Source organism: Streptomyces sp. HD (assembly GCF_028369295.1).
Taxonomy (GTDB): domain Bacteria; phylum Actinomycetota; class Actinomycetes; order Streptomycetales; family Streptomycetaceae; genus Streptomyces.
This window is the reverse complement of record NZ_JAQMYP010000013.1, coordinates 56958-114026: the sequence shown is the minus strand read 5'-3', so window position 1 is coordinate 114026 and position 57069 is coordinate 56958. Positions and strand designations below refer to the sequence as shown.

Here is a 57069-nt window from a genome sequence, read left to right as displayed (position 1 = left end):
ACATCAGCCCGTATTCAAAGAATGCGGACCACGATCCGCCGGCCACCCGGCAGATATCGATCGAGGCCGCCCCGGTCTGACGGGTGATCCACCCACCCGAATACAGCTCGAAGAGCGCATCCGACATACGCCGGGCCACCGCCGAACCGTTCTTGGGGACGCCGAAGGAGACAATCTTCTGACTCTCCCTCACCCGCTGCCACTCGTCGCCCTGCACAGCGAGGACCCTGTCGTTGCGGAAGGCTCCCCGGCGCTGGACCGCTTTGTAGAGGACGCCCGTCCTGGGAAGATAGACGGCGCCTGCCAGTGACTTGAGGTTCGCCGCATCGACCAGTGAAACCGAAATGGCGAAGTCATCGGTGCCGGCAACGGCGTTGAGGGTGCCGTCGATCGGGTCTACGATCCAGCAGTGACCGGAGCGCCCGAAATAGTCCTCGGGGCGCTCCTCCGACATGATCGGAACATCCGCGATTGATGTGAGAGCTCTACGGAGGAGCTCATCGGTCCGCTGGTCCAGGTCGGTCTGCACGTTGGGGCCGGCACGGGTGACTTTCACCGGTTCCAGTGCGGCACTCCGGAAGCGGTGCAACGCCCTGCCAAGTTCAGCGTCGATCCATGACAGATCCATGTGGCACCACTCATTCAGACTCGGCGAAGATTACGGCAGACCCAGCAGGATCTGAATCCAGCTCCTGGAGAAGCTGCTCGTTTACCCATTTGTACGTCAGTCGAATTCCGTGTTCCAGCGAAGTGGTCGCCCGCCAGCCTAACTCGCCAAGAGCACGCTCCGTGTCAGGAACTCGCGAATGAACACCGGATGGCGCGGTCACGTCGAAGGAAAGGTCTATCTGAATTCCCGCGACGGATCCCACGAGGAGTGCGAGATCCTCGACGGAAACCAACTCCAGACTGGCGAGGTTTACCGGCGCGTCATATTCCGAGCGAGCCAGGGACAGCAGGCCCGAGACGCAGTCGTCGATGTAGAGGAAGCTCCTGGTCTGAGTTCCGTCCCCATTGACGCAGATGCCGGTGCGCCCCTGTAAGGAGGCGAGCGCGACCTTGCGGCAGAGCGCGGCAGGAGCCTTCTCCCTGCCGTCGTTCCATGCCCCGTACGGGCCATAGACGTTGAACAGACGCGCCACCCTGATGTTCGGGATCAGCCCGGCCGCATAGCTGCACAGGTGCTCCGAGAAGAGCTTCTCCCACCCGTATCCGCCTTCCGGATCCACGGGCTGCACACGACTCTCCACCAGCGGTTCCGCGTCCGGGCCCTGAAGGGATCTGGGGTAGATACAGGCCGAGGACGCGAAGACGAACGTCGACACATGCGCATAGGTCGCCGCACGCAACAAATTGACGGTCATCGCGGCCGAGGACGCGCAGCTGAAATCGTGTCGGCTTATGTAGTCTATGCCGCCCATGTCGGAAGCGAGATGGAAGACCATGTCCACATCCCGCATCAGAAGGCGGCACAACTCCGGATCGCGGAGATCACCGATGCGATTGTCGGCGTCCCATGACTGCCACCACTTTTCCTGTCGCTTGATGTCGACGCACCTGACCTCATGCCCAAGATCCAGGAGCGCTTTCGTCAAATAACCCCCGATGAAACCACCGGCGCCGGTGACAAGAACGCGACTGACCACTGGCTCCCCCCTTCGGCCAGAAACAGGACTCGACTCCTGCCGATCAAGGTTGTTGAGACCAATGACCACAAGCAGAAGTCGCGCTACCGTTTCCTCTTCCCCGGTCGGCATCCATATACGCCCGCGAACACGCCATGCTGCCGTCCCGGACCGCTCTGCCGAGGCCCTTCAGCAACTACAAGACCGACTGTCGGCGGAACAACGCCGTCCACAGAAAGCTTTCCCCGAACCACGGTGAATCGGTCGGTTCATCCTGCATACGCCGGAGTTCGATCTCCGTCAGGTCCGAGAAGATCCGGCGCAGGGACTCGGGGGTGTAGGCGAGTCCGCCGTGCAGACGGGCGGAGCCGTAGAACTCGGCGTCGGAGAGCTCCGACCCCATGCCCCCGGCCACGAAGCAGGCGAGGGCGAAGTGGCCGTCGGGGGCCAGGGATCGGTCGAGCAGGGACAGATAGCTGATGCGGCGGTGTGGGGGCAGGTGGTGGAAGCAGCCCGAGTCGTAGATCAGGTCGTAGGGGCCGGCGAGTTCGGTACCGGCGAGCCTGAAGGCGTCACCGCAGCGGAAGTTGACCGTCACGCCCGCCTTGCGGGCCCGCTCCCCGGCCCAGGCCATGGCGGACGGCGACAGGTCCACCGCGTCCACCTCGAAGCCCCGCTCGGCGAGGTACAGGGCGTTGCGGCCGGGGCCGCAGCCCAGGTCGAGGGCTCGGCCGCCGGTGACGAGACCGCGGTCCAGGTAGGAGACCAGGTTCTCGTCGGGCTTGTCCGCGAAGAACGGCACGGGCTTGGAGCGGTCGGTGTAGAACTCGTCCCACCAGTCGGCGGCGCCGGTTGTCCAGCGGTCCGCCTCCTGCCCGAACATGCCGTCCAGGAGCCGCAGTACATCGTCCACCGAGCGAATGTGCCGGTCCATCCGGTCCCCCTTTCCGGTGCGGCGATCGTATGCCGGAGCTGCCTGAACGCCCAGGTCAGCGAGGGCAGGAGGGGCCCGGACAGACGCCGTCGACGGCCGTGTGCGGAGTGGGGGCGATGGACTTGGAGGCAGCCACCACAGGGGTGGGCGAAATCCCGGGAGCGCCTGCCCCACGGCCGTCAGAGCGGCGTTCTCCGCGACGCCGACCGGGTTTTGTTCACCTGCCCTCTACTTCGTCACCTCCGCCGACTTGTACTCCGTCCCCTCCGGCGCCAGGCACACGAACCAGTTCGTCGGCGATCCATCCGCCGGGCGGATCACCTGCTCGTCGGTGTTGATGTCGTATCCCTTGGGCACCCTGCGAACCTCGGTCGCCGTGCCGTCCGCCCAGGTGCAGCTGACACGCTGGGCGGACGTGGCGACCTGACCGATGACCAGGCGGTGAGGGGCGACGACATTCGGGTCCAGGGGGAGCGAGGCATGCTCGATGTCCTTGTCCGACAGAGTGTCCCCCTCGGCGAACGTGCCCAGCATCGTCACCGACTGCTCATGGTCCCCAACGTTGCGCCACACGAAGAACGAGCTCTTGCCGACCAGATCGGAGGACTGCTTCGTGTCCGCGGGCCGCTCACCATACGAGTAGTGACCCATCGCCGCCCATTGGCCCGCCGCCTCCGCCTCGTCGCGCGGCGCCGGCCACACGTCGATGACGACGGCCCACTCCTTGCCGTGGTCCACTCCGGTCGCCAGGGTGGTCCGCTGGGCTGTGTAAAGGTCTCGCTGCTCCTCCGTCGGCGACTGTGTGGCCGCCGGTGGCGTCGGCCGTCCGTCCCTTCCCTGCAGCCCGGCCACCGCAAGGCCACCGGTCGCCCCGGCCAGCACCAGAGCTGTCGCCGCGGTCACCGCCCACCGCCGTGCTCTGCGCCGCCGTCCGCCGCGCATCACCGCCTGGTAGGGGGCTATGCCGATCTCGACCTCGTCCGCGGCGTCGGCCAGCAGGAGGGCGATGTCCGTGTTGGTCATGTCGTGGCTGGTCATGCCGTGGTTCGTCTCCCGGTCCGCGCTCATCGACTCCGCCCTCCCTGCGTCACCATCTCGGCCAGTCCCGGTATGGCGCGGAGTTTCGCGATCCCCTTGGCCGCGTTGCTCTTCACCGCGCCGACGGAACAGCCCATCGCCTCCGCCGTCTGTGTCTCGGTCAGGTCCTCCCAGTACCGCAGGACCACCGCCTCCCGCTGCCGTGGCGGCAGTTGGGCCAGCGCCGGCAGCAGGGCGCCCCGGTCCTCGGCCTGGGCGATGCGGTCGCCGGTGTCCGGTACCTCGCGCAGCAGGCCGGAGTCGTCCTTCGGTGCGAGGAACTCCCTGAGCCGTTTTCGGTGTTTACGTGCGTGCGCGTTGATCATCACGCGCCGGACATAGGCCTCCGGGTCATCGGCCGAACCGACTCTGCGCCAGGCCACATAGACCTGTTCGAGCGTCGACTGGACCAGATCCTCCGCGGCGTGCTGCTCCCCCGTGAGGAGAAATGCCGTCCGCATCAGCCGCGGCCAGCGGCCGATGACAAAGCTCTGGAACTCCGAGTCCCGAGCCGCCTTGCGATCCCCCATGGGCACCTCCTTGATATTCAAAGGAGTCCATGGACCGCCCGGACCGTTGCCTCAAGCGCAGAGGTTTCTTCCGCCTCAGGCCGCGGAGCCCTTCCTCGGCAGCCACACCAGCATCAGCGCCGCCCCCACCAGCAGCACCACCGCCGACGTACGGAACACCAGCGCGTACCCCTCGGTCAGTGCCTGCGGCGTCTCCGCCGCCAACCCCGGCTTCCCGCTCCCCGCCGACCGCGCCGCCGCGATCGTGGACATCACCGCGAGCCCCAGCGAACCGCCCATCGTGCGGGAGGTGTTGACCAGCCCCGACACCAGCCCGGCCTCGCCCGGCCGCGCCCCGGACGTCGCCAGCGCCGCGAGCGGCGTGATGCCCAGGCCCGCGCCCAGCATCATCAGGACGCCCGGCACCATGATCGAGGTCACGTACCCGCCCGCCACGCTCAGCGTCGACTGCCAGCCGAAGCCGACGGCCGCGACGAGCGTGCCCAGCACGGCCACGTTGCGTGCGCCGACCGCCCGCATCAGCCGCGGCGCCAGCTTGGAGCCCACGATCACCGACAGCGAGCTCGGCACCAGGGCCAGGCCGGCCTCCAGTGGGGTGTAGTGCAGGACGTTCTGGGCGTACAGCGTCATGAAGAACCACATGCAGAACATCGCCGAGCCGGACAGGAACATCGCCACGTTCGCCGACGACACCGCCCGCAGCCGGAGCAGTCCGAGCGGCATCAGCGGAGCCGCCGTACGCGACTCGACGACGAGGAAGACGCCGATCAGAGCGAGACCGGAGAGCAGTGGTACGACCGTGGCGGCCGCCGCCCAGCCGGACGCCTCCGTCTGCGAGATGCCGTACGCCAGCGTGCCGAGGCCGGCGGTCACCAGCACCGCGCCCGGCAGGTCCAGTCGCCGCCCGTCGCGGTTCCGGCTCTCCGCCAGCCAGCGCACCGCACCGGCCAGCACCAGCACCCCCACCGGCACGTTGATCAGCAGCACCCAGCGCCACGACAGCACGTCCACCAGCGCTCCGCCGACGAGCCCGCCGGCCGCACCGCCGCCCGCGCCGACGGCGGTCCACGTCGCTATGGCCCGGGCCCGCGCGGCCCCCTCCGGCACCGCCGCCGTCACGATCGTCAGCGTCGACGGTGCCAGCACCGCCGCGCCCAGCCCCTGCACGGCCCGCGCCACCAACAGCTGCCAGTCCTGCTGGGCCAGCCCGCCGGCCAGCGAGGCCAGCGTGAACAGGCCGAGCCCCACGAGGAACATCCGCTTACGGCCGTACAGGTCCCCGGCCCGTCCGCCGAGCAGCATGAACCCCGCGAAGGCGATCGCGTACGCGTTCACCACCCACTGCAGACCCTGCGCGCTCAGCCCCAGATCGGCCCGCATCGACGGCAGCGCCACGTTCACGACGGACACGTCGAGGACGACCAGGAACTGCCCGGCGCAGGCGAGCGCCACCACCAGCCAGGCGGGAGGCGCGGCAGGGCGGGAGGTGTGGGTGGGGGCAGGGGTGCCGGCGGCTTCGAGCATGGGTGTCATGCTCTCAACGACCGGACACTCCTGGCATCAGGATTTCGGCCTAGGCCCACGCCCCGCCCTGCGGGCCCGGAGTCCTAGACCCGCCTCCCAGGAGCCGGAGTCCTGGACCCGTCCCCCAAGAGAAGGTCAAGAGATCAAGAAAAGGTCAAGAAATCGTTAGCTGGCCAAAGCATCGGAATAGTTGCCCAGGCACACCGGGTTGTCCACCCACATGACACAAACGACGAACGACCAGCCCACCGGCAGAGCGACCGGCGCCCTCGTCCCGGTCCTCGCCTTCGCGGGCATCGTTGTCGCGGTGATGCAGACCCTGCTCGTCCCGGTCATCAAGGACCTGCCGCAGCTGCTGAGCACCGCGCCCAGCAACGCCACCTGGGTCCTGACCTCCACCCTGCTCTCGGGCGCCGTCGCCACGCCGATCATGGGCCGTCTCGGCGACCTGTACGGCAAGCGGCGCATGCTGATATCCAGCCTGGCCGTCATGGTGATCGGCGCACTGGTCAGCGCGGTCACCAGCGACCTGATCCCCATGATCGTCGGCCGTACCCTCCAGGGCTTCGCGATGGGCGCGATCCCCCTCGGCATCGGCCTGATGCGCGACATGCTGCCCCGCGAGAAGCTCGGCTCGGCCATGGCCCTGATGAGCTCCTCGATCGGCGTCGGCGGCGGCCTCGCGCTGCCCGCCGCGGCCCTGGTCGCCCAGAACGCCGACTGGCATGCCCTCTACTACGGCGCCGCCGGCCTCGGTGTCCTCTCCATCGCCCTCACCCTCCTCGTCGTACCGGAGTCCAAGGTCCGCGCGGAAGGCTCCTTCGACGTCCTCGGCGCACTCGGCCTCTCCGCCGGCCTCGTCCTCTTCCTCCTCCCCATCACCAAGGGCAGCGACTGGGGCTGGACGTCGGCCACCACGCTCGGCCTGTTCGCCGGCTCGCTGATCGTCCTCCTCCTCTGGGGCGTCTACGAGCTGCGCACCCAGGCCCCCCTCGTCGACCTGCGCACCACAGCCCGCCCGGCAGTCCTCTTCACGAACCTCGCGTCGATCATGGTCGGGGTCTCGTTCTACGTCGTCTCCCTCGTCCTCCCCCAGCTGCTCCAGCTGCCGAAGGCGACCGGCTACGGCCTCGGCCAGTCGATGGTCGTCGCGGGCCTGCTCGTGGCGCCCCTGGGTCTGACGATGATGTTCACGGCCCCCGTCTACGCCCGCCTCTCCGCGAAGTACGGCCCCAAGGTCACCCTGATCCTCGGCATGCTGATCATCGCGATCGGCTACGGCGCAGGCCTCGGCCTGATGAGCGCCCCCTGGCAGAGCCTGGTCATCGCGGTCGTCCTGGGCGCCGGCATCGGCCTGGCCTACTCCTCCCTCCCCGCGCTGATCGTCGGCGCGGTCCCGGCCTCGGAGACGGGCGCCGCGAACGGCCTCAACACGCTGATGCGTTCCATCGGTACGTCCGTGTCGAGCGCCGTCATCGGCATGGTGCTGGCCAACACGGCGAACACCGTGAACGGCGTCGAGATCCCGACCATGCACGGCTTCCGCCTCTCCTTCCTGATCGCGACCGCCGCGGTGGCCGTCGGCCTCCTGCTGGCCCTCTTCCTCCCGAAGCAGCGCCCGGCCGCCCACCCGCAGCTGCGCGCCAGCAGCGAGGAGGACGCCAACCTGGAGCGCGCCGAGGAGGCCCTGCGCGGTTTCCGCGGCCGGGTCCTGGACGCCGGAGGCACCCCGGTGCCCCGCGCCAAGGTCACCCTGATCGACCGGCGGGGCCGCCAGGCCGGGGCGACCCTGTCCGCCCACGACGGCAGCTACGCCCTCACCGTCCCCGCCCAGGGCTCCTACGTCCTGGCCGCCCGCGCCGACGGCCACGCCCCGCTCGCCTCGTCGGCGACGCATGCGGGGGACGAGAGCGCGGTCGACCTGGACCTGTCGTTGCCGGCGGAGACCGTCACCGCCTGAGGTCCTGCTCACGTCACGCCCCCCGTCGTCCGTACGCCGGGGGGCGTGGTGCACCATGGGCGCCCACACGGTCGTACGCAGCACCCATCACCCACGGCCGATGACGTCCGTACAACCGGAAGGACCCCCATGGCCCCGGCCCCCAAGCCCGAGATCCTGGCCGCGTTCGAGGCGGCGAAGGGCTTCATGCCCGTGGGCGAGGGGCTCGCGCTGTACGCGGCGGCCGTCGAGGCGGGCCGCCTCGGCCTTCCCCTCCTTGAGGTCGGCACCTACTGCGGCCGCTCCACGATCCTGCTCGCCGACGCCGCCCGCGAGGCCGGGGTGACGGCCCTCACGGTCGACCACCACCGCGGCAGCGAGGAGCAGCAGCCGGGGTGGGACTACCACGACCCCGAGACGGTCGACCCCGAGATCGGCCTGATGGACACGCTGCCGACGTTCCGCCGCACGCTGCACCGGGCGGGCCTGGAAGACCACGTGATCGCCCTGGTCGGCCGCTCCCCGCAGGTCGCGAAGGTCTGGGGCACCCCCCTCGGCCTGGTCTTCATCGACGGCGGCCACACCGACGAACATGCGAACGCCGACTACGAGGGCTGGGCCCCGCATGTCGCCGAGGGCGGACTGCTCGTCATCCACGACGTGTTCCCGGACCCGAAGGACGAGTTCACCGGGCAGGCCCCGTATCGCATCTACCTCCGGGCGCTGGAGTCCGGGGCGTTCACGGAGATGTCGGTGACGGAGTCGCTGCGGGTGCTGAGGCGGACCGGGGCGGGGATCTGATCCGCGGCGCCCGATCTGCACGGCCCGATCTGCACGGCCTCATCCGCGGGGCCCGAACTGAGCAGCCTGATCCGCGGGTCTGACCTGCGCGTCTGATCTGCGAGTCTGATCTCCCGCGCGGCTCGGCCGAGGCTTCCCGCGAAGGCCATGGTCGCCCCGTATGGTGGCAGGCGTGTCGTACGTAGGTCCGGACTTCGATCCTCCCCAGCCCCGCCGCCGTCGAGGCCGCGCCCTGACCGTGGCGGCCGCAGCGCTCGTGCCGGGGGCACTGCTGGGATGGGTGATGTACGAGGCGATGGGTGACTCCGCCGACCCGGACGGGTCGGGCAACGCGGCCGTACGACCGTCGGACACGGCACCGACGATCTCCGCGACGAGCGACGACAAGCCGCCGGGCCCGACCCCCACCGACGACCCGACGGCCGACTCCACCTCCGCCCCCTCAGCCCCCGCCGCCTCCGGTTCCCTCAAGGGCAAGGTCGTCGTCATCGACCCGGGCCACAACCCGAACAACTTCCAGCACACGACCGAAATCAACCGCAAGGTGAACATCGGGACGAACTGGAAGGAGTGCGATACGACGGGCACGTCCACCAACGACGGCTACACCGAGGCGAAGTTCACACTGGACGTCGCCCACCGGTTGCGCACGCTGCTCCAGGAGCAGGGCGCCACCGTGAAGTTCACCCAGGACGGCGACCGTTCCTGGGGCCCCTGCGTCGACGAACGGGCCGAGATCGGCAACAAGGCCCACGCCGACGCCGTCGTCTCCATCCACGCGGACGGCGCGAGCGCCGGCCAACGCGGCTTCCACGTCATCCTCCCCGGCAAGGTGGACGAGGGCGCCGCCAACACCGGCCCCATCGTCGCCCCTTCCCGCGACCTCGGCGAGCGCATCGCCGGCTCCTTCGTCCGCGTCACGGGCAGCGCCCCCTCCAACTACGTCGGCGCCGGCACCGGACTCGTCACGCGTAAGGACCTCGGCGGTCTCAATCTGTCAACGGTTCCCAAGGTGTTCATCGAGTGCGGCAACATGCGCGATAGCAAGGACGCGGCACAGCTCACCAACGGCGCGTGGCGACAGAAGGCGGCGCGGGGGATCTCTGATGGAATCGTGAGTTTCCTGCGCGGGTAGTGATCGCCGGGCTGATCCCGGCGGACACCCTCGTCGGTCGGACGATAAGGTCGTCCATACGATGAGGGGCCACCCCTGCGCTTCACACCGGGGCCTGACGGCGACATGGTGACAGCGACGCCTCCAGCGATGCCGATGACGAGACGACTGACGAAGGACCTGAAGTGAATATCCGCTCCCTCACTAGAGGCGACGGCGTGGTGATCGGAGCAGCGGTTTTGCTGTTCATCGCGTCTTTCCTCGACATCTACTCCGTCGATGGGGCCCCTGACAGCGCTGAACTCCCCAACTCCTGGGAGAGCGGACCGGTCCTGATGGGGGTCGTCCTCGCGGGCATCATCGGCGCCGCCCTCATCGTCGTCTCCCGCGGCCTACCGCAGGTACCCAAGGTGGCCGGCCTCGACCTCGGCCAGTTCGGCACTGCATTCGCGGTCTTCGCAGCCTGGGCCGCCCTCGGGAACATCTTCGACCCGCTCGGCGGCACGAACAACGTCGGCAGCTCCGGCTCGGACAATGGCGTCAGCGCGGGCACCGGCCTGATCCTCGCTCTTATCGCCACCCTGGTGATGGCCGCAGCCGCCATCGCTACCTCCCTCGTCCCCGCCCTCCAGGCCGCCCTCCTCCCGGCCCCCCGCCCCGCCGCTCCCCAGCCCTACGGCGGGCAGCCGCAGGGCGGTTACGGCTACCCGGGTGCGCAGCAGCCGCAGCCGCCGTACGGTGGGCAGCCGCAGCCCGGGCAGCCCTTCGGGGGTGGGCAGCCACAGGCGCCCCAGGCTCCGCAGGCTCCGGCCGCTGACTTCTCGCCGTTCTGGTTCGCCGTGCCCGTGGCGCGTCCGCTGTTCGCGGAGGACGGCTCGCCGACCCCGATCGCCGAACTCGCGCCGGGCACCTGGTACCTGGCCGTCGAGCAGCGCGGCCCGGCCCTCGTCGCGCAGACCCAGGACGGCCGTCGTGGCGTGCTCCAGGACACCTCGGGTATCCAGCGCGGCTGAGCATCGAAAGCCGTAGGACAGCGGCCCCTCACCCTTCCCGGTGAGGGGCCGCTGTCGTACAGTCGCAGCCCCTAAACCCCTATCTGACGTACCGTCAGGAGGCAGGTATGCGGCTCGGGCTCGCACTCGGCTACTGGGGGCGCGGCCCCTCTCCGGACCACGTACAGCTCGCCCAGGAAGCCGAGCGGCTCGGCTACGAATCCGTCTGGACCGCCGAGTCCTGGGGTTCCGACGCCTTCACCCCGCTCACCTGGATCGCCGCGCAGACGTCGAGGATCAAGCTGGGTACGGCCGTTGCGCAGATGGCCGCCCGTTCGCCCACCACCACGGCCATGCACGCCCTCACCCTCGACCACCTTTCCGGCGGCCGGATGATGCTGGGGCTCGGGTTGTCGGGGCCGCAGGTGGTGGAGGGGTGGTACGGGCGGCCGTTCCCGAAGTCGCCGCTCACCGCGACGCGGGAGTACGTCGACGTCGTACGGCAAGTCCTCAAGCGTCAAGCCCCCGTTGAACTCGACGGACGCTTCCACTCCCACCCGTACCGCGGCCCGGACGCCACCGGTATCGGCAAGGCCCTCAAGCCCATCACCCACCCCCTCCGCCCCGACCTCCCCGTCCTCCTCGGCGCCGAGGGTCCCAAGAACGTCGCCCAGACCATCCGGATCGCCGACGGCTGGCTGCCGCTGTACTGGTCGCCGAGCAGGCCGGAGGGGGTGTACGGGGAGGCGGTGGCCGATCTGCCGGAAGGGTTCGTCGTCGCCCCCATGGCTCAGGTGCGGGTTTGTGACGACATCGCCGAAGGGCTGCTTCCCGTCAAGGTCATGCTCGGCTTCTACATCGGCGGCATGGGTCACGCGGCCCGCAACTTCCACGCCGATCTCATGGGGCGGATGGGGTACGAGGAGGAAGCCCGGCGGATTCAGCGGCTCTTCCTGGACGGGCACAAGGAGGAGGCCGTCCTCGCCGTCCCGGACGCATTCGCCGACGAGATCTCTCTCGTCGGTCCGCGTGAACGGATCGCCGAGCGGCTGGAGTTGTGGCGGAAGGGGCCGGTGACCGATCTGCTCGCCCTCTCGCCCGACCGCCACACCCTGCGTGTGCTCGCCGAGCTCAACTCATAGCCCAGCGCGCCGGGTTTCATTCAGGGTTCAAGGGCTACCCGGAGGGCATGTCCCCTCGATATCGCAACGGTGCCAACCAGGCCGGCACGGTCATCGCGATCGTCGCCGACGTCATGGCCTTCATCCTGGGCCTGTGGATCCTGATGTACCTACTGGACGCCAACCGCGCGAACGACCTGGTCCAGTTCATCCATGACGCGGCGCGGTGGCTGGCGGGTTGGTCGCACGACCTGTTCACCTTCGATGCGGAGTGGGCGAGGGTCGTGGCGGGCTACGGCCTGGCGGCAGTCGTCTACCTGTTCGTGGGCCACGCCATAGCCAATCGAGTACACCGGCACTGAAGCGCCCCGACTGGGGCGCGGGGCTGTATCGACTTGCGGCTCCGTCGCATGGGCGCGACCAGCCACAGACGACCCGCGCCCACCATCCGGCAGAAACCGAACGCTCAGGCGCAGCAGTCCGGGTCCAGTCCCATCGGCAACCGGTCCCCGCCGAACACCGCGCACGTCGCCTCGTGCCCGCCCAGCGCGGCGACGGCCAGCAACAGCGACCCCGCCGTCCAGGTCGTCAGCTCGCGCGGCCAGATGGCGTCGTCGTCGAAGACGTACCCGGTCCAGTACAGCCCGCTCTCCGCGTCCCGCAGATGCTGGATGGACTGGAGGATCTCCAGCGCCCGGTCCGACTCCCCCATCGCCCACAGGGCGAGCGCGAGTTCGGCCGATTCACCGCCCGTCACCCAGGGGTTGGGTACGACACACCGCACTCCGAGCCCGGGAACGACGAACCGCTCCCAGCTCTCCTCCATCCGGGACTTGGCCTCGGCGCCCGTCAACGCCCCGCCCAGCACCGGGTAGTACCAGTCCATCGAGTAGCGGTCCTTGTCCAGGAACCGCTCGGGGTGGCGGCGGATCGCATGGCGTAGCGCACCCGCGGCCAACTCCCAGTCCGGCTGGGCCTCTTCCCGCTGTTCGGCGATGGCCAGAGCGCAGCGCAGCGCGTGGTGGATCGAGGAGGAACCGGTCAGCAGGGCGTCCCGAGTCGCCGTGCCGTCCTCGTCGCGCCGCCAGCCGATCTGCCCGCCGGGCTGCTGGAGCCGGAGGACGAACTCGATCGCGGAGTAGACGGAGGGCCACATGCGATCGAGGAACGTGTCGTCGCCGGTGGAGAGGTAGTGGTGCCAGACGCCTACGGCGATGTAGGCGACGAAGTTGGTCTCGCGCCCGGTGTCGGTGACGTCGTCGAAGGCGCCGTCCTGGTAGCCGGCGTACCAGGAGCCGTCGTCGTTCTGGTGTGTGGCCAGCCAGTCGTACGCCCGCTCGGCCGCGGCGTGCTCACCGGCGGCGTCCAGGGCCATCGCCGCCTCGACGTGGTCCCACGGGTCGAGGTGGTGCCCGCGGAACCACGGGATCGCCCCGTCCTCCCGCTGTACGGCGAGGATCCCCGCCACGGTCGCGGCGGCCTGCTCGGCGGTGAGGACCCCGGGCAGGACGAGGTGTTCTGTCCGGGGGGTGGTCACTTGGCGGCCACCTCGGAGGTCTCGGACAGCCGCGGCAGGTGCGGCTTGGTCGCGTACGCCACGAAGCTCTTGCCGATCAGCGGGTTGAGCGCCTGTTCGGCGACCCGGGTGGCCAGCGGTTTCTTCATGATGTCCCAGACGAGCAGCTTGTGGTACGCGCGCACCGGCAGCGCCTTGTCGTTGTCCACGCCGAACGCGCACTTCAGCCACCAGTAGGGGGAGTGCAACGCGTGGGCGTGGTGGGTGCCGTACGGCTTCAGCCCGGCTTCCCTGATCTTCCCGAGCAACTCGTCCGCCTTGTAGATGCGGATGTGGCCGCCCTCGACCTCGTGGTACGCGTCGGACAGCGCCCAGCACACCTTCTCGGGGCCGTAGCGCGGGACGGTGATGGCGATCCGGCCGCCGGGCTTCAGCACCCGGACCATCTCGGCGAGTACGCCCTTGTCGTCCGGGATGTGCTCCATCACCTCGGAGATGATGACGACGTCGAAGGACTCGTCGGGGAAGGGGAGGGCCAGGGCGTCGCCCTCCATGGCGGTGGCCGTGGCTCCCTCCGGCGCCTCGCCCGCCTCCTTCATCGCCGCGAACCACTTCGCGACCTCGCGGATCTCCTCGCCGTTCTGGTCCAGCGCCACGACCTGGGCGCCGCGCCGGTAACACTCGAAGGCGTGCCGGCCGGCACCGCAGCCGAGGTCCAGGACGCGGTCGCCTGCGGCGAGCGGGAACCGGGAGAAGTCGACGGTCAGCACGTGGCCCTGCTTTCGGGGTTGGATGCGGCGAGTTCCTTGGCGGCGAAGGTCTGGGGGGCCGCGGGGCGGTCCGGTCTCGGGCTCGCGGCGGAGCGGGCCTGCTCGGTGCCCGCCATGGGGGTCCCCCCGCGCGAGCCGGTTCGAGCGTGGGAGAGGGCGATGGCCTCGCGGTACCGGGCCACCGTGCCCTCGGCGGCGCGCGCCCAGGTGAAGTGCCGTAGCACCCGTTCACGTCCGGCGGTGCCGAGCCGTTCGCGCAGCTCCGGGTCGGCCAGCAGTCGGTTCAGCCCGGCGGCCAGTGCCCCCGCGTCGCCCGGCGGTACCGCCAGACATGTCTCGCCGTCCCGTCCGGCGACCTCGGGGATCGCCCCGCCCGTCGTGGCGACCAGCGGCGTCCCGGTCGCCATGGCCTCGGCGGCCGGCAGGGAGAAGCCCTCGTACAGCGACGGCACGCACGCGACCTGCGCCGAGCGCACCAGGTCGACGAGCTCGGCGTCGGAGATGCCCTTGACGAACTCGACGGCGCCTTCGAGGCCGTACCGTTCCATGGCCTGCGCGACCGGGCCCTCCTCGGGCCTCTTGCCGACGACCACGAGGTGGGCGTCGGGGTGCTCGGCGCGGACCTTGGCGAGTGCCTCGACCAGGAACACCAGGCCCTTCAGCGGGACGTCGGCGCTGGAGGTGGTCACGATCCGGCCCGGTATCCGGCGTACCGAGGGATCCGGCGAGAACAGGTCGGTGTCCGCGCCGATGTGCACCACGTGGATACGGTCCTGCCGTACGCCGAGATGGTCGACGATCTCCTCGCGGGACGTGCCCGACACGGTGAGGACCGACGGCAGGCGGCGTGCCACCCGCTTCTGCATGCGGGTGAAGGCGTACCAGCGGCGCACGGACAGCCGCCGGCGCCGGCCCTCCGCCGCGTCCAGCTCCAGTTGGCGGTCGACGGTGATGGGGTGGTGGATGGTGGTGACGAGGGGCGCGCCGACGTCGCCCAACAGGCCGTATCCCAGCGTCTGGTTGTCGTGCACGACGTCGAACTCGCCGCGCCGGGCACGCAGATGGCGGCGGGCGCGGAGCGAGAACGTCAGCGGTTCGGGGAAGCCGCCGGTCCACATGGTCGCGACTTCCAGCGCGTCGATCCAGTCGCGGTACTCGTCGCGCCCCGGGGTGCGGAAGGGGTCCGGCTGGCGGTACAGGTCGAGGCTGGGGAGCTCGGTGAGGGTGAGGCGGTCGGCGTAGTCGGCGCCCTCGTCGAGGACGGGGTACGGCTGGGAGCCGATGACCTCTACGCGGTGACCGAGGCGGGCGAGCTCGCGGGAGAGGTGCCGTACGTAGACGCCCTGGCCGCCGCAGAACGGGTTCCCTTTATAGGTGAGAAGCGCGATGTCGAGCGGTCGCTCGCCGTCGGCGGCAGGGTCCTCCGAGGGCCCGGCCTCCCTGGCCTCAGCGGTCACTCTGGGCCCCCTTCTCCCTGCATTGTCCCGCGAGATTACGCGGGGAGGCTAATCTAGAACAAGTTTCAGACTTGATCGTTCAAGAGGCTCTGAATCTACCGGCAGGTAGTGCCGCTGTGAGCGATGGATCAGGTGATTCACGCCACGGCCGCCGCCCTGGCATGCTCTGTCCGGTCACCCACCCTCACCGACTGTCACGGAACGGGACCCATGCCTGCGGAAGCCAGTAGCGCGAGCCCCTCCTCCCCGCCCCTCACCGAGCGGCAGGAGGCCCGGCGGCGGCGGATTCTGCACGCCAGCGCGCAGCTCGCCAGCCGGGGAGGTTTCGACGCCGTACAGATGCGGGAGGTCGCGGAGTCCTCACAGGTGGCCCTGGGCACCCTCTACCGCTACTTTCCGTCCAAGATCCATCTGCTGGTCGCGACGATGCAGGACCAGCTGGAGCACATGCACGGCACCCTGCGGAAGAAGCCGCCGCAGGGGGAGACGGCGGCCGAGCGGGTCGCGGAGACCCTGATGCGCGCCTTCCGCGCCCTGCAGCGCGAGCCGCATCTCGCGGACGCCATGGTCCGCGCCCTGACCTTCGCCGACCGCAGCGTCTCCCCCGAGGTCGACCAGGTCTCCCGCCAGACCACGGTGATCATCCTGGACGCGATGGGCCTGGAGAATCCGACGCCCGAGCAGCTCTCCGCCGTCCGCGTCATCGAGCACACCTGGCACTCGGCCCTGATCACCTGGCTCTCCGGCCGCGCCTCGATCGCCCAGGTCAAGATCGACATCGAGACGGTGTGCCGCTTGATCGACCTGACGAGTCCGGAGGGACACAGCTGAGGCCGAAGGACACAGCTGAGACCGAGGGGCACAGCTGAGACCGAGGGGCACAGCTGAGACCTACGAGACGGGTTCCCTTCGCCGGTATGGTCCGGATCAGGTTCCGGGGGTCGCCGTCCGGCCCGACTGCTGCCTTCCGGCCTCTCAGCCCGGACCGTCGATGTCGGCCCCAGCGGAAGCCGTCTGCTTCTCGCCAAAGTCGGCTACTCCGGTTCGGACTCCCTCACTCGTCCCGTAGGCCGATTTCCAGAATAGAACACCCAACCGGAAATGAACCCTCTGAAAAGGGATTTTTCTGGCGTTATTCCTCCGGCGGAAAGACCGGCTCCCCACCCTCCAGCATCGTGATCACGATCGCCTCCACCGGGCAGCTCTCCGCCGCCGCGAGGATCCGTTCGTTCGCATCGGTCTCCGGGGCGGCCGGATGGGACTGGCGGCCGGTGTCGAGGCGGAAGCCGTCGGGGGCGTGGTGGACGCATTGGGCCGAGCCGATGCACACCGACCGGTCGACCTCGACATGCCAGCGGTCGCCCATCCCCTACGCCTCCCAGCCCGCCGGGAGGTGGATCATCTTGTGCTCCAGGTACTCGCCGTAGCCCTCGGGGCCGAACTCCCGCCCCAGCCCCGAGTTCTTGTAGCCGCCGAACGGGCCCAGCATGTCGAGGCTGAAGGTGTTCACCGAGTAGGTGCCGGTACGGACCTGGCGCGCGACCTCGATGCCGTGCGCGGTGTCGGCCGTCCAGACACTGCCGCTCAGGCCGTAGTCGGAGTCGTTGGCGATCTTCACGGCCTCGGACTCGTCGCCGTAGGGGAGCAGGCAGATCACCGGGCCGAAGATCTCCTCGCGGGCGATCCGCATGGAGTTGTCGACATCCCCGAAGAGGGTCGGCTCGACGTACCAGCCCTTGTCCAGCCCCGCCGGGCGCCCGCCGCCGGTGAGGATCTTCGCGCCCTCCTCCTGGCCGATCCGGATGTAGTCGAGGTTCCTGCGCTGCTGCCGCTGCGCCACCAGCGGGCCCACCTGGGTCGCCGGGTCCAGCGGGTCGCCGACCACCAGCGCGCCGGCCGCCGCGGCGAAGGCCTCGGCGAACTCGTCGTAGCGGGAGCGCGGGAGCAGGATGCGGGTCTGGGCCACGCACGCCTGGCCGTTGTTCATCCAGGCCGCCGGAACGACACCGGCGACGGTCGCCTCGACATCCGCGTCCGGCAGGACGACGGCCGCCGACTTGCCGCCCAACTCCAGTGTGACGCGGGTGAGATTGCGGGCGGCGACCTCCATGACGCGCTTGCCGGCGGCCACCGAGCCGGTGAAGGAGACCTTGTCGACGGACGGGTGCCCGACGAGATACTCGCTCACCTCGCGGTCCGCCGGGAGGATGGACAGCACGCCCTCCGGCAGCCCGGCGTCCTTGGCGATCTCGGCCAGGAGGTAGGCGTCCAGCGGTGACTCGGGCGACGGCTTGAGCACCACCGTGCAGCCGGTGAGCAGCGCGGGCGCGAGCTTGGCGGCGGCGACGAACTGCGGGACGTTCCAGGGGACGACGGCCGCCACGACGCCGACCGGTTCGCGCCGGACGAGGATCCTGCCGAGGACGCCGTCGCGTGTCTCCTCGTAGGTGAAGTTGCGCGCGACCGTGATCGCCGCGTCCCACACCATCATCGCGCCGAGGGCCTGGGCGAGGACGCTCCAGGAGTACGGGGAGCCGTTCTCGGAGGAGATCACGCGGGCGATCTCCTCGTGCCGTACGGCGATGCCGTCCTTGATGCGGGTGACGATCTCGATGCGCTCGTCGAGGCTCATCCGCGGCCAGGGGCCCTCGTCGAACGCCTTGCGCGCCACCGCGACCGCGCGGTCGACGTCGGCCGGCGAGGCGTGCGGGACACGTCCGATGGCCTCTTCCGTATGCGGCGAGATCACCTCGATGACGCCCTTGCCCAGGGGGTCGGTCAACTCCCCGCCGATGAACAGCTGTCCGTGTTCCACGAGCTCGGTCATGGCCGACTGCCTCCCCGGAGCCTGACTCTGACGATCCATCAGATACACGGAACTGATACCAGTTCCACCCGGAGGAGTCCACGGAGCGCACACACCTCGGCCCTACGCTGATCAAGTCGGGGAGGGGAACACGGAGATGACAGCACGCAAGCGCCACTGGGCGGCGTTCGCCTCGGCGATGACGGTGGCCGTCTGCGGCACCGTATGGCTGGGGGCGTCCTGGGACGACGTGCGGCGCGGCAACGGAGTGTCCGTGGACCGGGAGACGAAGAGCCCGGAGGAGATCAGGAAGTACTGGACCCCCGAGCGCATCAGACAGGCCGAGCCCATGGAGATGCCGGCCTGGGACCCCTGCGAGCACTTTCCTTCCCAACTGTCGCCCGACTGCTGGTAGATGACTCGGGCTCCCATCGGAACCCGTTCTAGTTATAGTGAACCGGTCGGCCGGAACGTGTCGCGGCGATTGGGGAGCCCATGACGCAGGTGTACGACCACGGCGGCGGCGTCCGCTCCCTCCAGGTCCCCATCCCTGACAACCCGCTCGGCCACACCCTCGTGTACGTCGTCGACACCGACCGGGGCCCGGTGCTCGTCGACACCGGCTGGGACGACCCGGCGTCCTGGGACACCCTCGCCGAAGGGCTCGCGGCCTGCGGCACCGCGCCCGCCGAGATCCACGGCGTGGTCATCACCCACCACCACCCCGACCACCACGGCCTGTCCGGCAAGGTGCGCGAGGCCTCCGGCGCCTGGATCGCGATGCACGCGGCGGACGCGGCGATCGTACGGCGCACCCGGACGACGCGGCCCGAGCGCTGGTTCTCCTACATGGCGGCCAAGCTCACGGCGGCCGGCGCCCCGGACGCACATGTGGCTCCGCTGCGCACCGCCCGCCGGCCGAGCACGCTCCCCGGCTTCTCCCCCGCCGCGCCCGACCGTGAGATCGTCCCCGGCGAACTCCTCGACCTCCCCGGCCGCCGCATGCGCGCGATCTGGACCCCGGGTCACACGCCCGGCCATGTCTGCCTGCACCTGGAGGAGGACCATCCGGCCCGGCTCCCGGGCCACGGCCGCCTGTTCTCCGGCGACCACCTGCTCCCCGGGATCACCCCGCACATCGGCCTGTACGAGGACCCCGACGACACGACCGTCACCGACCCCCTGGGCGACTACCTGGCCTCCCTCGAACGTGTCGCCCTCCTGTCCCCCGCCGAGATCCTCCCGGCCCACCAGCACACATTCACCGACGCACCCGCCCGGGTACGGCAGTTGCTGGACCACCACGAGTCCCGCCTCACCGACCTGCGGACCCTCCTCGGCGAGCCCCTCACCCCCTGGCAACTCGCCGAGCGCATGGAGTGGAACCGCCCCTGGGACCAGATCCCGTACCCCTCAAGGAACATCGCGATCGCGGAGGCGGAGGCGCATCTGCGGCGCCTGGTGAAGCTGGGGAGGGCGGAGGCGGTGGCGGGGAGCGAGCCGGTGACGTACGTGGCGGTTTGAGGAGGCAACAAGGTGGGGGGCATGCCTTGCCCTGCTCCCATGAACTGCGGGTGATGATCCCGTAGTTGCTGTACTCGCCGATGCAGATCCGCCACCAGCAGCCGTGTGCCGTCGGCGATCTCCAGGTCCACGTCGCGTGTGGTGCCCTCACCGTTGGGGTTCCAGTAGGTCTTCGAGGACGGGGTGACCGCAGGCCGCCACACCTCCGCGTGCTGGCCGGCAAGACCCTGGCCAAGAGGCCTGTCGCGGCCCGGGCCGGTCGATACGCTGGAGGGCGGCCGTGAACCGGGGGCAGGGCTGGGGGGGCGGGGGCATGGATCCACGGATGCAGCTGTCGTTGGACGGGTACGTCTGCGAGCGCGAGCTCGGCCGGGGCGGGCAGGGTGTGGTGTGGCTCGCCCGGGACCGGACGGGGCGGCAGGTCGTGGTGAAGCTGCTGCTGCCGGGCAAGGAGTACGACAAGGTCGCGCTCGCCCGGGTGCGCCGGGAGTTCGGCGCGGCGAGCCGGGTCGGCGAGCTGGCCACGGCGCGGGTCCTCGACGCCGACCTGTCCGGACGACATCCCTACATCGTCAGCGAGTTCGTCCCGGGTCCCACGATCCACCAGCATGTTGCGGCGGGCGGCCCACTGCCCTCCGGGCGGCTCCAGTCCGTGGCGCTGGCCGTCGCGCACGCTCTGGCACAGGTCCACCGGGTGGGTGTCGTGCACCGGGACATCAAACCGTCCAACATCCTGCTCTCCCCGGACGGACCGCGGATCATCGACTTCGGGATCGCCCGTGACGACCGGTTGCTGGAGTCGGCGCTCACCACACCGGGCAGTGTGCTCGGCTCGCCCGCCTACATGTCGCCCGAGCAGATCCAGTCGCTCCGGGTCACCAGTGCCTCCGACGTGTTCTCCCTGGGTGGCACGCTGTACTACGCCGCCACGGGGCGGCATCCCTTCGGCGGGGAGAGCGATTACGAAGTGCTCGTCGCCGTGTGCGAGCGCGACGCGGATCTCACGGCGGTGCCGGAGCCGGTCCGTTCGGTCATCGCCGACTGTCTGCGCAAGGACCCGGCGGAACGCCCCACCGCCGCCCAGCTCGTCACCCGGCTCGCGGAGGCGACGCAGGGAAGAGAGGACGCGGGGACGGAGACGGGTACGCCGCAGCCACAGGATCCGCCATCGCCACCACCCGGGCGCCTGAGCGGCGGCCCCGGCCTGAGCGCCAGGCAGCTGAGTCTGTGGGGGTTCGCTGCCGGCAGTGCCGCGGTGGCCGTGCTGCTGGCCATCGTGCTGAGCACCACCTCCGGGGGATCGCCGGCGCAGAGCGGCCCGCAGACCCATGGCTCGGCTTCGGTGAGATCCCAACCCCGCTCGTACACCGACGACTTGACCGACTCGGGCGACTGGTCGCACAAGGACCCGGCCCTGGGGAGGATCACGCACAAGGGCGGGACCATGCTGGTGGATCCCAGGACCCAGCTGGAGGTGTGGCCGCAGGCGCCCTTCGAGCCGTCCTCGTTCGCGGTACGGCTGGACACCCAGACGGCCTGGTACGGGGGCGACGGCGGGGTCGGGTTGTGGTGCAACGGCTCCGGGGACTACGGGAAGGGATCGCGTTGGGCCACCTATCTGACCACGGACCAGGAGGCCCTGATCGTGCGCGAGTTCCGGTTCGAGGGAACCTTCCAGCATGACCGGGTCGTCGAGGTCGACCTCGCGGACGTCGGCCTGAAGGTGGCGAGTCAGCAGCAGGTCGGCATGTCGATGACCTGTTCCTCGGCCGGCGACGGCCGGATCAAGGTGGAGCTCGCCGTCGACGGCACCCGGGTCGCCTCGTACACCGGAAACGCCTTTGCCGAGCGGGGCTGCGGTGTGGCCGCCTTCCACTACAGCGCGACCGCTGCACAGGGCACTGCCTTCCACGCGGGTTTCGAGCGCTTCACCGCATCCGAGCCGTCGGCACGCTGACCGAGCGAGCCGCTCGCCCGGCCGGAGCCGGGCGGCGCCAGGGTGCACCGAAGGTTCCCGCCCGCACAGGCGGCCCTCAGCGTCCGGGTTACGGGCGGGTAGAGTGTCGGCGTCGTCATCACACCCGTACAGGGGGAAGCCGGTGCAAATCCGGCACTGACCCTCCCCCAGTGCCTTAAAGGCCTGGGAGGTACCCCCACCCGTGAACCGGGCCCGCCCCGCGGACCCGTGAGCCGGATCGCCCTGTGCGGATTCGTGACCGGCTCACGTACCCCGGCAGTCGGCCGGAGTGCGGCACCGTCGAGGTATACGGAGCCGAGCCGCCCGGGGGTCCTCCCTGTGCTGCCCCGGTTCCCCTTAGGGAAGGGCACCCGCCGATCATGTACGTCCGCCGCAGCGCCGCGGTCCTGGCCGCCGTCACCGTGATCGGCGTCGCGACCCCGGTCGCCCAGGCCGCCACCGCGTCCCCGTCCGCCTCGCTCCCGGCCGGGCTGTACGGCACCACCGACCCGACGTACGACGGTGTCTGGCGCCAGTCGCTCGCCCTGCTCGCCCAGGACACGGTCGGCGTCAAGCCCGCCGCCGCGGCCGTTGACTGGCTGACCGGGCAGCAGTGCGCCAACGGCGCGTTCGCCCCCTTCCGGGCCGACACCGGCAAGGGCTGCGACGCCAAGACAGCCGTCGACACCAACAGCACCGCCGCCGCGGTCCAGGCCCTCGCCGCCCTCGGCGGCCAGGACGCCGCCACCGGCAAGGCGGTCACCTGGCTGAAGTCCGTGCAGAACAAGGACGGCGGCTGGGGCTACTTCCCCGGCGGCCCCAGCGACGCCAACTCCACGTCCTTGGTGGCCGGCGCGCTCACCGCCACGGGCGCCAAGCCGGCGGACGTGGTGAAGGGCGGTAAGTCGCCGTACGACGCCCTGCTGACCTTCGCCCTGCCGTGCGACGCAGCCGGTGGCGGCGCCTTCGCCTTCCAGCCGGACAAGAAGGGCAAGCTCGCGGCCAACGCGGACGCGACGGCCGCCGCCGTGGTCGCCGCGCTCGGCAAGACCCTCACCGGAGCCGCCCCGAAGCCCACCGGCTCCGCCCTCACCTGCAAGGACGCCACCGACCCCGAGCAGGCCGCGCAGAACGGCGCCGCCTACCTCGTCAAGGCCCTGGCGAAGGACGACCACCTCTTGTCGACCATGCCCGGCGCCAAGGACCAGCCCGACTACGGCAACACCGCGGACGCCGTCCTCGCCCTGTCCACGGCCGGCCACGGCGAGAAGGCGGCCGACGCCATGCGCTGGCTCGGCTCCCACTACCAGGAGTGGGCGAAGCAGGCGGGCCCCGCCGCCTACGCCCAGCTGATCCTCGCCGCCGACGGGACCGGCTTCGACGTACGCGACTTCGACGGCACCGGCGACGACCTCGTCAAGCGCCTCAACGCCACCGGCCCGGCCCCCGAGTCCGTCCCCGCCGTCAAGTCGCCCACCGCGAGCGACGAACAGAAGAAGGCCGACGCGGACGACGACAACGGCGTCGGCGTCTGGTGGATCGTCGGCGTCTGCCTGGTCGCGGGCATCGGCGTCGGCTTCCTGCTGAGCGGCCGCAACAAGGGCCGTCGCAAGTGATCCGGCGCGCGCTCGCCACGCTCCTGGCCGCGCTGGTCCTCCTGACCGGCGCGGCCCAGGCCGCCCAGGCGACCGGCTACCGCTACTGGTCCTTCTGGGACCGCGACGGCGACACCTGGGCCTACGCCACCCAGGGCCCCTCCACCGCCCGCCCCTCCGACGGCGACGTCCAGGGCTTCCGGTTCGCGGTGAGCGAGGACTCCAAGGACGCGGCACAGCCGAGGGGCGCCGCCGTGTTCGAGGTGATCTGCGCGCGCACTGCGGCCCAGGACGGCAGGAAGCGGGTGGCGCTGGTCATCGACTTCGGTACGGCGGCGGACGCCCCGTCGGGCGAGACGCCCCCGGCCCGCCGTACGGTATGCGCCCGCGTGGGCGAGGACGCGACCGCGGCAGAGGCCCTCGCCGCGGTGGCCGAGCCCCTGCGCTACGACACCAACGCCCTGCTCTGCGCGATCGCCGACTACCCGGAGAAGGGATGCGGCGAGCAGGTGTCGGGAGCGAGGAAACCGACGGCCGCGGAAGAGTCGACGACCACAGAGGACCAGAACGCCGACTCGGACGACGGCGGCCCTTCGCTGGGCCTGGTGGCCGGAATCGCCGTGGTGACGGTTCTGGGCGCGGCAGGGCTCTGGCAGGCGCGGCGGCGCAGGGATGGCTAGGGGGCTTCTGATGGATCTCCGTGGGAGAAGGAGCGGCGTTCGGTGCGTGCTCTCGGTGTGCCGGGCGGAAGTCCTCGTAGCGGAGCTACCAGGGCTTTCGTCCGGTGCGGCGAGCGGGCGTGCCGGGCGTCGCGACGCCGCGGAGGTCCATCAGAAGCCCCCTGGGGCCTGTCCCGGCCGGGCACACATGCGTACCCGCGATGTGCACCCGGGCGCCTGGTGGCTCTGGTCCCTCGCCCTCGGTACCGCGGCCACCCGCACCACCAACCCGCTCGTCCTGGCCCTGCTCATAGCGACGTCGGCCTATGTGGTGGTGACCTGCCGCCCGCAAGCGCCCTGGGCCCGCTCCTACACCGCCTTCGTCAAGCTCGCCCTGGCCGTCCTCCTCGTCCGCCTCCTCTTCGCGGTGGTCCTGGGCTCCCCCCTCCCCGGCACCCATGTGATCGTCACCCTCCCCGAAGTCCCCCTCCCCGACTGGGCGCAGGGCATCCGCCTCGGCGGCAGGGTCACCGCCGAGACCCTGGTCCACGCCCTCTACGACGGCCTGCGACTCGCCACCCTCCTCATCTGTGTGGGCGCCGCGAACTCGCTCGCCAACCCGGCCCGCCTCCTCAAGTCCCTCCCCGGCGCCCTGTACGAGATGGGCGTCGCGGTGGTCGTCGCCCTCACCTACGCCCCCAGCCTCATCGCCGACGTCCAGCGCCTGCGCGCCGCCCGCCGGCTGCGCGGCCGCCCCGACCGCGGCATCCGCGGCCTCCTGCACGTGGGACTCCCGGTCCTGGAGGGCGCGTTGGAGCGCTCGGTCGCCCTCGCCGCCGCGATGGACGCCCGCGGCTACGGCCGTACCGCCGACGTCCCGCCCCGAGTCCGCCGTACGACCACCGCGCTCACCCTCGGCGGCCTGCTCGGCGTCTGCGCCGGAACGTACGGTCTCCTCACCGCCGAAGGCGGCACCTACGGCCTCCCGGTCCTCCTCGCCGGACTCGCCGCCGCCCTGGCGGGTCTGCGCCTGGGCGGGCGCCGCACCCTGCGCACCCGGTACCGCCCGGACCGCTGGGACGCCCGCGCCTGGCTGATCGCCGGTTCCGGTGCCGCGGCCGCCGCCCTCCTGGCCCTCGCCGCGACCCGCGACCCGGCGGCCCTGCACCCCGGCGTGGTCCCCCTCGTCGCCCCCACCCTCCCCCTGTGGCCCGCGGCAGCCGTCCTCCTCGGCCTGCTCCCGGCCTTCGTCAGCCCCGCACCCCGCCGTCCCGCCGCCCCCAAGGAGCCGTCGTGATCCGCTTCGAGAACGTCTCCGTGACGTACGACGGCGCCACCGAACCCACCGTCCAGGGCGTCGACTTCGAGGTCCCGGAAGGCGAACTGGTGCTGCTGGTCGGCCCGTCGGGGGTCGGCAAGTCGACCGTCCTCGGCGCGGTCAGCGGCCTGGTCCCGCACTTCACCGGCGGCACCCTGCGCGGCCGCGTCACGGTCGCCGGCCGGGACACCCGCACCCACAAGCCGCGCGAACTCGCCGACGTGGTGGGCACGGTGGGCCAGGACCCCCTCTCCCACTTCGTCACGGACACCGTCGAGGACGAACTCGCCTACGGCATGGAGTCCCTGGGCCTCGCCCCCGACGTCATGCGCCGCCGCGTCGAGGAGACCCTCGACCTGCTCGGCCTCACCGACCTCCGCGACCGCCCCATCTCCACCCTCTCCGGCGGCCAGCAGCAACGCGTCGCGATCGGCTCGGTCCTCACCCCCCACCCCAGGGTGCTGGTCCTGGACGAACCGACCTCGGCCCTGGACCCGGCCGCCGCGGAAGAGGTCCTAGCAGTCCTCCAACGCCTGGTCCACGACCTGGGCACGACGGTCCTGATGGCCGAACACCGCCTGGAACGGGTCATCCACTACGCCGACCAGCTCGTCCTGCTGCCCTCCCCCGGCGAAGCACCCGTCCTCGGCACCCCGGCGGAGGTGATGGCCGTGTCCCCGGTGTACCCGCCGGTCGTAGCCCTTGGCCGCCTGGCCGGCTGGTCCCCTCTGCCCCTGACGATCCGAGACGCGCGACGCAAGGCAGCAGACCTACGGCACCGACTTGAGGCACGGGACGAAATCGCCCCAAAGAGGCGCGGGGAACTGCGCGACCAGCCACAACAAACCCGCAGCCGCCAACACTCCACACCCCCCACCCCATTGGGCGAACGAACCACTCACCGCCGATGGTTCAAACGCAGGCGCACCCCCACCACCCCCACCACCCCCCACGCAGCCGAAGTACGAGCCCTGGCCGTGACCCGCGACCACGTCCAGGCCCTCCGCCACATCGACCTGACCGTCGCCCACGGCGAAACCATCGCCGTCATGGGCCGCAACGGCGCGGGAAAATCCACCCTCCTGAACACGCTGGTCGGCCTCACCAAACCCTCCGCGGGCTCGGTCACCCTCGGCGGAGCCGTCGGCCTGGTCCCCCAGGAACCCCGCGACCTCCTCTACGCGGACACCGTCGCCGCCGAGTGCACGACCGCCGACGCCGACGCGAACGCAGCGCCCGGCACCTGCCGCACCCTCGTCTCCGAGCTGCTCCCGGACATCCCCGACGACACCCACCCACGCGACCTCTCCGAGGGCCAGCGGCTGACGCTCGCGCTGGCGGTCGTCCTGACCGCCCGCCCCGCGCTGCTCCTCCTCGACGAACCGACCCGAGGACTCGACTACGCCGCGAAGGCCCGCCTGGTCGCACTGCTGCGCACCCTCGCGGCCGAGGGCCACTCCATCGTCCTGGCCACGCACGACGTGGAGCTGGCCGCCGAGCTCGCCCACCGGGTCGTACTCCTCGCCGACGGCGAGGTGATCGCGGACGGCCCGGCGGCGGACGTGGTGGTCGCCTCCCCCTCCTTCGCCCCGCAGGTGGCCAAGATCCTGGCCCCGCAGAAGTGGCTCACCGTCGCCGAGGTGCGGGAGGCCCTCACATGACCGACCGCCCCACCCCCCACACCCACTCCACTCCCCCGTCCCACTCCACTCCCCCGTCCCGCCCTGTCCCCCAGGCCAGGGCCGTCCGCCTGGGACCCCGCTCGGTCGCCACCCTTCTCCTGGTCAGCGCGGTCGGTGTGGCGGCGATCGGCTGGCCCTTCCTCGCTCCGCCCGCCGCGCAGGTCAGCGCCCATGCCCAGGACGCCCCGTGGCTGTTCACCTGCCTGCTGCTCCTGCTGGTCGCCGTCGTCTCCGCGACGATCGCCGAGTCCGGACTCGGCCCGAAGGCGGTGGCGATGCTGGGCGTGCTGGCGGCGACCGGTGCCGCGCTGCGCCCGCTGGGCGCCGGGACGGCCGGGATCGAGCCGATGTTCTTCCTGATGGTGCTCAGCGGCCGGGTCCTCGGCCCCGGCTTCGGGTTCGTGCTCGGCTCGGTGACGATGTTCGCGTCCGCCCTGCTCACCGGTGGGGTGGGCCCATGGATGCCGTTCCAGATGCTGTCGATGGGCTGGTTCACGATGGGCGCCGGGCTGCTGCCGGGTCCGGACCGGCTGCGCGGCCGGGGTGAGCTGCTGCTGCTGGCCGGCTACGGCTTCCTCGCCGCGTTCGCGTACGGCACGGTGATGAACATGCAGGGCTGGCCGTACCTGCTCGCGGACGGCTCGAACATCGCCCCCGACCCCGACGCCGGGCCCCTGGCCAATCTCGCCCGCTTCGTCGCGTACTGCCTGGCCACCTCGCTCGGCTGGGACCTCGGCAGGGCCGTCGTCACCGCGATCCTCACGCTCACCCTCGGCCCGGCGATCCTCAGGGCGCTGCGCCGGGCCACCCGCCGGGCGGCCTTCGAGAGCCCGGTCACATTCGACGCACCCGCACCGTGAAGCTCCGCGCGCGGACCGTTACGCACCCGGTGAAGCACCCCACATGAGCCAGATCACCTACTACCCACCCTAGTCGGACAAATCAGACGCCATGTGCACGCCAAAATGGCCTCTGACCTGCACATTGAGAGCCACGTCACACAAACGACCTTCCCCCTACTTACGACCACAACTAGCAAAAGGGCTCATTGCGGACACCTTCCCGGGCTGCTTCTCTGGATGACGTCGCACGGCGCCGACGTGCCCCACAGGGCCGCGGCGCCGATGCATGCCCCCGCCTCGCATCGCGTGGTTCCGGCATGCCTGCGGCGCCCTGTCCCCGAAGAAAGGCTCCCCGTGTCCGTGGTTTCCACCTTCCGCCGTCTCTCCGCCCCGAAGAAGGCCCTCGCCGGTGCCGCCCTGGCCGCCGCCACCGCCGGCACCCTGTTCGCCGCCGCCCCCGCGCAGGCCGCGACCTCGACCTCCTCGGCGCAGGCGATCGCGAAGAAGATGATCTCGGACTCGGCCCAGTACCAGTGCTTCTCGAACATCGTCGACCACGAGAGCGACTGGAACGTCAACGCCACCAATTCCTCGTCCGGCGCCTACGGCCTCGTCCAGGCCCTGCCCGGCAACAAGATGGCCTCCGCCGGCTCCGACTGGAAGACCAACCCGGCCACCCAGATCAAGTGGGGCGTGGACTACATGAAGGACCGCTACGGCAGCCCGTGCGGCGCCTGGAACTTCTGGCAGTCGAACGGCTGGTACTGAGCCGACCCCGCCAGACAGGACTGAAGGCGGCGGCCCCCGATCCCCGGGGCCGCCGCCTTCGTGCGTACCGCCTGCGGGTGCGCACACCGACGTCCCGGGGGAGGCAGGAACGGGGCGTAGGGATAGGGGTGCTCCTGCCTCCCTCGGAACGGACCGATGCCGGCCGCGGGCGCCGGCCTGCGGCGTGCGGCATGCTTCAGTCTGCGGCGACCCGGAGCTCCTTCACCCCGTTGATCCACGCCGAGCGCAGGCGGCGCGGGTCACCGGCCAGTCGAAGGCCGGGCATCGCGTCGGCGACGGCGTTGAAGAGGAGGGCGATCTCCAGCACCGCCAGGGACTTGCCCAGGCAGTAGTGGGGGCCTCCGCCGCCGAAGCCGAGATGCGGGTTGGGGTCGCGGGTGATGTCGAAGGCGTCCGGGTTCTCGAAGACCTCGGGATCGTGGTTCGCCGAGGCATAGAAGATGCCTACCCGTTCTCCCTTGTTTATGCGCTTCCCGCCCAATTCCGTGTCCTGTGTGGCGGTTCGCTGGAAGGAGACCACCGGGGTCGCCCAGCGGACGATCTCCTCGGCGGCCGTCTCGGGGCGCTCCCTCTTGTACAGCTCCCACTGCTCGGGGTGGGTGAGGAAGGCGTGCATGCCGTGGGTGATGGCGTTGCGGGTCGTCTCGTTGCCCGCGACCGCCAGCATCAGCACGAAGAACCCGAACTCGTCGGAGCGCAGACTGCCTTCGTCCTCGGCCACCACCAGTGTGCTGACGATGTCCTTCGCCGGGCACTCCTTCCGGTCGGCGGCCATGTTCATGGCGTACGCGATGAGTTCGGTGGCCGACTCCTGGCCGACCTCCTCGGTGATGGCGTACTCGGGATCGTCGTACGCGATCATCTTGTTGGACCAGTCGAAGATCTTGGCCCGGTCGCCCTGCGGGATGCCGATGAGCTCGGCGATGGCCTGGAGGGGCAGTTCGCAGGCGACCTCGGTGACGAAGTCGAAGGGGCCCGAGCGGTCCCGGGCGTTCGCGGCGATCGTCAGGGCCCGCGTCCGCAGGCGCTCCTCCAGGGCGCGGATGGCGCGCGGGGTGAACACGCGCTGGACGATCTGGCGGACCCGGGTGTGCTCGGGCGGGTCCATGTTGAGCAGGATCAGCCGCTGGGCGTCTATCGCGTCGCGCTCTATGTGTTCGTTGAAGCGGATGATCGCGGTGTTGAGGGAGGACGAGAACAACTCCGGGTGCGTCGACACGTACTTGACGTCCGCGTGCCGGGTCACCGCCCAGTAGCCCTCGTCCTGGAACCCGGCCACGTTGCCCGACTGCGGGATCCAGCGGACCGGTTCGGCGCGGCGCAGCTCGGCGAACTCCGGGAGGGGTACGCGGTGGTGCAGCACATCGGGATCGGTGAAGTCGAACCCGTCGGGAAGCGCTGGACAGGGCATGGACAGCTCCTGACGGTCCATCAGCAAGGGTCATCGTGACGGTAGTAACGGGTTCTACAACTGGCAATAGCCGTGAGCGTCCCAGTTCCGCGCACACCCCTTGCAGTGATTGAACCTTCGTCAGCACACTGCAACACAGAACTAGAACGCGTACTAGTTCCGCCTAGGGGGTGTTTTGAAAGTCCCGTGCGGTGCCCGCGCCCGCCGCGGGTGCTGTGCGGGACTTTCAAAACACCCCCTAGTTCAGCAGAGCCCTCGGAGAGGATCCGCACCCATGGCTGCCGAACCCGTGATCGTCGAAGCCGTACGCACCCCCATCGGCAAGCGCGGCGGCGCGCTCGCCAACCTCCATCCCGCCTATCTCCTGGGCGAGACCTACCGCGAACTCCTGGGCCGCACCGGCATCCCCGCCGACTGTGTGGAGCAGATCGTCGGCGGCACGGTGACCCACGCCGGCGAGCAGTCCATGAACCCCGCGCGCACGGCCTGGCTCACCATGGGCCTGCCGTACGAGACGGCGGCGACCACCGTCGACTGTCAGTGCGGCTCCTCGCAGCAGGCCTCACACATGGCGGCCAACATGATCGCGGCGGGCGTCATCGACGTCGGGATCAGCTGCGGCGTCGAGGCGATGTCCCGGGTGCCGCTGGGCTCGGGCTCCAAGCACGGGCCCGGCAAACCCTTCCCCGACGAGTGGAACGTCGATCTGCCCAACCAGTTCGAGGCGGCGGAACGGATCGCCCGCCACCGCGGGCTGACACGGGAGAACGTCGACTCCCTCGGCCTGCTCTCACAGGAGCGGGCCGCCGCCGCCTGGGCCGAGGAACGGTTCAAGAAGGAGACGTTCGCCGTCCAGGTCCCGACGACCGAGGACGAGCAGCGCGCCGGGCAGGGCATGTGGCGCCTGGTCGACAAGGACGAGGGCCTGCGCGACACGTCCATGGAGGCACTGGCGGGCCTGAAGTCCATCATGCCGACGGCCGTCCACACGGCGGGCAACTCGTCACAGATCAGCGACGGCGCGGCGGCCGTCATGTGGGCGTCGAAACGGATGGCGCGGGCGCTGAAGCTGCGGCCGAGGGCGCGGATCGTGGCCCAGGCGCTGGTGGGCGCCGACCCCCACTTCCACCTCGACGGCCCGATCGACGCGACGAAGGCGGTGCTGGGCAAGGCCGGGATGTCGTTGAAGGACATCGACCTCGTGGAGATCAACGAGGCGTTCGCGTCCGTGGTGCTGAGCTGGGCGCAGGTCTTCGAGCAGGACCTGGAGAAGGTGAACGTGAACGGCGGCGCGATCGCACTCGGGCATCCGGTGGGGGCCACCGGGGCCCGGCTGATCACGACCGCGCTGCATGAACTGGAGCGCGCGGACAAGGAGTTCGCGCTGGTGACGATGTGCGCGGGGGGCGGGCTGGCCACCGGCACGATCATTCAGCGGCTGTAGCCCATCGCACGAACGTCGTGAAGGCGGTGGGCCCGAAGGCGAGGATCGGGCCCGCCGAGTTCTTGGAGTCGCGTACGGCGACGGTGACGGGAGCCTCGGCGATCTCCACGCAGTCACCGCTCTGGTCACCGCTGTAGCTGGACTTACGCCACCGGCTCCCCGCCGGAATCCCGGCGCTCTCCATAACGCTCCTCCATCACACGCCGGATCAACTCCGCCGAGTCCTTGAGGGAGAGAGCAGCGGCCTGGAGATGATCGTATCGGAGCGCGCAGTCCTTGACAGTGTCCGGGTTGGCGGTGGGATGCCCGCTGCCGTACCCCTCGGTGTAGACGATCGTCGGATCGCCGGGGACGCGGTAGAGGTTGAACGGGCCTTGCAGCCCCGCGTGCGCTCCGGCCGTGAACGGCAGCACCTGTACGTTGATCCTCGGATTGCGCTCGAAGGACAACAGGCGTTCCAGCTGTCCGCGCATCGTCTCCCGACCGCCGATCTCCTGGTGCAGCGCCGCCTCGCCCAGGATCATCCAGAAGACCGGCGGTTCGTCCTTGTCGAAGATGCGCTGACGGGCGAGCCGCACCTCGGTGCGGTCGTCGAGGTCGGTGTCGTCCAGCACACCGAGCACGGCACGCGCGTACTCCCTGGTCTGCAGGAGTCCGTGCACCATGTGCGTCTGGAAGGTGCAGATCTCGGTCGCCCGCGACTCCAGCTCCGCCACCTGCTGGAACCAGGCCGGAAGTTGACTGCGCATCACCAGCACATACAACCGGGCCAGCAGGCCGTCCGTCTCCAGCGCCATATCCGCCCGCTCGCTGAACGGGAGTGTCGGCAGCTTCCGGGCCGTCTCGATCTGCCCGACCAGCGAGCCGGTGCAGTACACGATCCCCCCGAGCTGCTTCTGGGTCAGCCCGGCGGCCTCGCGGTAGCGGCGCAGCTCGAAGCCGAAGTAGTCCAGTGGCGAGGCGCCCGGATCGAGGGTGTTGATCTGGGTCACGCAGGGGCCCCTCTCTTGCAACTCGGCCCGCCCGGGGACCTGTTGTGTCGGATCGGTGGCCCAGAGTAGTTGTGCGAGATCATCCTCGTACCGCGAACGAATGCATTCGGCCGCCCACCTGCCCGGCGGCTTCCCTCAACTCCCCTCTGTACCATCGCAGTTGTCTCATGATTCGGCGACGGGGAGGTCGGAGACGATGCTGACGGAAGCACTCACGGCGGTGGCGGCGGGCGGCGGCATGGCCGTCGTGCAGGCAGCCGGAACGGATGTCTGGGCATGGTTCCGGACCCGGGGCGCACGGCTCATCGGACGGGGTGACACGGAACGCGAGGGCGAGGCGCTCGACCTCCTGGACCGTACGGCCGCCGCTCTCGCCGACGCCGACGACAGCGAGCGGGAGAACGTACGGGCCCGGCACGCGAGCCTGTGGCAGGGGGAGTTCGCCTCGCTGCTGCAATCCCTCGGGGACGAGGAGCGCGAGCGGGTTGTCGCCGAACTCCGGGCGCTGACGCGGGAGTTCGGCGGCCAGGACAGCTCCGTCGGCGGCGGAGTGCTGTCCGGCGGCACCTTCAACGGCCCGGTCAACGTCCAGACGGGCGACCACAACCACCAGCAGGTCCACTTCGGGTCCGCGGGATGACACACCGCGGATCCGACGACTCCGGCCGGGTGCCCGGCGGCACGTTCAACGGCCCGGTCAGCCTCCAGATCGGCGACGGCAACACCATGGAGGTCCACCACCACGTCGCGGCGAAGTCACCGCTCGACGCGACGGCCGACGAACTGGCCAGGGTGGTCGGCGACCAGTGGCAGGAGGAGGCCGGATTCCGGCGGCTGCTGCAGCCCGCCCCGCTTCCGGTGCGCTGGCGGGTGACCGAACGCAAGGTGGCGGGCCGGCTCGTCGGTGCGACCGCCGAAGGGGCACGCGCCCGGTTCGCCCCCCTGCCCGGCCTCCGGGCCACCGGCCGCGAGGCCCTTCACCAGGGCGGCGGACTGGCCGAGTTGCACGAGGTGTACGGCGGACTGGCCTCGGGCCGTCTGCTCCTGGTGGGCGGGCCGGCCGCGGGCAAGACCGCCGCCGCCGTGCTGCTGCTCCTGGACGCGCTCACCTACCGCGCACGCGCCGCCCCCGAGAACCGGGCCGACATCCCCGTACCGGTGCTGCTGCCGCTGGACGGCTGGGATCCCGCGCAGGAGTCGGCGGTCGAGTGGGCGGCGGGCCGCCTCTGCCGCGAGTACACCCTGTTCCGCGGCAGCGGTGGACGGGAGCTTGCTCGCCGACTGCTGAAGTCGGACCGCATCGCGCTCCTGCTGGACGGGCTGGACGAGGTCACCGGCAAACTGCGGGCCGCCATGGTGAGCGCACTGGAGTCGGCACCCTTCCGGCTGGTGCTGGTCTCCCGGGCCAGGGAGGCCGTACTCACGGCGAAGAAGGCCCGGCTGGCCGGTGCGGTCGCCCTCGAACTGCAGCCCGTCGATCCACGGGAGGCCGCCGAGTACCTGCTCACGCCGCTGCCCGAGCCGACTCCGCCCGCCTGGCGGGCGCTCACCGACCGCGCGGTGGAGGATCCGGACAGCGCGGTGGCACGTGCCCTGTCCAGCCCGCTGGCGATCGCTCTGCTGCGGGACAGCTACCCCGAGGACGGCCCCGTCGACGAGCTGCTCGACGACACCCGTTTCCCCGACGCCCACGCCATCGAGAACCACCTGCTGGACCACGCCGTCGCCGCCGCCTACACTCCCCGGTCCGGACAGCCCCGCCCGCGCCACTCTCCCGAGAGCGCCGAGCGGACCCTGCGCCACCTGGCCGCCAGGCTCACCCGAGAAGGCACCCGTGATCTGCGCTGGTGGTCCATCCCCACCTGGACGGACCGCCGCCCCAGGGCGGTACTGATCGGTGCGCTGGTCGCCCTCGTCTACGGAGCCGTCGGCACCTTTCTGATCCTGCGGGTGATGAGTACCACGTGGGCGTTTCTGCTGGTGCCGCTCGGAGGACTGGCCGGAGGATTCGTGGCCGGCCAGCGGCACTGGTCACTGACCGACGAGCAGTCGCTCCCGAGCGCCGGGTGGCGGGACCTCTTTCCGCCCAGGGCCCTCGGGATCAGCGTCGGGACCTGGCTGTTCGCGGCCAACGTGCTCTGGCTGGGCTCGCACGTCGGCTCGGCGGGTTCGTTGCCCGCCTGGCTGTGCTACCTCACCACTCTGCCGCTCGGGTTCTCCACCATGCTGGCGAGCGGCCGCGGGTCCGGCCTCCTGGTCAGCACGTACCTGGGTTTCGGCTCGGGGCCGGGCAACGACGACCTGCGGGAGAAGCTGAGCCCCCCGCCCGTGGCGGACACACGGTCCGTCGGCCCACGGGACGTCTGGCGGCACCACGCGGTGCTGAGGCTGCTTCTCGGTCTGCTGGTGGGGCTCGCGGTCGCGCTGCTCGTCACGCCGGTGCTGGCGTGGGAGTACGGCGTACTGAACGGCCTCCTGGTCGGTGGCACCGCGGGACTCTGGTGCGCGCTCGTCGCCGGCCCCGCCGGCAACCTGGCCGTCGCCACCGCCCTGAGCGCCGTACAGCTCTCCGCCCGGCAGGGCACTCCCGTACGTCTGGTCTCCTTCCTGGAGGACGCCCGCCGCCGCAATCTGCTGCGCGCGACCGGCCCGGTGTACCAGTTCCGCCACGCCCGCCTGCAGGAACGCCTTTCGCGACCTCGATGAACGGTTCCGTTCGATTCCTCGTCTTCGCAGGTGTCCCGACCGCCGTAGGTGCTCGACGTACTCGAACGGAATCCGCTTCCCGTGGCCTCTGCCGAGCTCACCACCACACGCCCGGAACAGATCCGGCACCCGGCCGGCTCGCGGCGGCCGCGGCTGCACGCGCTCTGGTCCCGCCACCGGGTGCCCCTGCTCGCCACCTTGCCCCTGTTGCCGCTGTACGGGGTGTGGTGGGCGTTCCTGGCCACCGGCGGCGGCGATCTCGCAGCCCAGTACGCATGGGCCGGATTCGCGGCGCGGCACGGTGAGTCGGCGTACAACCTCTTCTGGTACGGCGGTATGCACACCGCCAACTACAGCCTGATATCCCCGTATCTGATGGCCGCGCTCGGCGTCCGCGCCGTGACCGTCGTCTCCGGTCTGGCCGCCTCCTGGCTGGCGGCCGTACTGATGGGACGGGCGGGACTGCGAAGACCCCTCGGCCCGGCCCTGCTGGCGTCCTTCGCCCTGTGGTGCAACGTGGCCTCCGGCCGCACCACCTTCGCGCTCGGCGTCGCCTTCGGACTCGCCGCGTGTCTGATGCTCACCCGGGAGAGTCGGGTCGTCCTCGCCGCCGCCTACGCCGCCCTCGCGACCATGGCCAGCCCGGTGGCAGGGCTGTTCGTGGCGGTCGTGGGGGCCGCCTTCCTCCTCACCCGCGATCTCCCCCGCGCCCTCGCCCTGCTCCTCCCGCCCGCGCTCACCGTCGGCGCGACCACGCTCCTCTTCCCCTTCAAGGGCGAGCAGCCGATGTTCGCCGACCGGATCTGGCAGCCGGCCCTCCTCGGCCTCGCCGTCACCGTCCTCGCCCCCCGCACCTGGCGCGTCGCCCGCTGGAGCGGTGTCGTCTACGCGGCCGGGACCGTCCTGACGTACCTCGTCCCCTCCCCCGTCGGCACGAACGTCGAGCGCTTCGCCGAGCTGTTCGCCCCCGCCGCCCTCCTCGCCGTCCTGCTGGCCCAGCCACGCCTCACCAGGTTCCGCCGAGCCCTGCTCATAGCCACGCTCGTCCTCTCCGTCGGCTGGGTCGGCAAGAAGACCGTCAGCGACCTGCGTGTCTCCACGACCGTGCCCGCCTGGGCCGCCGAGCCCCACGGAGTGATCCGCGCCCTGGACCGGCTCGGCGCCGACCGCACCCGCGTCGAGGTCGTCCCGGCCCGCAACCACCGCGAGGCCAGCGCGCTCGCCCCGCATGTCAACATGGCCCGCGGCTGGAACCGGCAGCTCGACGTGGAGCGGGCCCGGCTGTTCTACGACGGGTCGCTCTCCCCCGCCGTCTACCGGGCGTGGCTGGACCGCTGGGCCGTCGGGTTCGTGGTCCTGCCGTCGGCCAAGCCCGACGGGCCCGCCAAGGACGAGGCCCGGCTCATACGCGAGGACCGGCCCGACTGGCTGGAGCCCGTGTGGCAGGACACGCACTGGCAGGTCTTCCGGGTGCGGGACGCCGTACCGCTGGTGTCGGCGCCCGCGAGCGTCGTGTCGGCGTCCGGCGCCGACGTCGTCGTACGCATGCCCCGGGCCGGGACCGCCACCGTGCGCGTCGCCCACTCGCCGTGGCTGCACGTGGACGGCGGCGCCTGTCTCGCCCCGCAGGGCGAGTTCACCCGGCTCACCGTCGCCGCCCCCGGCGAGTACCGGATCAGCTCGGAGTTCGGTCCTTCATCGGGGCTGGGGAGTCGCTGCTGACCGCGTCCTTCTCCGCCTGCGCCGTGACGGCCTTCGCGCGCGGGCCCTGGAGCAGGTACGTCATCCCGAAACCGGCGGCCACGACCATCGCCCCGCCCACCGCGTCCAGCACCCAGTGATTGCCGGTGACGACGATCGCGGCGACCGTGAGGAGGGGGTGCAGCAGGCCCAGGGCCTTCATCCACCACCTCGGGGCGAGGATCAGAATCACCAGACCGCACCACAGGGACCAGCCGAAGTGCAGGGACGGCATCGCCGCGTACTGGTTGGTGAGTTCGGTGAGGGTGCCGTAGTCGGGCTTGGTGAAGTCCTGCCGGCCGTGGACCGTGTCGATGAACCCCAGGCCCGGCATCAGGCGGGGCGGGGCGAGCGGATACAGCCAGAAGCCGACCAGGGCGAACACCGTCGCGAAACCGATCGCGGAGCGGGTCCAGCGGTAGTCGACCGGACGGCGCCAGTACAGGACGGCGAGAATCGTGAGCGGGACGCCGAAGTGGAACGACTCGTAGTAGAAGTCGAAGAAGTTCCGCAGCCAGTCGACCTGCACGACGGCGTGGTTGGCCCAGTGCTCGACGTCGATGTGCAGGGCGCGTTCGATGGAGTGGATCTGCGCGCCGTGCTGCTCGGCGGTGACCCGGCCGGCCGAGTTGGAACCGCCGGCCGCGGCGAGGCGGATCTGGGCGTAGGCGTAGTAGGTGACCCGGATCAGCAGCAGCTCGAAGAGCAGGTTGGGGCGGCTGATCACCCGGCGCAGGAACGGCACCAGCGGGATGTGCCGGAACCGGGCCGGGACCCGGTCCGCGTACCGGGTCGGGACGGGCGTCTGCCAGTACGGCGAGGTGCGGGACAGGAACGGGACGACGGCCGCGGTGGCGAGCGCGGCGAGCAGGACGAGATCGGCGCGCAGGGGATGGAGGAGCGCCTTGTCCGGCACCATCATCTTCGCCGGCAGGGTCATGACCAGGACGACGGCGATCGGCCAGACGTACCGGTCGGAGGCCCGTTTGCCGACCTGGCCGACGACCGCGAGCAGCACCCACAGCAGCTGGTGCTGCCAGGCGGTCGGGGAGACGACGATCGCCGCGCAGCCGGTGATCGCGACGGCGAGGAGGAGCTGCCCGTCGTGGGCGTAGCGCACCGCGCGGCGCAGCGCGAGGACGGCGACGGCGGCGCCGAGGACCAGGAAGAGGCCGATCTCCAGCGGGCCGGTCAGCCCGAGCCGCAGCAGGGCGCCGTGCAGGGACTGGTTGGCGAGGTCGTCGGCGCGCCCGCCGAGGCCGACGCCGGCCATGTGGTGCACCCAGTAGGTGTACGAGTCGTTCGGCATCGCCGCCCAGGCGAGCACCGTGGACCCGGCGAAGGTGGCCCCCGTGGCGAGCGCGGCCCGGCGGCGGCCGGTGAACCACAGCAGCGGGGCGAACAGCAGCAGCGTCGGCTGGAGGGCGGCCGCGAGCCCGATGAGGACACCGCTGGCCCGCTCCCCGCGCACGGCGAAGCAGCCGAGCAGGACCAGCAGCACCGGCATGATGCTGGTCTGGCCGAGGTAGAGGGTGTTGCGCACCGGCAGCGACAGCATCAGCAGGCTGATCGCGACGGGCGCGGTCAGGGGGTGCTGTGCGAGTCCAGTGCGGTGCCCTCGGTGTTCGGTGCGTGCCCTCGGCGTGCCGGACGAAGGCCCTCGTAGCGGAGCTACTTGGGCCTTCGGCCGGTGCGGCGAGGGTGCGTGCCGGGCGCCGCGGGTGCTGTGCTGGACTCGCACAGCACCCCCCAGCAGCGAGGCGCGCCGGCTGACCGGCTGGGGCAGGGCGCGGGCGGCGACCAGGCCGAGGGCGACGACGAGCAGCAGGGTGCCGAAGGTCCAGCCCCAGCCGAGGGCCTGCTCGGCGGCGCGGGTCAGCGGCTTGAGGACGAGTCCGCCGAACGGGGTACCGGTGAACTGCGTCGAGTCGTACAGCGATCCCTTCACATGCAGGACACCGGCCGGGCCGACCCAGGTCTCCAGATCCGTCAGCCGCTCCCCGCGCGGGGTACCGAGAACGACGGCCACCTGCCGTACGGCGAGGATCGCTACGACCATCCACAGGCCGAGCCGGGTCACCCGCAGGCGTGCCTGGACCGCGCCGACGGCGGTGGCTCCACCGAGCGCCTCCGCCGATCGCCCACCGTGCTCCGCTTTCGCCACGCCTCGTCGGCCTCCCGCCCCGCCTCGACCCGCTCGTCACCGGCGCCAGGAATCCTGTCGAACCCTCTGCGCCCGAACCGCCCGTCGGACAGACGCAGGCAACCCCCGATTCACCTGTCGTCCGCTCTCCTTTTGTCCGGATGACGATAGTCCGGGACCGGTCCGCTCGCCTCCGGGGGGGTGGCCGCCAGGGGGCCGCCGTCTGCCTCGAAGGCCGGCACGGGGGGGGCGGGATCGATCACATCCCGGAACGCGGCCCCCGGAACCGGATCATCCGCCGTACCGTCTGAAGCCCTGGCGTCGGCACGGGTTGAGGGGGCTCGCGGGAATGGAGGGGCTGCGCGCGATGGCGGATTTACTGCGGAAGGGACGGAGGGATCGGGGGAGACGGAAGGGAACGAAGGGACCCCGGAGGGGAGCTCTCACCGTCGCCCTGGCGTTGTTCGCGCTCCAGCTCGGCCAGCTCGCGGCGCCCGCGTGGGCGTGCGGCTGCGGGGCCATGGTGCCCGGCGACGAGCGGCGTGTGAGTGTCGGCCGTGAGGAGTCCGTGGTCCGCTGGGACGGGGTGCGGGAGCAGATCGTGATGCGGCTGACGGTCGGCGGCGACGCCGAGCGCGTCGCGTGGATCATGCCGGTGCCGAGCCGCGCGACGGTCCGCCTCGGCGACCCCGAGCTCTTCGACGAACTGCACGACATCACCGCCCCCGTGCACCGCGAACGCCACCATTTCTGGCCCCAGGACGGCGACTGGCCCCTGGTCACCGGCGACGGCATGGCAGGTGGCCCGCCCCGGTCCGGGCTCGGCGCCGAACCCCCCGTGGACGTCGTCGGCCGACAGCGCCTGGGCCCTTTCGACGTGGCCCGCCTGACGGCCACCGACCCCGGTGCCCTGGACCGCTGGCTGGACGGCAACGGCTTCGCCCTGCCGAAGGGCCTGACCGGAGCCCTACGGCCGTACGTCCAAAAGCGCTGGGAGTACGTGGCCGTGAAGCTGACCCCCGGATCCGCCACCGCCACCACGGCAACGGCCCTCACCGGCACCCTGGACCCCCTGCACCTCACCTTCCGCACCGACGAGCCGGTCTACCCGATGCGCCTGTCGCGCCTGGCCGACACCCCCCAGTCCCTGGGTCTGTACGTCCTGGCCGCGCACCGCATGGAGCCCACGACCGGGATCGGCGGCGAACGCCCCCGGATCACCTACGCCGGACGGCTGAAGGCGAGAACCGGACCACTCGCAGCCCTGTCGGCAGGCGGCAGCACCCCGTTCCTCACGGCGATCGGGCAGGAGTTCCCGTACCCGGAGCGCATCTCCGGCGACCACGTACTGCGCCGCGCACCGGCCGACGACACCTTCCAGCAGGTGATCTACGAGGACCGGCTGCGCACGGTGGCCGGCATCCCGGCATGGCTGCTGACGGTGACCGGCGGGCTCGCCCTGGCCGTGGCAGCGGCGGGCGCGTTGGCCGTACGGCGCTCCCGGCGGCCGGAATCACCCCCCGCACCGGCCGAGCCACCTGCGCCGATCGCCTGAATCCACCATCCTGGGAATCATTGCCGGGGAACACGGGTAGTTAGGGCATCTAACTAGCTATACGAAAGGTAAGGCGATGAGCGAGTCGCAGGTCTGGGACGACGTCGACGAGTACTTCTCCACCCACCTCGCGCCCGACGACGACGCCCTCCAGGCGGCCCTGCGCGACAGCGAGGCGGCGGAGCTCCCGATGATCAGCGTCACCGGCGCCCAGGGCAAGCTCCTCCAGCTCCTCGCCGAGATCCAGGGCGCCCGGAACATCCTGGAGATCGGCACCCTCGGCGGCTACAGCACCATCTGGCTGGCCCGCGCCCTGCCCGCCGACGGCCGTCTGATCTCGCTGGAGTACGACCCCAAGTACGCCGAGGTGGCAACCCGCAACATCGCGCGGGCCGGCCTGGACAAGGTGGTCGAGGTGCGGGTGGGCCCGGCCCTGGAGTCCCTGCCCAAGCTGGCCGACGAGAACCCGGCCCCCTTCGACCTGGTCTTCATCGACGCCGACAAGGCCAACAACCCGCACTACGTCGACTGGGCCCTCCGGCTCACCAGCACCGGCAGCCTGATCATCGTCGACAACGTGGTGCGCGGCGGCCGGGTCACCGACCCCGACAGCACCGCGCCGGACGTCCGGGGCACCCGCGCCGCCATCGAACTGATCGGCAGCCACCCGAGGTTGAGCGGTACGGCGATCCAGACGGTGGGCAGCAAGGGCTACGACGGTTTCGCACTGGCCCGCGTGCTGTGAGTCACCGCGGGCCGGGGAGCCCCGTCTCTCAAGCCTCGTGGTAGAAGCCGACGTTGACGCTGCGCGGGGCGGTCCGGTCCTGGACGATGATCTCGCCACTGCCGCCTCTGGGCAGCGGCACCGACCCGCCGTAGCCGATCGGCTGGACGTATCCCCCCACGGTCAGCCGCACCTCGGACGACGGGTCGGCCTGCGAGCCGCGCAACCAGCTCACCTGCCACCCACCGTCCGGGCCGCACAGGAACTCCAGGTGGACCCGGGAGACGAACAGCCAGTCGTCCGGTGTCACCAGCCGGCACACCGACTTGTCCCGGCCCACCCGCAGCACGGCACCCGGCTCGCTGGGCGCGTCGGCCATGAGCATGCCGGCCGTGGCACCCTCGTCCGCCGCGGACACGACGGCCATGGTGAGTTCGAGCACGTGCGTTCCTCCTGAAACGTCTTGCACGACGGCCCGTTTGGCCATCGACGCCGCATGATAAATCGCCCGGCGCCATCGCGTCCGGCACAATGAACTCATGACCGATCGAAAGCCTCCCGGCGTCCCGTTCGAGTCCTGGGTGGACAAGCAGATCCACGACGCGCAGGACCGCGGCGACTTCGCGAGCCTGCCAGGCGCGGGCAAACCCCTGCCGACCGATCTGGAATCCCCGTACGACGAACTGTGGTGGATCAAGCGCAAGATGGCCCGCGAGGGCCTGTCGGTGCTGCCCCCGGCACTGGCCCTGCGCAAGGAGGCCGAGGACGCGCTGACGGCGGCCTACGCGGCGCCGGCGGAACGCATCGTCCGGAAGATCATCACGGACGTGAACGTCAAGATCCGCGACATGCTGCTGAAGCCGCCGCCCGGCCCTCCCCTGGGCCGCAAGCCGTACGACGTCGAAGAGGTCGTACGAGAGTGGCGGGAGCGTCGGGACGGACGGCGGGTGGCGGGCGAGTCGGATGTGTCCGACGTGTAGTCCGGTGCGTCAGACGTGCAGGAGCCGTTCCGCCAGCTCGCGATAGTCGCGCAACGCAAGGCGAAGCTGCTCGGTGTCGGTGGACGAGCCGGGCTTGCCCTCGGCCACGTCCGCGGACTGCCAGGACCCACGAAGGGAGCGGCGCCGCTGCGCCACCGCCTCGGTCAGGCGGCCGGTGAGCTCCTCCAGGACGTGGTCGGCCTCCTCGACGGCGGCCCGGGGACCGTCGACGAATCCGGAGACCGCGTGCTGCAGCTGCAGCTCGAACTTGTCGGACTCGTCGTGCGGGAAGAGCGGAGTGCCCTCACGCCCGCTCTCCGTACCGATCCCGCCCGGCATCGTGGCGCTCGGCTCCGTACCGCTGCGCTCCGTGCCGCCGGTGGGCGCGACCGTGGGTGCGCTCCGCGCCGGCTCCTGCCCCGTTCCCCTGCCGGTCGTCGCGTCCGTCATGTTCCTCAACTCCCCTTCGCGTGCCGTCCCGTGAACGTCCAGGGCAGATGGCCACGGTGGCCATCGCTGCGGGCGGTCGCTCGCCCGTTGGTGTCCCCGCCGGACTCGTGACGGTCCCGGGAAGGCCCACCGTGACGCTCGACGGGGGCGGTCAGATCCTCGAACAGGGCCCGGGCCTCGATCATGGCCTCGCGCATCTCCTCGGTACCCGGCCCGCCGCCTTCCTGTCCGCCACCCACGCGCGCATGGGCGACGCGGTGCACGTGCCGGTAGCCGTGCACATGGTCCGCGTGGTGCACGGACAGGGCGGAGAGCTGCTCCTCGTACTGCGCGCCGTCCGGGAAGCCCCGCGCCTGCGCGAGCTCCGCGAGCAGCCGGTCCGCCTCGTCGACGGCCTCCTTCGGCGAGTCGACGAAGCGCTCCTGGGCCGCCGTCCAGCGAGCCTCGAACCGCTCAAGCTCGGCCGGCTCCAACGGCCGCTCGCGCAGCCCGCCGTGCCGCTCCACCCGCCGGGCGAGCTCCCGCTCGGCGGCCTTGGCGTCCCCGTCGTGCCGGGCCACGGCCCGCTCGTACTCGGGCCCGAAGCGCCGCCTCAGGCCCCGGCCGCCCTGCGCACCCCGAGCACGCAGGGCCAGGGCGGCCGCGCCGAGCACGACTACGACCGCCGCGATCACGATCAGAACAATCACACCTGTGGACATGTCTGCCGGGTTGCCCGGAAGGCGCCCCTCAAACGGCCGTCGAATGTCCCACCACCGCGTGTCGATTCGCCCCGCCCTCGGTCCTTCCCGCACCCGAGGCACTCATATCGGCTTGCGAGCCTCCTGGTTCCCGGACCGACAATGATGGCCATGACCTGGACCATCGCCCCGGAACCTCCCGACTCCCCCGCCGCCACCGCGCTCTGGCGGGCGTACTACACCGAGGTCAGCGACCGCTATTACCTCCGGCACGAGGGACGCCGCACCGACCCGGCCGAGCTGGACCGGGAGGTCGCCGCCCAGACCTGGGACGAACTGCGCCCCCCGAAGGGCGAGTTGCTGGTGGCGCGCTACTCGGGCGAGCCGGCCGGCACAGCCGGAGTCCGCCTGCTGGACGCGGAAACCGCCGAGCTCAAGCGGGTGTTCGTGCACGAGTCGCTGCGCGGCAAGGGCGGCGGGCAGGTCCTCGTCCGGGCCGCCGAGGACAGCGCGCGAGCCTTCGGCGCCGCCCGCCTGATCCTGGACACCCGCCATGACCTGGTGGAGGCCCGGGCCCTGTACACCCGCCTCGGCTACGAGGAGACGGCACCGCACAACGACGAGGTCTACGCCGAGCACTGGTTCAGCAAGACGCTGCGCTGACATCCGGCGGCTGCGGGTCCGGTCGCGCAGTTCCCCGCGCCCCTGGGAGGTTGCAGTCGGCCTGCGCCGCAAGGTGAGCGGTCTCGCGGTCGCGTACGGCGGGCAGGCGGCGTGCCGGGGGTGTCCGCCCGCAGCGGCGGGCGTCAAGAAACAGCACCTCTTGAGAAGAGCAACCGCCCGACCGAGGACGGACACCCCCCGGCGCGCCCCCGACCCACCACGAAACCCAAGGCGCTCCGCGAACCCCCACCCAACAGCAACGGGCCGCTGCAGGCATCCCCCGCCTCACCGGCCGGAGGCACCCGGCTGCTCACGGGACGACCCACACAACTCCTCATTCAGCTCCTTCACCAGCTGACTCAGATCGGTGGGCCGATCCGGCCCCCACCAGTCCCCCAACAGCTCCGCCAACGACTCCTCCCGCACCCGGGCCAGGTGCCCGGCGACCTCCCGCCCCCGGTCCGTCAGCACAAGATCGAGCCCCTCCCGCACGGCCAGCCCCCGCCCCTCCACCTCCCGGGAGGCGTCGAGAATCACCGGCAACGGCACAGCACTCCGCTCGGCGAGCACCGCAGGCTCCACCCACCCGTACTTCTTGATCCGCAGCAACAGCCAGCTGGCCGCCGGCAACAGGTCGTACCCGGCCCGCTCCGTGATCTTCCGGTACACCTCCCGCCGCCCCTCCCGCGTACCGAGCACCGACAACGCCCGGCACACCTCGTCGTACGACGACCGCTCCACCGGATTGCTGGCCAGCGTCTCGGTGACGTCGGGCGCCCGCACCGAGCCCCGCAGCTTGTCCTCCCGCAGGAACCAGGCCAGCACGAACCCGAGCAGCGCGACAGGAGCGGCGTACAGAAACACGTCGGTGATCGACGACGCGTACGCCTCCAGCGCCTCCGACCGCAACCCGGCCGGCAGCTCGGCGATGTCCCGGGGATCCGCCTCCAGCCCCTCCAGCGAGACCCCGGACGGCAGCCGCACCCCCTCGAAGGCGTCCGCGAGCTTGTCGTCGAGGCGGCTCGCGAACACCGTCCCGAAGACGGCGACACCGAAGGACGCCCCGATCGACCGGAAGAACGTCGCCCCGGAGGTGGCGACGCCGAGATCCTCGTACGACACGGCGTTCTGCACGATCAGCACGAGCACCTGCATGACCAGCCCGAGCCCCAGCCCGAAGACGAAGAAGTAGACGCTCATCGCCCAGGTGGAGCTGTCCATGTCGAGCTGATGGAGCAGCAGCAGCCCGAGCGTCGTGACGCCGGTCCCGGCGATCGGGAACACCTTCCAGCGCCCGGTACGGCTCACGATCTGCCCGGACCCGGTGGACGACAGCAGCATGCCGACGACCATGGGCAGCATGTGCACCCCGGACATGGTCGGGCTGACCCCCTGCACGACCTGGAGGAACGTCGGCAGATAGGTCATCGCGCCGAACATGGCGAACCCGACGATGAAGCTGATGACGGCGGACAGCGTGAAGGTCCGCACCCCGAACAGTTTCAGCGGCAGCACGGGTTCGGCGGCCTGCCGCTCCACGGACACGAACGCGACGGCGAGCACGACCCCGAGCAGGGCCAGCCCGACGATCTGCACCGACCCCCAGCGCCAGGTGGTCCCTCCGAGGGACGCCACCAGCACCAGACAGGTGGCGACGGAGGCGATGAGGAACGTACCGAGATAGTCGATGACATGCGCGGTCGACCGCCGCGGAATCCGCAGGACGGCGGCGATGACGGCAAGCGCGACGACCCCGACGGGAAGGTTGACGTAGAACACCCACCGCCAGCTCAGATGCTCCGTGAACACCCCGCCGAGCAACGGCCCCAGCACACTGCTCGCCCCGAACACGGCCCCGAACAGCCCTTGATACCGGCCGCGTTCACGGGGCGGCACGATGTCCCCGACGATCGCCATGGACAGCACCATGAGCCCGCCGCCCCCGAGTCCCTGAACCGCCCGGAAGGCGATGAGCTGCGCCATGTTCTGCGCCATGCCGCACAGCGTGGAACCGACGAGGAAGATCACGATGGCCAGCTGGTAGAGCCGCTTGCGCCCGTACTGGTCACCGAGCTTGCCCCACAGCGGGGTCGCGGCGGTGGACGCCAGCAGATAGGCCGTCACGACCCAGGACAGATCCTCCAGTCCGCCGAGGTCGCTGACGATGGTCGGCAGCGCGGTCGAGACGATGGTCTGGTCGAGGGCGGCGAGCAGCATGCCGAGAAGCAGCGCGCCGATGGAGACGAGGACGTTGCCGGGCACGTTCTCGCGTGCCTCGACTCCCCGCTTCGGCGGCTGCGCGTCACGCACATTTCCCGTCATACCGTGCGCATCCCCGCCCATGAAGACCTCCCGAGACCGTCGTTACACCTCCCATGCATCTCCCATCGTGATCGCTTCGCCCGGTTATGGCCTGTCGAGTCCCTTTGGAATTGGTTATTCCGGGGGTTGGGGAGGCCGCGTGAGGAACGTCTGCATAACCTGGGGAGTTCACGAGGGGAGGGACGAACACGTGAGCGAGTCGAGGGGAACGACGGGAGCGCCGGGTCCGGACGACCCGGGGCGCCTGAATGGCCGCCAGTGCCCGGAGTGCGGGGCGCCGAGAGCGACCGACAACACCCCGTCGTGCGGCTGCGGCCCACGCGTGTCCGAGGCCCTGCGAGACGCCCGTACGGCGGAGGCGGCAGCGGCCGAGGACTTCGATCCGCTGCGGATACGCCCATACGTGGAGCTGGAGGGCGGCGAGCGGGAGCCCGGGGACACCGCCGCCGACGACGGCCGGACGATGCAGCTGCGAGCCGTACCGCCGACTGCCGCACCGCACGCACCGGATGCCCCGCACGCGCCGAACACCCGGGACCTGATCCTGTTCGAACCGGAAGCAGCGTCCTACGACGACGGCGACGCACCCCCGGCCGGAACGGCCGCCCGAAGGCGCCGCCGCACGGTACTGCTCGGCATGGGCGGAGGGCTCGTGGCCGTGGTGGCGGCGGCCGGCCTGGCCAGCGGCGTGTTCACGTACGAGGCGCCATCACGGCACAAGGCCCTCCCGAAGGACGTACGACCGAGCATCCCGGCCCCGTCGGCCAGCGAGGCCTCGGAGCAGCCGTCACCGACGGAAGGGGCTGCACAGCCGGCGCCACCCGCCGCGCCTCCCTCCCCCACGAAGAGCGCGTCCCCTTCCCCGTCGAGGTCGAGCGCGTCCCCCACGCACTCCCCCTCGACGGCACCGCCGACGCCCCCCGCCACCCCCGACGCCACCGCCTCCCAGGAGGAGTCCGCCGCCGCCCAGAAGCCCGCGCCCCCGACCCTCAGCCGCGGCGACCGCGGCCCCGAGGTCACGGAACTCGAACTACGCCTGACCCAGCTCGGCCTCTACACGGGGGAGGCCAAGGGCAACTACAACGAGGGCGTCGAGGACGCGGTGGCCAGATACCAGTGGGCGCGCGGCGTCCAGCGGGAGGAGTACGGGGAGTACGACCTGGAGACCAGGGAGCGGCTGGAGTCCGAAACAGCAGAACCGTAAGGGTTCGCCCAAGGACTCGGGACTTCGGGCCCGACGGCGGCTGCGGGCAGTCTGTGGCCGATCGCGCAGTTCCCCGCGCCCCTGGAGGGCGTGCAGTGGACGCGCCCCTTAGGGGCGCGGGGAACTGCGCGAGCAACCGAAACGCAACCCGCACCCGCCGTCGAACCGCAAGCCCCGATCCCTCAGGCGACGTACAACCGGATCCCCCCACCGGCCACCGCCTCGACCCGAACCTGCCGCAGATCGTCCACCACCACATCCGGCCCATGGAGCCGGGCCCGCGGCCCGACCCCCACCACCCGCATCCCCGCGGAGCGCCCCGCCTGGATTCCCGCCGCGGAGTCCTCGAACACCACACAGTCCCCCGGCGCGACCCCCAGCTCGGCGGCCCCCTTCAAAAAGCCCTCCGGATCGGGCTTGCTCGCCCCGACCGACTCCGCGGTCACCCACACGTCCGGCATCCCCAGCCCGGCCGCCCGCATCCGGGCCGTGGCGAGCGCGACATCCGCCGACGTCACCAGCGCATGCGGCACGCCCCGCAACGACGCCAGGAACTCCGGCGCCCCCGGAATCGGTACGACGCCCTCCACATCCGCCGTCTCCAGGGCGAGCATGCGCGCGTTGTCCGCGTGGTTCTGCTCCATCGGCCGGTCGGGCAGCAGCAGCGCCATCGAGGCGTGCCCCTGCCGCCCGTGCACGACCTTCATCACCTCGTCGGCGTCCAGCCCGTGCTGCTCGGACCAGTGGCGCCAGATCCGTTCCACCACGGCGTCGGAGTTGACGAGCGTGCCGTCCATGTCGAGGAGAAGGGCACGAGCGGTGAGGACGGTGGACCCGGTGGGCACGGCGGTGGCCGACATCGGCAGCTCCAAGGCGAGGGGCACCGGGGGTACAGGGGTGGCCCCCGGAGGGACAAGGTGGTCCCGCCCGCCGGTCAGGGAGAACGGGCGGGAACCACTTTGTTCCCCCACGGTACAAAACAGATCCCGGTTCGCGCCACCGCCTCCAGAAACCGTTCACCAACAGTTCAGCTCACGCCGCCGCCCGCACCGAGGTCCGGGCGCGCCCCGGCTCAGCCGGCGATCGCCTCCCAGAGGCTCCACAGACCCAGCGCCAGCATCACCAGCGCGGCCACCCTGGTGATCAGCTTCAACGGCACCCGCCGCATCAGCGCCTTGCCCCCGACGATCCCGATCGCCGCGACGGACCACAGCGCCAGCACCGCACCGATCCCGACCGACAGCGGGTCGTCGTAACGCGCCGCGAGATTCGCGGTCATGATCTGCGTCAGATCCCCGAACTCGGCGACCAGGATGAGCATGAACCCGGCCCCGGACACCTTCCAGAAGGACCGGTTCTCCGGCTTGCGGATCGCCGCGTCACCATCGGCCCCGCCCTCCGCCATGAGCAGCATCGCGGCGCCCCCCAGGAAGAGCACACCGGTCAGCGCCTGCACGATCTGCTGCGGCAACAGCGTGAGCACACTGCCGGCCGCCACGGCCAGCGCGACATGGACGGCGAACGCGGCGGCGACACCGGCGAAGACATAGGAGGCGCGGTAGCGCGTACCGAGGACGAGCCCGGCGAGCGCGGTCTTGTCGGGCAGTTCGGCGAGGAAGACGGCGCCGAAGACGACCGCCGTCACGGTGAAGCTGATCAAGGTTCCTCAATCGGTCGGGACTGCCCCACCGAGAGCATTGTCACTGCGCTGCGACACCTCGGCACGGCAGCACACACGGCACCCGTGCCGTACGACACGGGCGTGCACTGCTTGCCGAAGGTCTCGCTGGCCGACCTCGTGAACGAGGTCCGCCTCCGGGCGCCGGCTCAGACGAGCTGAGCAGTATGTCGACGGTCCGGCGAAGAGCTACTCCCCTTCTGCGTCCCCCATGATACGAGATCGTTTCGCCGTGAACCTTGTTATGTCATGGACGCGTCACTAACTTCTTACCGCACGCACACCTCCCAGCAATACGGCGTCGCGAGCATTCCCTCGCTCGCACGCCAACACCCCCACCTCCCAAGGGAGTTCGCATGTCGAAGTTCTACGCGCGTCGACGGGTCAGCATACTCGCGGCCCTCAGCGGCCTCATAGCCTCCGTCGCGCTCTTCAACGCCCCGACCGCCTCCGCCGCGCTCCCCACCCCCGTCAGCGCGGCCACCGCCCGCGGCTACCTGGCCCAGCTCACCGTGGCCACCGAGGACCGCACCGGCTACGACCGCGACCTCTTCCCGCACTGGATCACCCAGTCCGGCTCCTGCAACACCCGCGAGGTCGTCCTCAAGCGCGACGGCACCGACGTCGTCCAGGACTCCTCCTGCGCCGCCGTCAGCGGCAGCTGGTACTCCGTGTACGACGGCGCCACCTGGACCGCCGCCTCCGACCTGGACATCGACCACCTGGTCCCGCTGGCCGAGGCCTGGGACTCCGGCGCCGACAGCTGGACCACGTCCCGGCGCCAGTCCTTCGCCAACGACCTGACCCGCCCGCAGCTCATCGCGGTCACCGACAACGTCAACCAGGCCAAGGGCGACCAGGACCCGGCCCAGTGGATGCCCTCGCGCACCGACTACCGCTGCACCTACGTGCGCGCCTGGGTGCAGGTGAAGTACTACTACGGCCTCTCGGTCGACTCGGCGGAGAAGTCCGCCCTCACGAACTACCTCGCGAGCTGCTGACACCGCACGGCCCCGGGCCCACGGAGTTCGGCAAACCGTGATCTGCGGAACCTCCCCGTTCCCCTCCGTCGTTCCGTACCGTACGGGGCGACGGAGGAGGGCGATCACGTGGCCGAACTGCGGCTTGGTCCACTGCTGCGATACGCCGACGGCTCGTCCGCGACCGTCTGGGTCGAGGCGAGCCGTCCGTGCACGGCCGAGGTGCGCGGCGCCGACGGCGCCCAGGGCGAGTCCCGCACCTTCCAGATCGCCGGACACCACTACGCCCTGATCCCGGTGACCGGCCTCGCACCGGGCACCTCCCAGTCGTACGAGGTCCTCCTCGACGGCACGCGCGTGTGGCCGCTCCCCGACTCCCGTTTCCCACCCTCCGTCATCCGCACCCCGCTGGCCGACGACCCCGTCCGCCTCGCCTTCGGCTCCTGCCGCTGGGCCGCGCCGCCGGCCGGTGAGCAGGACCCGGTCGGCCCGGACGCGCTCGACACGCTGGCCGCGAAGATCGCGGCCGACCCCGACGGTGAGCGGCCGGACGTACTGGTGCTCCTCGGCGACCAGGTGTACGCCGACGAGACCTCCAAGGCGACCCGGCGCTGGCTGGCCGCCCGGCGCGATCTCAGCGACCCGCCGGGCAACGAGGTCGCGGACTACGAGGAGTACACCCGCCTCTACTACGAGTCCTGGCTCGACCCCGAGGTGCGCTGGCTGCTGTCCACCGTGCCGAGCTGCATGATCTTCGACGACCACGACGTCATCGACGACTGGAACACCTCCGCCGCCTGGCTCGCCGACATGCGGGCGACCCCGTGGTGGCAGGAGCGGCTGCTGAGCGGGCTGATGTCGTACTGGGTGCACCAGCACCTGGGCAATCTCACGCCGGACGAGCTGGCCGCCGACCCGCTCTACGCCGCCGTACGCGAAACCCCCGACGGCACCGACCTGTTGCGCTCCTTCGCCTGCAGGGCGGACGCCGAACCGTCCTCCGTCCGCTGGAGCTACCGGCGCGACTTCGGCCGGGTACGGCTGCTGATGGTGGACACCCGGGCGGCCCGGGTGCTCGACGAGGGCGCGCGCTCGATGCTCGACCCGGGAGCGGAGCGCTGGCTGCGCGAACAGGCCCTCGACGCACGCGGTTCGTACGACCACCTCCTCATCGGTACGTCCCTGCCGTGGCTGCTGCCCCACCTGGTGCATGACGCCGAGGCGTGGAACGCCGCCCTGTGCCGGGGCGAGCGCGGGGAGCGCTGGGCGCGGTTCGGGGAGGATCTGCGACGGCGGGCCGATCTGGAGCACTGGGCGGCGTTCCCGTCGTCCTTCGACGCGCTGGCGGAGCTGATCGCCGAGGTCGGATCGGGGGCGGAGGCGCCGGCGACGGTGTGCGTGCTGTCCGGCGACGTGCATCACGCGTACGTGGCCGAGCCGACGTGGCCGGCCGGTGAGGGGCCCGACGCCCGCGTCTACCAACTGACCTGCTCACCCGTGCACAACGCCATCCACCTGGCGATCCGGCTCGGCTTCCGCTTCGGCTGGAGCGCGGTGGCCCGGATGCTCGGACGGCGGTTCGCGGGGCACGGCGGCTGTCCCGAGCCCTCTGTCGACTGGCGCCGCACGGGCGGCCCGTGGTTCGGCAACCAGCTGATGACCCTGACGTTGAGGGGGCGTTCGGCGCGGCTGCGGCTGGAGCAGGCGAGTCAGTCGCGGGGCGGCGGGGCGCGGCTGAGGACGGCGGCGGAGTCGGAACTCGCGCCGTGAGACGGTGTGCCTGAGAACTCGGGACGTTCGGTGCGATGGCGGCCGCGGGTGGTCTGTGGCCGATCGCGCAGTTCCCCGCGCCCCTGGAGGTGCGTGCAGTGCACGCCCTTGAGGGGCGCGGGGAACTGCGCGAGCAACCCAACACACGCCGCGGCCGCCGACGAACCCAAATCCCCCCGAACCCACCGCAGAGTCCGTGATGCCCGTGATGCATCCCACACTCACACACCCCGAGGCCCTGTCGGCCCCGCTCCCGACGGCATGATGAGCCGGACCGTCCGCTTCCACCAGGCGGCCCGCTCCAATGCGCCCCACACGCCCGGGAGTCACCCCTTTGACCGCACCGACCTCCGCACCGACCCCGGACTCCCCCACGGTCTCCGTCGCCCTGGTCGGCGCCGGCCCCCGCGGCACCAGCGTCCTGGAACGCCTCTGCGCCTCCGCACCCGAACTCCTGCCGCCCGGCGCCCGGCTCACGGTCCATGTGGTCGACCCGGCGCCGCCCGGCCCCGGGCGGGTGTGGCGGACCGCGCAGTCGGCCGAGCTGCTGATGAACACGGTGTCCTCGCAGGTCACACTGTTCACCGACGGCAGCGTGGACTGCTCGGGCCCGATCCGTCCCGGCCCCAGCCTGCACGACTGGGCGACGGACACGCTCGGCCCGGACGATTACCCGACCCGCGCCCACTACGGCCGCTATCTGGAATGGGTGTTCGCGAAGGTCGTGCACGAGGCGCCGCCCGAGATACGTGTCGAGACACACGCGGCCCGTGCGATACGCCTCGACGACATGCCCGACCGCCGCCAGACCCTCACGCTCGACAGCGGCCGTACCCTGCCCGGCCTGTCCGCCGTAGTACTGGCCCAGGGCCATCTGCCGACGGCCGCCGACACGACACAGCGCCGCCTCACGACGTACGCCGAACGCCACGGCCTGCGTTACGTCGCGCCCGCGAACCCGGCAGACGTCGACCTTTCCGCCATATCCGCCGGCGAGCCGGTGCTGTTGCGCGGTCTGGGGCTCAACTTCTTCGACCACATGGCCCTGTTGACGACCGGCCGCGGCGGCCGCTTCGTCCGCTCCGAGGGCGGCCCGGGTCTGCGATACGTCCCGTCCGGCAACGAGCCGCGGCTGTACGCCGGTTCACGGCGCGGCATCCCGTACCAGGCGCGCGGCGACAACGCGAAGGGGCCGTACGGCCGCCATGTCCCGCTGGTCCTGACGCCCGAGGTGATCGCCGGTTTCCGCAAGCGCGCGGACTCGGGTGAGGCGCCGGACTTCCTCACGGAGATATGGCCGCTGGTGGCGAAGGAGGTCGAGGCGGTGTACTACACGGCGCTGATACCGGCCGGCCCCCGGCGACCGGAGTTCACCGCACGCTTCCTGACCCTCCCGCACCGCGACCCCCAGGAGGCGGCCCTGCTCGACGAGTTCGGCCTGCCGGAGGCCGAGCGCTGGAGCTGGGACCGGGTCTCCCGGCCGTACACGGGGCAGGACTTCGCCGATCCCGGGCAGTGGCGCGACTGGCTGCTGGCGTATCTGCGCGAGGACGCCGTGCACGCCGCCCGGGGCAATGTGGACGGCCCGCTGAAGTCGGCCCTCGACGTGCTGCGCGACCTGCGCAACGAACTCCGGCTGATCGTCGACCACGCCGGCCTCACCGGCACCTCCCGCCGGGACCACCTGGACCGCTGGTACACCCCCCTCAACGCCTTCCTGTCCATCGGCCCGCCCCGGCGGCGCGTGGAGGAGCTGGTGGCACTGATGGAGGCGGGGGTGGTGGAGGTGCTCGGGCCCCGGCTGGACGTTCGGGAGGAGGAGGGGGCCTGGGTGGCGCGCTCCCCGGAGGTGCCGGGCTCGGCGGTCCGGGCGACGGCCCTGATCGAGGCGCGGCTGCCGGAGCCCGACCTGCGCCGCAGCGCCGACGACCTGCTGGCCCGGCTGCTGAAGACCGGGCAGTGCCGCCCGCACACCGTCGACGGCTACGAGACCGGCGGGCTGGACGTGACGCCGCGGCCGTACCGGCTGATCGACCGTCAGGGCCGGGCGCATCCGAGGCGCTTCGCGTTCGGGGTTCCCACGGAAGGTGTGCACTGGGTGACGGCCGCGGGGGCGCGGCCAGGTGTGGATTCGGTCACTCTTTCGGACGCGGATGCGGTGGCGAGGGCAGCGCTACGTGCGGTTGTTTCCGGGGCGCATGAGGGTGCCGAGGCCGAACTGTGGCCAAATGTTGAACTTGCAAGTGTCGATTAGGACTACCTAACGTGGTCGCTACCGATCAGTACTCGTCCCCACGCCGTTCCCTCCAGGGACGGCCCAACTCCAGTCCGAGGGAGTCCCCCACATGACCGGACGCCTCAACAGCGCCCAGCCGTATGCCATCGGCCTGTTCCGCATCGTCGTCGGCCTGCTCTTCGCCTGCCACGGCGCCAACTCGCTCTTCGGCACGTTCGGCGGCCAGACCATGGAAGCCGGCACCTGGCCCGGCTGGTACGCCGCGGTGATCGAACTCGTCGGCGGCAGCCTGGTCCTGCTCGGCCTCGGCACCCGCGCCGCGGCGTTCATCTCCTCCGGCGCCATGGCCTACGCGTACTTCAAGGTCCACCAGCCGCAGGCCCTGTGGCCCATCGAGAACCAGGGCGAAGGCGCCGCCATGTACTGCTGGGCCATGTTCCTGCTGATCTTCACCGGCTCCGGCGCGTTCGGCCTGGACCGGCTGTTCGTCAAGCGCACCGGCACGCAGAGCGCGACGACGGCCGACCAGGCCCCGGTGGCCGCCTGACGGCTCCGGCACCGCGTCCCCGTACGACGGCCGAACTGCACGACGGCCGCCCTGCACGACGGCGCCCGTATCCGCGAGGCTCACGCGGGTGCGGGCGCTGTCGCCTTCGCTTCCGCCTTTGCTGTTGCCGCTTGTCGGGTCGATGCAGGTGAGTGAACATCCTGTGCCGAACGCACGTGCCCCCGATGAACCTGCTGTCACACCCCCGGCGTACGCTGTATGGCTGTCATAGGCCGCCCCTGCCGCTCCCCCGCGACGTCGCGGCACGGTCTGGCCACGGGGGTTAACGGGGAGTTGCGGTGCAGGGTTTCGAGGACGTGGGCTCGCTGACAGCGGGTCCATGGATCTACGTCGTGGTGGCACTGTCGATCCTGCTGGACGTGTTCCTGCCGGTGCTGCCCAGCGGCGTTCTGGTGATCATGGCGGCGACGGCCGCGGCCGCGGGCTCGGGTGCCGCGACCGGTGAGGTGCCCGGCGAGGTCCCGGACATCCTGGCCCTGACGCTCTGCGCGGCGACGGCCTCCGTCCTGGGCGACCTCGTCGCCTACCGCGTCGCCCGGCGCGGCGGCGCCCGACTGGACCGCGCGATCGCCCGCTCCCGCCGCCTGACATCTGCGCAGGAACGTCTCGGCGCCGCCCTGGCCCGGGGCGGCGGCGCCCTGGTCGTCCTCGCCCGCTTCGCCCCCGCCGGCCGCTCGGTCGTCTCCCTCGGCGCCGGCGCCACCCACCGCAGCGCCCGCGACTTCCTCCCCTGGTCCGCCCTGGCCGGCCTCACCTGGGCCGTGTACAGCGTGGCCCTCGGCTACTTCGGCGCCCAGTGGCTGGGCGCGACATGGCTGGCGACGGCGGTGTCGGTGGCGGCGCTGTTCGGGGCCGGGGCGGTGGCCACGTACCTGGTGCGGCGGGGGCCGGCGTAGCGGGGTGCGGTTCGTCGGCACGCTGCCGGTGCCGGGCACCGCTTGCCTCCGACCTCACCCGGCCTTGCGCGCCACCGCGGCCCCCCGCACCTCCAGCCCGTCGAGCAGTTCGGCCGTGGCCTGCGCGATCATGTCGACGGCACGGTCGAAGACCTCGCGGTTGTGCGCGGCCGGGGCCCGGAAGCCGGAGACCTTGCGTACGTACTGGAGGGCGGCGGCCCTGATCTCTTCCTCCGTCGCCTCTTCGGGCAACACGGGCGGACGGAGCGTCTTGATGCTGCGGCACATGCGTCCAGTCTCCCCCGAGAAAGGCGCTGTCTGCCATGATCACCTCAGAGGCGGCCACCATTCCGGGGCCGACCGACGAGAGGATTCGCATGACGGCGAACGGCACGACGGCGAATGACCGAATCACCGTGGCGGTACTGGGCCCGGGCGGCATAGGCGGCCTGCTGGCCGCGCTGCTGTCCAGGGCGGGCCACCGCGTCATCTGCCTGGCCGGCGACGAGACGGCCAAGGCCCTGCGTACGACGGGAATCCGCGTCCGCAGCGGCCTGTTCGGGGACTTCACGGCCGAGGTGGAGGCGGACACCGAACTCCGCGAACCGGTCGACGCCTGCCTGATCACGGTCAAGGCCACCGCCCTCGACACCGCCCTGACCCGCGTCCCGCCCAAGGTGCTGGGCGACGCCCTGGTCGTCCCCTTCCTGAACGGCGTGGAACACCCCCGACCCCTCCGCGCCCGGTACGGCGCCGACCGGGTCGCCCCCGCCGTCATCCGCGTCGAGTCGACCCGCGTGGCGGCCGGGGAGATCCAGCACGCGAGCCCCTTCGCCGAGATCGACCTGACCGGCGACGCGGTCCCCGACGACCGCCTGGACGCCCTGGCCCGGACCCTCGGCTCGGCCGGCCCCACCACTCGCGTCCTCCCCGACGAGACGGCGGCCCTCTGGGCGAAGATGTCGTTCCTGGCCCCCTTCGCCCTCCTCACCACGCGCCACGCCCTCCCCCTCGGCGGCGTACGCACGGTCCACCGCGAGGAGTTGACGTCCCTGGTCGAGGAGACGGCAGCTGTCAGCCGAGCCTGCGGCGGCCCCGCCGACCCGGCCCAGGCCCTCGCCCGCTACGACGCCTTCCTGCCCGGCACGAAGTCGTCGATGCAACGGGACGCCGAAGCGGGCCGCCCCCTCGAACTGGACGCCATCGGCGGCGCGTTGCTCCGTGCGGCGGAAGAGCACGGGGTGGCCACGCCGGTGACGGCGCGCCTGGTAGGGGAGTTGAGGGAGGCCGGCCACTGAGGCCGGTTTCATCAACCGTCCAAAGGTGCTCGCAACCCAAAATCGAACAGGCGTAGC

Annotated in this window: 53 protein-coding genes (1 of these 53 cut by a window edge); 31 read left to right on the top strand and 22 right to left on the bottom strand. The window is 71.1% G+C overall.

Annotated features, from left to right (window positions below; translation table 11 throughout):
* From POF73_RS15375 to POF73_RS15350, 6 genes are all read right to left on the bottom strand, one after another.
* Positions 1–628, bottom strand: partial view of an inositol monophosphatase family protein gene (locus POF73_RS15375; protein WP_272115323.1) — the 5' portion only. 194 nt of this gene lie to the left of the window's left edge; 628 of the gene's 822 nt are visible here — the first part of the coding sequence; it begins with the start codon at positions 626–628; its stop codon lies off the left edge, out of view.
* Positions 629–638: 10 nt separating this feature from the next.
* Positions 639–1646, bottom strand: coding sequence for an NAD-dependent epimerase/dehydratase family protein (locus POF73_RS15370; protein ID WP_272115322.1), 1008 nt, complete (start codon positions 1644–1646; stop codon positions 639–641).
* A 175-nt stretch (positions 1647–1821) separates the two neighbouring features.
* Positions 1822–2559 (bottom strand): class I SAM-dependent methyltransferase, encoded by a 738-nt coding sequence (locus POF73_RS15365; protein ID WP_272115321.1) that lies wholly within the window; start codon positions 2557–2559, stop codon positions 1822–1824.
* A gap of 228 nt (positions 2560–2787) precedes the next feature.
* A complete protein-coding gene (locus tag POF73_RS15360) occupies positions 2788–3627 on the bottom strand; it encodes a hypothetical protein (protein ID WP_272115320.1) in 840 nt (279 codons plus the stop codon).
* A complete protein-coding gene (locus POF73_RS15355; protein ID WP_272115319.1) occupies positions 3624–4166 on the bottom strand; it encodes a SigE family RNA polymerase sigma factor in 543 nt (180 codons plus the stop codon). The genes POF73_RS15360 and POF73_RS15355 overlap by 4 nt, the downstream gene beginning before the upstream one ends.
* A 75-nt stretch (positions 4167–4241) precedes the next feature.
* Positions 4242–5699: an MFS transporter gene (locus POF73_RS15350; protein ID WP_443049521.1), complete on the bottom strand. Its 1458-nt coding sequence runs from the start codon at positions 5697–5699 to the stop codon at positions 4242–4244.
* 211 nt (positions 5700–5910) lie between these two features.
* Here POF73_RS15350 and POF73_RS15345 point away from each other — a divergent pair, with 211 nt between their 5' ends.
* The 6 genes from POF73_RS15345 (at position 5911) to POF73_RS15320 (ending at position 12019) form a co-directional block, all read left to right on the top strand.
* A complete protein-coding gene (locus POF73_RS15345) occupies positions 5911–7650 on the top strand; it encodes an MFS transporter (RefSeq protein ID WP_272115317.1) in 1740 nt (579 codons plus the stop codon).
* A 129-nt stretch (positions 7651–7779) separates the two neighbouring features.
* Positions 7780–8430 carry a class I SAM-dependent methyltransferase gene (locus POF73_RS15340; protein ID WP_272115316.1) on the top strand — a complete coding sequence of 217 codons (651 nt, stop codon included), beginning with the start codon at positions 7780–7782 and terminating at the stop codon, positions 8428–8430.
* A 172-nt stretch (positions 8431–8602) separates the two neighbouring features.
* Positions 8603–9565 (top strand): N-acetylmuramoyl-L-alanine amidase, encoded by a 963-nt coding sequence (locus POF73_RS15335; protein ID WP_272115315.1) that lies wholly within the window; start codon positions 8603–8605, stop codon positions 9563–9565.
* 164 nt (positions 9566–9729) lie between these two features.
* A complete protein-coding gene (locus tag POF73_RS15330; protein ID WP_272115314.1) occupies positions 9730–10557 on the top strand; it encodes a DUF5336 domain-containing protein in 828 nt (275 codons plus the stop codon).
* A 107-nt stretch (positions 10558–10664) separates the two neighbouring features.
* Positions 10665–11678 (top strand): LLM class F420-dependent oxidoreductase, encoded by a 1014-nt coding sequence (locus POF73_RS15325; protein WP_272115313.1) that lies wholly within the window; start codon positions 10665–10667, stop codon positions 11676–11678.
* A 47-nt stretch (positions 11679–11725) separates the two neighbouring features.
* Positions 11726–12019, top strand: a complete 294-nt coding sequence (locus tag POF73_RS15320; protein WP_272115312.1) for a hypothetical protein — start codon at positions 11726–11728, stop codon at positions 12017–12019.
* Between the two features lie 104 nt (positions 12020–12123).
* On the opposite strand, the gene POF73_RS15315 is transcribed toward POF73_RS15320, so the two are convergent.
* Genes POF73_RS15315 through POF73_RS15305 form a run of 3 tightly spaced genes read right to left on the bottom strand, consistent with a single transcriptional unit; the run spans position 12124 to position 15400 of the window.
* Positions 12124–13194: a prenyltransferase gene (locus tag POF73_RS15315; protein ID WP_272115311.1), complete on the bottom strand. Its 1071-nt coding sequence runs from the start codon at positions 13192–13194 to the stop codon at positions 12124–12126.
* Complete coding sequence (locus POF73_RS15310; RefSeq protein ID WP_272115310.1) at positions 13191–13943, bottom strand: class I SAM-dependent methyltransferase; 753 nt, start codon at positions 13941–13943, stop codon at positions 13191–13193. Before POF73_RS15310 ends, POF73_RS15315 begins: the two co-directional genes overlap by 4 nt.
* Complete coding sequence (locus tag POF73_RS15305; protein WP_272115309.1) at positions 13937–15400, bottom strand: glycosyltransferase family 4 protein; 1464 nt, start codon at positions 15398–15400, stop codon at positions 13937–13939. Before POF73_RS15305 ends, POF73_RS15310 begins: the two co-directional genes overlap by 7 nt.
* Positions 15401–15610: 210 nt before the next feature.
* Between POF73_RS15305 and POF73_RS15300 the strand changes: the two genes are divergently transcribed.
* Complete coding sequence (locus POF73_RS15300; protein ID WP_272115308.1) at positions 15611–16231, top strand: TetR family transcriptional regulator; 621 nt, start codon at positions 15611–15613, stop codon at positions 16229–16231.
* A 301-nt stretch (positions 16232–16532) separates the two neighbouring features.
* On the opposite strand, the gene POF73_RS15295 is transcribed toward POF73_RS15300, so the two are convergent.
* Together POF73_RS15295 and POF73_RS15290 are read right to left on the bottom strand one after the other, a co-directional pair.
* Positions 16533–16766, bottom strand: coding sequence for a ferredoxin (locus POF73_RS15295; protein WP_272115307.1), 234 nt, complete (start codon positions 16764–16766; stop codon positions 16533–16535).
* 3 nt (positions 16767–16769) lie between these two features.
* Positions 16770–18227 carry an aldehyde dehydrogenase gene (locus POF73_RS15290; protein ID WP_272115306.1) on the bottom strand — a complete coding sequence of 486 codons (1458 nt, stop codon included), beginning with the start codon at positions 18225–18227 and terminating at the stop codon, positions 16770–16772.
* A gap of 136 nt (positions 18228–18363) precedes the next feature.
* Between POF73_RS15290 and POF73_RS15285 the strand changes: the two genes are divergently transcribed.
* From POF73_RS15285 to POF73_RS15245, 9 genes are all read left to right on the top strand, one after another.
* A complete protein-coding gene (locus POF73_RS15285) occupies positions 18364–18621 on the top strand; it encodes a hypothetical protein (protein WP_272115305.1) in 258 nt (85 codons plus the stop codon).
* 80 nt (positions 18622–18701) lie between these two features.
* A complete protein-coding gene (locus POF73_RS15280) occupies positions 18702–19730 on the top strand; it encodes an MBL fold metallo-hydrolase (protein ID WP_272115304.1) in 1029 nt (342 codons plus the stop codon).
* 325 nt (positions 19731–20055) lie between these two features.
* Positions 20056–21687, top strand: coding sequence for a serine/threonine-protein kinase (locus POF73_RS15275; RefSeq protein ID WP_272115303.1), 1632 nt, complete (start codon positions 20056–20058; stop codon positions 21685–21687).
* A gap of 380 nt (positions 21688–22067) precedes the next feature.
* A complete protein-coding gene (locus POF73_RS15270) occupies positions 22068–23303 on the top strand; it encodes a prenyltransferase/squalene oxidase repeat-containing protein (protein WP_272115302.1) in 1236 nt (411 codons plus the stop codon).
* Complete coding sequence (locus POF73_RS15265; protein WP_272115301.1) at positions 23300–23962, top strand: SCO2322 family protein; 663 nt, start codon at positions 23300–23302, stop codon at positions 23960–23962. Before POF73_RS15270 ends, POF73_RS15265 begins: the two co-directional genes overlap by 4 nt.
* Before the next feature lie 187 nt (positions 23963–24149).
* A complete protein-coding gene (locus tag POF73_RS15260; RefSeq protein WP_272115300.1) occupies positions 24150–25238 on the top strand; it encodes an energy-coupling factor transporter transmembrane component T in 1089 nt (362 codons plus the stop codon).
* Positions 25235–26920 carry an ABC transporter ATP-binding protein gene (locus POF73_RS15255; protein WP_272115299.1) on the top strand — a complete coding sequence of 562 codons (1686 nt, stop codon included), beginning with the start codon at positions 25235–25237 and terminating at the stop codon, positions 26918–26920. Before POF73_RS15260 ends, POF73_RS15255 begins: the two co-directional genes overlap by 4 nt.
* Positions 26917–27801, top strand: coding sequence for an ECF transporter S component (locus tag POF73_RS15250; RefSeq protein ID WP_272115298.1), 885 nt, complete (start codon positions 26917–26919; stop codon positions 27799–27801). Before POF73_RS15255 ends, POF73_RS15250 begins: the two co-directional genes overlap by 4 nt.
* A 336-nt stretch (positions 27802–28137) precedes the next feature.
* On the top strand, positions 28138–28551 hold the full coding sequence (locus tag POF73_RS15245; RefSeq protein ID WP_272115297.1) for a transglycosylase SLT domain-containing protein: 414 nt from the start codon (positions 28138–28140) through the stop codon (positions 28549–28551).
* 196 nt (positions 28552–28747) lie between these two features.
* Here the strand turns inward: POF73_RS15245 and POF73_RS15240 are convergent, their stop codons facing one another.
* Positions 28748–29983: a cytochrome P450 gene (locus tag POF73_RS15240; RefSeq protein WP_272115296.1), complete on the bottom strand. Its 1236-nt coding sequence runs from the start codon at positions 29981–29983 to the stop codon at positions 28748–28750.
* 274 nt (positions 29984–30257) lie between these two features.
* On the opposite strand from POF73_RS15240, the gene POF73_RS15235 reads away from it, so the two are divergent.
* Positions 30258–31427, top strand: a complete 1170-nt coding sequence (locus POF73_RS15235) for a steroid 3-ketoacyl-CoA thiolase (protein WP_272115295.1) — start codon at positions 30258–30260, stop codon at positions 31425–31427.
* Here POF73_RS15235 and POF73_RS15230 read toward each other — a convergent pair.
* Together POF73_RS15230 and POF73_RS15225 are read right to left on the bottom strand one after the other, a co-directional pair.
* Positions 31411–31611 carry a DUF397 domain-containing protein gene (locus tag POF73_RS15230; protein WP_272115294.1) on the bottom strand — a complete coding sequence of 67 codons (201 nt, stop codon included), beginning with the start codon at positions 31609–31611 and terminating at the stop codon, positions 31411–31413. The two genes, POF73_RS15235 and POF73_RS15230, sit on opposite strands and share 17 nt — an antisense overlap.
* Positions 31571–32419: a helix-turn-helix domain-containing protein gene (locus tag POF73_RS15225; protein ID WP_272115293.1), complete on the bottom strand. Its 849-nt coding sequence runs from the start codon at positions 32417–32419 to the stop codon at positions 31571–31573. Before POF73_RS15225 ends, POF73_RS15230 begins: the two co-directional genes overlap by 41 nt.
* A gap of 196 nt (positions 32420–32615) precedes the next feature.
* Between POF73_RS15225 and POF73_RS15220 the strand changes: the two genes are divergently transcribed.
* The 3 genes from POF73_RS15220 (at position 32616) to POF73_RS15210 (ending at position 36847) form a co-directional block, all read left to right on the top strand.
* Positions 32616–33059 carry a hypothetical protein gene (locus tag POF73_RS15220; RefSeq protein WP_272115292.1) on the top strand — a complete coding sequence of 148 codons (444 nt, stop codon included), beginning with the start codon at positions 32616–32618 and terminating at the stop codon, positions 33057–33059.
* Complete coding sequence (locus POF73_RS15215; protein WP_272115291.1) at positions 33056–35125, top strand: hypothetical protein; 2070 nt, start codon at positions 33056–33058, stop codon at positions 35123–35125. Before POF73_RS15220 ends, POF73_RS15215 begins: the two co-directional genes overlap by 4 nt.
* 81 nt (positions 35126–35206) lie before the next feature.
* A complete protein-coding gene (locus POF73_RS15210) occupies positions 35207–36847 on the top strand; it encodes a hypothetical protein (protein WP_272115290.1) in 1641 nt (546 codons plus the stop codon).
* Here POF73_RS15210 and POF73_RS15205 read toward each other — a convergent pair.
* Positions 36801–39029: a bifunctional glycosyltransferase 87/phosphatase PAP2 family protein gene (locus POF73_RS15205; protein WP_272115289.1), complete on the bottom strand. Its 2229-nt coding sequence runs from the start codon at positions 39027–39029 to the stop codon at positions 36801–36803. The two genes, POF73_RS15210 and POF73_RS15205, sit on opposite strands and share 47 nt — an antisense overlap.
* Positions 39030–39468: 439 nt before the next feature.
* Here POF73_RS15205 and POF73_RS15200 point away from each other — a divergent pair, with 439 nt between their 5' ends.
* Together POF73_RS15200 and POF73_RS15195 are read left to right on the top strand one after the other, a co-directional pair.
* Positions 39469–40563, top strand: a complete 1095-nt coding sequence (locus POF73_RS15200; protein WP_272115288.1) for a DUF2330 domain-containing protein — start codon at positions 39469–39471, stop codon at positions 40561–40563.
* Positions 40564–40639: 76 nt separating this feature from the next.
* Complete coding sequence (locus POF73_RS15195) at positions 40640–41308, top strand: O-methyltransferase (RefSeq protein WP_272115287.1); 669 nt, start codon at positions 40640–40642, stop codon at positions 41306–41308.
* A gap of 28 nt (positions 41309–41336) precedes the next feature.
* On the opposite strand, the gene POF73_RS15190 is transcribed toward POF73_RS15195, so the two are convergent.
* Complete coding sequence (locus tag POF73_RS15190) at positions 41337–41729, bottom strand: hypothetical protein (protein WP_272115286.1); 393 nt, start codon at positions 41727–41729, stop codon at positions 41337–41339.
* A gap of 97 nt (positions 41730–41826) precedes the next feature.
* Between POF73_RS15190 and POF73_RS15185 the strand changes: the two genes are divergently transcribed.
* Positions 41827–42267, top strand: coding sequence for a J-domain-containing protein (locus POF73_RS15185; RefSeq protein ID WP_272115285.1), 441 nt, complete (start codon positions 41827–41829; stop codon positions 42265–42267).
* A gap of 9 nt (positions 42268–42276) precedes the next feature.
* On the opposite strand, the gene POF73_RS15180 is transcribed toward POF73_RS15185, so the two are convergent.
* Both POF73_RS15180 and POF73_RS15175 read right to left on the bottom strand, forming a co-directional pair.
* Positions 42277–42717, bottom strand: a complete 441-nt coding sequence (locus POF73_RS15180; protein ID WP_272115284.1) for a hypothetical protein — start codon at positions 42715–42717, stop codon at positions 42277–42279.
* Between the two features lie 5 nt (positions 42718–42722).
* On the bottom strand, positions 42723–43418 hold the full coding sequence (locus tag POF73_RS15175; protein WP_272115283.1) for a hypothetical protein: 696 nt from the start codon (positions 43416–43418) through the stop codon (positions 42723–42725).
* 150 nt (positions 43419–43568) lie between these two features.
* Here POF73_RS15175 and POF73_RS15170 point away from each other — a divergent pair, with 150 nt between their 5' ends.
* Positions 43569–44060 (top strand): GNAT family N-acetyltransferase, encoded by a 492-nt coding sequence (locus POF73_RS15170; RefSeq protein WP_272115282.1) that lies wholly within the window; start codon positions 43569–43571, stop codon positions 44058–44060.
* A gap of 285 nt (positions 44061–44345) precedes the next feature.
* Here the strand turns inward: POF73_RS15170 and POF73_RS15165 are convergent, their stop codons facing one another.
* Complete coding sequence (locus POF73_RS15165; RefSeq protein WP_443049519.1) at positions 44346–46403, bottom strand: MDR family MFS transporter; 2058 nt, start codon at positions 46401–46403, stop codon at positions 44346–44348.
* Between the two features lie 301 nt (positions 46404–46704).
* Between POF73_RS15165 and POF73_RS15160 the strand changes: the two genes are divergently transcribed.
* On the top strand, positions 46705–47586 hold the full coding sequence (locus POF73_RS15160; RefSeq protein WP_272115280.1) for a peptidoglycan-binding domain-containing protein: 882 nt from the start codon (positions 46705–46707) through the stop codon (positions 47584–47586).
* A gap of 182 nt (positions 47587–47768) precedes the next feature.
* Here POF73_RS15160 and POF73_RS15155 read toward each other — a convergent pair whose 3' ends face one another.
* Together POF73_RS15155 and POF73_RS15150 are read right to left on the bottom strand one after the other, a co-directional pair.
* Positions 47769–48446 carry an HAD family hydrolase gene (locus POF73_RS15155; protein ID WP_272115279.1) on the bottom strand — a complete coding sequence of 226 codons (678 nt, stop codon included), beginning with the start codon at positions 48444–48446 and terminating at the stop codon, positions 47769–47771.
* Positions 48447–48658: 212 nt separating this feature from the next.
* Positions 48659–49246: a TMEM165/GDT1 family protein gene (locus tag POF73_RS15150; RefSeq protein WP_272115278.1), complete on the bottom strand. Its 588-nt coding sequence runs from the start codon at positions 49244–49246 to the stop codon at positions 48659–48661.
* Between the two features lie 374 nt (positions 49247–49620).
* On the opposite strand from POF73_RS15150, the gene POF73_RS15145 reads away from it, so the two are divergent.
* The 5 genes from POF73_RS15145 (at position 49621) to POF73_RS15125 (ending at position 55714) form a co-directional block, all read left to right on the top strand.
* On the top strand, positions 49621–50265 hold the full coding sequence (locus tag POF73_RS15145; RefSeq protein WP_272115277.1) for an HNH endonuclease family protein: 645 nt from the start codon (positions 49621–49623) through the stop codon (positions 50263–50265).
* A gap of 108 nt (positions 50266–50373) precedes the next feature.
* On the top strand, positions 50374–52014 hold the full coding sequence (locus POF73_RS15140; RefSeq protein WP_272115276.1) for an alkaline phosphatase D family protein: 1641 nt from the start codon (positions 50374–50376) through the stop codon (positions 52012–52014).
* A 304-nt stretch (positions 52015–52318) separates the two neighbouring features.
* A complete protein-coding gene (locus tag POF73_RS15135) occupies positions 52319–54268 on the top strand; it encodes an FAD/NAD(P)-binding protein (protein ID WP_272115275.1) in 1950 nt (649 codons plus the stop codon).
* A gap of 91 nt (positions 54269–54359) precedes the next feature.
* The gene (locus POF73_RS15130; protein WP_272115274.1) at positions 54360–54797 is read left to right on the top strand and encodes a DoxX family protein; all 438 of its coding nucleotides are present in this window, start codon (positions 54360–54362) and stop codon (positions 54795–54797) included.
* A 299-nt stretch (positions 54798–55096) separates the two neighbouring features.
* Positions 55097–55714 (top strand): DedA family protein, encoded by a 618-nt coding sequence (locus POF73_RS15125; protein ID WP_272115273.1) that lies wholly within the window; start codon positions 55097–55099, stop codon positions 55712–55714.
* A 54-nt stretch (positions 55715–55768) separates the two neighbouring features.
* On the opposite strand, the gene POF73_RS15120 is transcribed toward POF73_RS15125, so the two are convergent.
* Complete coding sequence (locus tag POF73_RS15120) at positions 55769–56002, bottom strand: DUF2277 domain-containing protein (protein WP_272115272.1); 234 nt, start codon at positions 56000–56002, stop codon at positions 55769–55771.
* 89 nt (positions 56003–56091) lie between these two features.
* Here POF73_RS15120 and POF73_RS15115 point away from each other — a divergent pair, with 89 nt between their 5' ends.
* On the top strand, positions 56092–57012 hold the full coding sequence (locus tag POF73_RS15115; RefSeq protein ID WP_272115401.1) for a ketopantoate reductase family protein: 921 nt from the start codon (positions 56092–56094) through the stop codon (positions 57010–57012).
* Positions 57013–57069 lie beyond the last annotated feature (57 nt).

Bases quoted from the DNA above. Each gene is read 5' to 3' on its own strand.
- POF73_RS15235 (WP_272115295.1), top strand. From the start codon at position 30,258: ATGGCTGCCGAACCCGTGATCGTCGAAGCCGTACGCACCCCCATCGGC.
- POF73_RS15270 (WP_272115302.1), top strand. From the start codon at position 22,068: ATGTACGTCCGCCGCAGCGCCGCGGTCCTGGCCGCCGTCACCGTGATC.
- POF73_RS15320 (WP_272115312.1), top strand. From the start codon at position 11,726: ATGTCCCCTCGATATCGCAACGGTGCCAACCAGGCCGGCACGGTCATC.
- POF73_RS15180 (WP_272115284.1), bottom strand. From the start codon at position 42,717: ATGACGGACGCGACGACCGGCAGGGGAACGGGGCAGGAGCCGGCGCGG.
- POF73_RS15340 (WP_272115316.1), top strand. From the start codon at position 7,780: ATGGCCCCGGCCCCCAAGCCCGAGATCCTGGCCGCGTTCGAGGCGGCG.
- POF73_RS15155 (WP_272115279.1), bottom strand. From the start codon at position 48,446: ATGTCGGCCACCGCCGTGCCCACCGGGTCCACCGTCCTCACCGCTCGT.
- POF73_RS15360 (WP_272115320.1), bottom strand. From the start codon at position 3,627: ATGAGCGCGGACCGGGAGACGAACCACGGCATGACCAGCCACGACATG.
- POF73_RS15295 (WP_272115307.1), bottom strand. From the start codon at position 16,766: ATGGGCGACCGCTGGCATGTCGAGGTCGACCGGTCGGTGTGCATCGGC.
- POF73_RS15355 (WP_272115319.1), bottom strand. From the start codon at position 4,166: ATGGGGGATCGCAAGGCGGCTCGGGACTCGGAGTTCCAGAGCTTTGTC.
- POF73_RS15115 (WP_272115401.1), top strand. From the start codon at position 56,092: ATGACGGCGAACGGCACGACGGCGAATGACCGAATCACCGTGGCGGTA.
- POF73_RS15260 (WP_272115300.1), top strand. From the start codon at position 24,150: ATGCGTACCCGCGATGTGCACCCGGGCGCCTGGTGGCTCTGGTCCCTC.
- POF73_RS15325 (WP_272115313.1), top strand. From the start codon at position 10,665: ATGCGGCTCGGGCTCGCACTCGGCTACTGGGGGCGCGGCCCCTCTCCG.
- POF73_RS15130 (WP_272115274.1), top strand. From the start codon at position 54,360: ATGACCGGACGCCTCAACAGCGCCCAGCCGTATGCCATCGGCCTGTTC.
- POF73_RS15345 (WP_272115317.1), top strand. From the start codon at position 5,911: ATGACACAAACGACGAACGACCAGCCCACCGGCAGAGCGACCGGCGCC.
- POF73_RS15240 (WP_272115296.1), bottom strand. From the start codon at position 29,983: ATGCCCTGTCCAGCGCTTCCCGACGGGTTCGACTTCACCGATCCCGAT.
- POF73_RS15120 (WP_272115272.1), bottom strand. From the start codon at position 56,002: ATGTGCCGCAGCATCAAGACGCTCCGTCCGCCCGTGTTGCCCGAAGAG.
- POF73_RS15165 (WP_443049519.1), bottom strand. From the start codon at position 46,403: ATGGGCGGGGATGCGCACGGTATGACGGGAAATGTGCGTGACGCGCAG.
- POF73_RS15280 (WP_272115304.1), top strand. From the start codon at position 18,702: ATGACGCAGGTGTACGACCACGGCGGCGGCGTCCGCTCCCTCCAGGTC.
- POF73_RS15195 (WP_272115287.1), top strand. From the start codon at position 40,640: ATGAGCGAGTCGCAGGTCTGGGACGACGTCGACGAGTACTTCTCCACC.
- POF73_RS15185 (WP_272115285.1), top strand. From the start codon at position 41,827: ATGACCGATCGAAAGCCTCCCGGCGTCCCGTTCGAGTCCTGGGTGGAC.
- POF73_RS15230 (WP_272115294.1), bottom strand. From the start codon at position 31,611: ATGGAGAGCGCCGGGATTCCGGCGGGGAGCCGGTGGCGTAAGTCCAGC.
- POF73_RS15275 (WP_272115303.1), top strand. From the start codon at position 20,056: ATGCAGCTGTCGTTGGACGGGTACGTCTGCGAGCGCGAGCTCGGCCGG.
- POF73_RS15220 (WP_272115292.1), top strand. From the start codon at position 32,616: ATGCTGACGGAAGCACTCACGGCGGTGGCGGCGGGCGGCGGCATGGCC.
- POF73_RS15300 (WP_272115308.1), top strand. From the start codon at position 15,611: ATGCCTGCGGAAGCCAGTAGCGCGAGCCCCTCCTCCCCGCCCCTCACC.
- POF73_RS15250 (WP_272115298.1), top strand. From the start codon at position 26,917: ATGACCGACCGCCCCACCCCCCACACCCACTCCACTCCCCCGTCCCAC.
- POF73_RS15135 (WP_272115275.1), top strand. From the start codon at position 52,319: ATGCGCCCCACACGCCCGGGAGTCACCCCTTTGACCGCACCGACCTCC.
- POF73_RS15175 (WP_272115283.1), bottom strand. From the start codon at position 43,418: ATGTCCACAGGTGTGATTGTTCTGATCGTGATCGCGGCGGTCGTAGTC.
- POF73_RS15365 (WP_272115321.1), bottom strand. From the start codon at position 2,559: ATGGACCGGCACATTCGCTCGGTGGACGATGTACTGCGGCTCCTGGAC.
- POF73_RS15290 (WP_272115306.1), bottom strand. From the start codon at position 18,227: ATGACCGAGCTCGTGGAACACGGACAGCTGTTCATCGGCGGGGAGTTG.
- POF73_RS15170 (WP_272115282.1), top strand. From the start codon at position 43,569: ATGACCTGGACCATCGCCCCGGAACCTCCCGACTCCCCCGCCGCCACC.
- POF73_RS15350 (WP_443049521.1), bottom strand. From the start codon at position 5,699: ATGACACCCATGCTCGAAGCCGCCGGCACCCCTGCCCCCACCCACACC.
- POF73_RS15285 (WP_272115305.1), top strand. From the start codon at position 18,364: ATGACAGCACGCAAGCGCCACTGGGCGGCGTTCGCCTCGGCGATGACG.
- POF73_RS15145 (WP_272115277.1), top strand. From the start codon at position 49,621: ATGTCGAAGTTCTACGCGCGTCGACGGGTCAGCATACTCGCGGCCCTC.
- POF73_RS15215 (WP_272115291.1), top strand. From the start codon at position 33,056: ATGACACACCGCGGATCCGACGACTCCGGCCGGGTGCCCGGCGGCACG.